Here is a 57671-nt window from a genome sequence, read left to right on the forward strand (position 1 = left end):
TCGCGGCATCCTGACCCGCCAACTCGCTCCATGCCGTCATGTGCACCAGCCTAGATCGCGGCGCTGACAACCGATCGCCAGAAGACCGCCTCCGCGCTGCGGTGCGCGGTGCGGCGTCTGCCGGAACTCAGAGCAGCGTTTCGACGCGCGCGCGGATGCTGTCGGCAAGTGTCCCGATCGGGTCGGCGGCGGAAAGCACGAGAAACCTGGTCGGCTCATCCGCGGCCAGCGCCAGGTAGGCCTCGCGCACGCGCTGGTGGAACTCGATCGCCTCGGTCTCGAGACGGTCGAACCGCTTGCCCTCGAGGCGCGCCCGCCCGGCACTCGGGTCGATGTCGAGCAGCACCGTGAGGTCTGGCATGAGGCCCCCGGTGGCCCACAGCGACAGCGAACGGATCTCGCCGGCGTCGAGCACGCGACCCGCGCCTTGATAGGCGACCGAGGAGTCGAGGTATCGGTCCTGCAGCACTACGGCTCCACGCTCGAGGGCCGGTCGGACCTTCGTGGCGATGTGGTGCGCCCGGTCGGCCGCGTAGATGAGCGCCTCGGCACGCGGATCGATGTGCCCGCGGTGGTGCAGCACGATATCGCGCAGGGCCTCCCCCACCTCCGTGCCGCCGGGTTCGCGCGTCTCGACGACGTCGCGTCCGAGCGACCGGAGCCACTGAGCGAGGTGGGCCAGTTGAGTCGACTTGCCGGCCCCGTCCCCGCCCTCGAGCGTGATGAACAGCCCGCGCACTATTCGGACTTCTTCGCCGCGCTCTTGGGCGCGGCAGCCTTCGTCGTGGTCGTCTTCGCCGTCGCCTTCGTCGTGGTCGTCTTCGCCGTCGTCTTCTTCGCCGTGGTCTTCTTGGCTGTGGTCTTGGATGCCGCAGCCTTCTTCGCCGGTTTCTTGGCCGGCCCCTTGGCGCGCTTCTCCGCCAGCAATTGCACGGCGCGGTCGAAGTCGATGCTGTCGACCGACTCGCTCTTGGGGATTGTCGCGTTCGTCTCGCCGTCGGTCACGTACGGCCCGAAGCGGCCATCGCGCACCTTGATCGGCTTGCCGCTGACGGGGTCGGCGTCGAACTCCTTCAACGCGCTCGCTGCCCGTCGCGCACCGTACTTCGGCTGCGCGAAGCGCTCGAGGGCGCCCTCGAGGGCGATGCTGAAGATCTGGTCCTCGTCGTCGAGCGAGCGAGTATCGGTGCCCTTCTTGAGGTAGGCCCCGTACCGGCCGTTCTGCGCCGTGATCTCATCGCCCGACTCGGGATCGGTGCCGACCACGCGCGGCAGGCGCAGCAGTCGAAGCGCCGTCTCGAGGTCGATCGTGTCGACGCTCATCGACTTGAAGAGCGACGCCGTCCGCGGTTTGGGTGCCGCAGCCTTCTTGCGACTTCCCTTCCTGGCCGATTCGGATGCCGCGTCCGTCTCACCCGCGGTGGGGCTCGCCGATGCTGCCTCCTCCGCCGCTTCGGCCTCGGCCTCGGTGACGTACGGGCCGAAGCGACCGTCCTTGGCCACGATCTGCTTGCCGGTCTCCGGATCGATGCCCAGCACCCGGTCGCCCATGACTGGCGCATCCACGAGTTCACGCGCCTTCTCGGGGGTGAGCTCGTCGGGTGCGAGGTCTTGCGGCAGGTTCACCCGCCGCGGGGTCTCCGCCTCGGCATCCGCCACTTCGAGGTACGGGCCGTAGCGCCCGATGCGCAGCACGATGTCGTCGGTGATGTGGGTCGAGTTGACCTCGCGGGCGTCGATCTCTCCGAGGTTGTCGATGACGGTTCGGAGCCCGCGGTGGTCGTCGTTGCCAAAGTAGAAGCCGCGAAGCCAGTCGACGCGATCCTCCTCGCCGCGCGCGATGCGGTCGAGGTCCTCCTCCATGGCGGCGGTGAAGTCGTATTGCACGAGGTCGCCGAAGTACTCCTCGAGCAGCCGCACCACACTGAAGGCGATCCAGCCGGGCACGAGGGCGCCGCCCCTCGGCACCACATAGCCTCGGTCGACGATGGTGGAGATGATGGCGCTGTAGGTCGAGGGCCGGCCGACGCCGATCTCCTCGAGCGCCTTGATGAGGCTCGCCTCGGTGTAGCGAGCGGGCGGGCGGGTCTCGCTGCCCTTCGCCTCCACGGCGTCCAGCGCGAGCGCCTCGCCCTCAGCGAGCTGCGGCAGCTTCGCCTCGGTCGCATCGGCGCTCTGCTCGTCGTCATTGCCCTCTTCATAGGCGAGCTTGAAGCCCATGAAGGTGAAGACCGTGCCCGAGGCCACGAATTCGGCGATCGAGCGCTTCGAGGCATCCGCCCCGGCCTGAGCGACCTCGGCCGTGATGTCGACGGATGCCGTGAAGCCCTTCGCGTCGGCCATCTGGCTCGCGACGGTGCGCTTCCAGATGAGGTCGTACAGCTTCCACTGGTCCGGGCTCAAGACGCCGCGCAGCTCCGCCGGTGTGCGGAACGTGTCGCCAGCCGGACGGATCGCCTCGTGCGCCTCCTGCGCGTTCTTGCTCTTGCCGGTGTAGACGCGGGGCTTCTCGGGAACCGTCTCAGCGCCGTAGAGCGAACGTGCCTGGTTGCGAGCGGCTTCGGTGGCCTGCTTCGAGAGCGACACCGAGTCGGTGCGCATGTAGGTGATGTACCCGTTCTCGTACAGCGCTTGAGCGGTGCTCATGGTGATGCGCGAGGTGAAGCGGAGCTTCCTCGCCGCCTCCTGCTGGAGGGTCGACGTGGTGAAGGGCGCGGCCGGGCGGCGGGTGAGGTCCTTCCGGCGCAGGCCCGACACGGAGATGGGCACGCCCGGGGCGCGCAACGCCGCAGCGAGCGCCTCGGCCGCGGTCTCGTCGAGGGCGCGGACGCCCTGCTTCAGCACGCCCTTGTCGTCGAAGTCGGCGCCGGTTGCGATGCGCTCGCCATCGAGCCTGGTCAGGCGCGCGGTGAACTTGGAGCCGGGGGATGCCTGGGGCGCGAGCTGAGCGGTGAGCCCCCAGTAGCTGGCAGCGACGAAGGCGAGCCGCTCGCGTTCGCGGTCGACCACCAGACGCGTCGCCGCCGACTGCACGCGGCCTGCGGAAAGACCGGGACCGACCTTGCGCCAGAGCACAGGCGAGACCTCGAAGCCGTACAACCGGTCGAGGATGCGCCGGGTCTCCTGAGCGTCGACGAGCGAGGTGTTGAGTTCGCGGGTCGCCTCGCGAGCGCGTTCGATCGCCTCTTTGGTGATCTCGTGGAACACCATGCGCTTCACGGGCACCTTGGGCTTGAGCACCTGCAGCAGGTGCCAGGCGATGGCTTCGCCCTCGCGGTCTTCATCGGTTGCGAGGTAGAGCTCGTCCGCGTCTTTCAGGGCTTTCTTCAGCGCGGTGACGGTCTGCTTCTTGCCCTCGGAGACCACGTAGTAGGGCTCGAAATCGTTGTCGACGTCGACGCTGAATTTGCCGAGCGAGCCCTTCTTGAGCTCGGCGGGAAGGTTCTTCGGCTCGATCAGATCGCGGATGTGCCCGACGGAGGCCTGTACCTCGTAGTCGTCGCCAAGGTATTGGGCGATCGTCTTCGCCTTCGCCGGCGACTCGACGATGACCAGTTTCTTGCCTGGCACTGTGCTCCCTGCTCGTGTTTCTCCGCTGGTCGATCCAGCCGCAATGTCAGGCACACGATACATGCAGACACCGAGTCGCCGACGAATCGAAGTGTACGGTCAGACGCTTGTCAGTCGCCGCGAGGGCGAGCCGCTTCTCGTCTGGTTCAGCCTCGACCACCTCCCGCCGGGCACCACGGTGCTGGGGCGGAACCGCTACCCGGGAGGCCCGGCCGTTGCGACAGCATGCGCCGGGAGCGGGAGCACCGCGAGCCCCAGCACCGGAACCGACACACGCACCGTGACGACGAAGCCTTCTTGCAGACAGCCGCTCAGGGCACCCCCATGCGCTGCTGCGAGGGCGGCGGCAGTCTCGCACGGGTGCCCGGGCGCGATGCCGCGTGCCACGTCGGCGGCTGCCAGCGCTGCGGCATCGGCGGCGTGCCCTGCGCGGTGCTTCGCGGCATACGCCGAGGCGAGGGGTCCGAGGAGCGACAGGATGCCGACCAGCACCGCGACAAACGCCACCGCGAGCACCGAGCCCGCACCGTGCTCATCGCGCCAACGCATCGCCACCCGTATATAGAGGTACGCCCTTGTCACGGCGCCCCGGTCCGCCCCCGTCACAGCGCCGACTTGCTTGCGCACGACTCAGCCGAGAGCGGCGGCATGGGCAGCACACGCGTGACTCCTTTCGGTGCCGCTGATGCTCGAACGCAGACCATGCCATCGCGCGTCGCCACCTCGAGGCGATGCGCGGCATCCGGCTCGGGCACGGGGTCGCCACGCGCAACCGCCCTCACCGCCACCGCCGCGGCGTCTTGCAAGCGCAATTGCGTCACCCCGTACTGCGAGAGCGTGAGCAGCACCAGGAGCATGACGATCACCGCAGGCATCACGGCGACGAATTCCGCCGCGACGGCTCCGCGATCGGTGACAGGCCGGTCGCCGAGTCGCCGCCGCCCACTGCCCTCACCCAGAGAAGGAGAGCGCATTCCGCACGAGTTCGGTCAGGATGCCGCGCACCTCATCGGAGCGCATGATCACGACCAAGAGACCCGCGAACCCGACCGCCGCCATCGTCGCGATGGCGTATTCGGCGGTCGCGGCGCCGCGCTGCTCGGTCACGAGTCGAAGCGGCATCCTCACGCTGAGCCGGTGCTTCTCGCTCGCGCGAGCCCTTGAGACGCGTCGAGATTTGAGCGGCAAGCGCTGCTGCGACTCGAGCCGGCGCAGGTGGCGGAGACGGACGAGCAGACGTCGAGCGGCGATGGAGAGCCTGGAACCATACATGTGCGCTTCCTTGGGGTCGGGGCACGAGTGCCTCCACCATGGCGGTAGCTCCGCACCGGCGATCGGTCAGCGGCGCAGACCGCGATCGTTCGCTCGCACCATGCGGGTGGTGGAGGACGCGGCGAGAACCTGGCTCGGCGACGCACCGGACGCTCCGGGGACGTAGGTTCGATGCACCATGATCGTGTACACCATCGGCCACTCCACCCGCACAGAAGCGGAGTTCCTCGAAACGCTGCACGCCTACGAGATCGAACTGCTCGCCGACGTGCGAACGGTGCCGAAGTCACGGCACACGCCGCAGTTCCATATCGACAATCTGAGTCGCACCCTGCCCGCCCGCGGGATCGACTACCGGCACTTCAGCGCGCTGGGAGGCCTGCGGCACGCCAAGAAGGACTCGACGGTCAATGCGGGTTGGCGCAACGCCAGCTTTCGCGGCTACGCCGACTACATGCAGACATCCGAGTTCGCCGAGGGCATCGCCGAACTCATGCGCGCGGCATCCGAGAAGCGCACTGCGATCATGTGCGCCGAGGCGGTGCCGTGGCGCTGCCATCGGTCGATGGTGGGCGATGCGCTGCTCGTGCGCGGCGTCGAGGTTCGCGACATCTTCAGCGACACCGATTGGCGCGCGGAGAAAGTCACGCCCTTCGCGGTCGTGGACGGCACCACCATCACGTACCCGGCCGAGCAGTAGCGCACCGAGCGCGGGCGTCACACCATCGGTCGGGCTTCTCGGCGCTTCATTGAACTCGCGGCGGCAGAAGCCCCGCAGATCCGGGCCTGCAGACCCCGGCAGAGCGCGGCGCGCGAGATGCCTAGGCGGTACCATCGGCCTCGAACTCGAAGCGCCTCTCGCTCCTGGTGACTCGATCCGGAGGTGATCCGGTGCCGCGTCGAGCGGTGCGTCGATTTCGCCGGCTGCTCGGAGTGGAGGTGCCGCCACGCAAGCGGATCGTTCGTCGGCCGTTCGCTCTGGCGCGAGCGGAAAGGCGCGCGGGCCCGGCACAAGGCCGTCCGTGGCAATCACTGCCGTGTCGATCGGGGCCCTCGGCTTCGGGCTCGCCGCGTCAGGCTCGGGAATCCCGTCGTACTGGGGGGATGAAGCTGCCAGCATCCTCGCCACGCAGCGTCCGTTCCCTGCACTGCTCGCGCTGCTGCTGCGGATCGACGCGGTGCATGGTCTCTACTACTCGTTCCTGCATGTCTGGACGGGCGAGTTCGGCACCGGCGAGTTCGCCACGCGCTTTCCGAGCGCGGTCGCTGTCGGATTCGCGGCAGCGGGCGTGGTGGTGCTCGCGAACCGTCTGCTCGGTCCCAGACTCGGCCTGGTCTCGGGCGCCGTGTTCGCGGTCCTGCCGGTGGTGACGCGGTATGGCGCCGAGACGCGCTCGTATGGCATGGTCATCGCGGCATCCGTCTGGCTCATGGTGCTGCTGGTGCACCTCGCGCAGCGACGCAGTCGGAGCATCGCAGGATGGGCGTCGTTCGCCTTCGCCTCGGCGGTCTCCGTTCACTTGTTCGTGTACCTGGTGCTGCTATGGCCGGTGCAGTTCGCGATGCTCCTGCTGCTTTGCGCGCCGAGATCGGTGATGGTCCGGTGGCTATCGGCATCGAGCGTGGCCTTGGTGCTCTCACTCCCGTTCATCATGCTGGCCGTCTCGCAGCGTTTTCAGATCGCGTTCCTGGCGGAGCGCGAGTACGCCACGGCTGCCTCAGCGCTCGCCGGTCAGTGGTTCGACTTCGCCGTGTGGTTCGCGATACTCGCCTGGGCGCTCATGGTGGCAGCGGCAGCGGCCGCGGCGCGATGGAGCGAACTGCGCCCCGCGTGCGCGATCGCGGCGATCTGGGCGCTTCTGCCCACGGTGATCCTGCTGATCGGGAACGCACTCGTCACACCCATGTACAACCTCCGGTACACCGCGTTCTCGGCACCGGCGGTGGCGATGCTCATGGCCATCGGCATCGAAGGCGTTCGCCGAGCGCTGGCGAAGCGCCTGCACCCTCGTCGCGCGGAGTATGTGACAGCCGCGCTCGCGGCAGCGATTGTGATCGCGGTGGCGCCGGTGTACCTGGCGCAGCGGACCCCGTTCTCGAAGGCCGGCGGTGCTGACTTCAGGCAGACCGCAGCCGTCGTGGCGGCGCATGCGCAGCCTGGCGACGCGATCGTCTTCGATGAGACGACCAGGTTCGCCCAACGCCCACGGCTCGCGATCGACCTCTACCCTGAGCAGTTCGCGGGCGTGCACGATGTGGCGCTCGAGGTGCCCTATTTCGCTCGGGACTGGTTGTGGGACGAGGTCGCGACGCTGCCTGAGACGCTGAAGAGACTCGCCGGCTATGACAGGGTGTGGGTACTCGAGCGCGGCCGGAATCAGGCTGAGGTCGACGCCGTGCGCTCCCTCGGCTTCAACGTTCGCCAATCAATACCGGTCAATCGAATCATCGTGTACGAGCTCGTGAGAAAGTGATCGTTGTGGCCGTCGGTCAGTCACCCGCGTCTCGCTGCCCGAGCGCGTGGTCACCTCGTCGGCGAATCGCATGACCGCCGCTGCGAACGCCTCGGGCCGGTCGAGATTCGAGAAGTGCCCAGCCCTCGGGATGGTCTCGGCGCGACCGTCGATGCAGGCCCGCAGGTAGTCCCTGACACCCACCCGGAACTGGTCGAACCGCCCGTTGAGCAGCAGCACGGGGCACTCGACGGCCCACAGCATCGAAGGCCGGCACCGCTCCATCACCTCGCGCCAGGCGGCCGGCGTGGGCGCGAACCAATAGCCGCCCGCGATCACCGGCTCGATCAGCTCCGGCCGGTACAGGCGGCGCAGCACCCGATTGTTGATGCGCGTCATGCGTTGCTCGCCCAGCCGGTCGGTGACCCGCGCGACCCATCGGTACACGGCCGCTCCAGCCCCGACCGGCGTGGCGCTGCTGCCAGCGAGCACGAGTCCGGCCAGGGACTTCGGATGCCGGGCCGCATAGGTCATGGCCGCGTAGCCGCCGAGCGAGTGCCCCACGAGCACTACCGCTTCGTCGGAGGAGGCTTCGGCCACTGCTTCGGCGATGACCTCTGCCGCCCGGTCGAGCGTGAAAGGCTCCTTCGACCGGCTCCCGTGCCCGGGAAGGTCGACCAACGCAACGGGGCCGGCCCGCTCGAGCAGCGGCACCTGAGGGCGCCACTGCGTGCTCGACAGTCGCGAGCCGTGCACGAGCACGAACCGCGGGCGACCACTGGGCGTTACTGCGACCCTCGGACTGCGTTCGGATGCGCGGCGACCGGCGTGCATGCCACCAGGATGACAGCACAGACGGCCCCCGGCATCCGTCGAACCCTGCGGTCTTTCCTCAGCGGCCCTCTTCGGCCCGGCTGAGTCGCTGCGAGAGCCACACCGGGATGAGGGAGGCGAGGATCACGACGGTTGCGACCACGTTCACCACGCTCGCCTGGTTGGGGCGGCCCATCTGGTTCATGATCCAGAGCGGCAGCGTATCGACGCCCGGTGGGGCGGTGAAGATGGTCACGACGACCTCGTCGAAGCTGAGCGCGAAGGCGAGCAGCGCCCCGGCGATGAAGGCCGTGCGGAATTGCGGGAAGGTCACGAGCCGGAAGGTCTGCCAGAGGCCCGCCCCGAGGTCCATCGACGCTTCCTGAAGGTTCGGGCTCATGCGGCGCAGGCGCGCGAGCACGTTGTTGAACACCATGACGATGCAGAACGTGGCGTGCGCGACGATCATGCCGAAGTACCCAAGATGGATGCCCATCGGCTCGAGGATCGAGTTGTAGGTGTTGCTCAGCGCAACACCCGTCACGATTCCGGGCAGCGCGATCGGGAGGATGACGAGGAGGTTGACCGTCTCCTTCCCGAAGAACGAGTAGCGCTGCAAGGCGAAGGCCACGAGGGTGCCGAGCAGCATGGCGATGAGGGTGGCGCCAGACGCCACGACCACCGAGTTCCAGAGGGCGTCGCGGATCGGTTGGCTAGTGAACGCCACCCCCCACCACTCGAGCGACACGTTCTTGATCGGCCAGCTCGCGATGCGCGCAGCGTTGAACGAGTTCATCACGACGAGCGCGAGCGGCATGTACATGAAGATCAGCACGACCGCGACGATCGCGCCGAGCCCGATCTTCGCACCGCGGGAGAGTCTCAACATGGCGGGCTCCTAGAGGTTGCGCAGCGCGCCCGACTTGCGCACGGCGAAGAGGTACAGCAGTACGAAGACGATCGGCACGACCGAGAAGGCCGCGGCCATGGGCGGATTGAGGTTGATGTTGGAGGCGATGATGCTGCCGATCATCTGCGTCGATCCGCCGACGAAGCGGGCGGCGATGAAGTCGCCGAGACTCAATGAGAAGGTGAAGATCGAGCCCGCAAGCAGGGCCGGCTTGATGAGCGGCAGCACGACCGTACGGATCGTGGTCCAGCTCTTCGCACCCATATCGGCCGACGCGTCGAAGAGGTTCACCGGGATCTGGCGGATCGCCGTGTAGACCGGCACGGCCATGTACGGGAACCAGAGGTAGGTGAGGGTGAGGATCACCGTGACGATGCTGAACCCTGGGCCCGTGATGCCGAGCGGCGCGAGGGCCCAGTTGAAGAAGCCCTCTTCGGTGAAGGTGATGCGCATCGCAAGGATCTTCACGAGGTAGCCGGCCCAGAGCGGGAGGGTGATGGCGACTGCCAGCACCCCTCGGAGCCAGGGCGACGCGATCTTCGCCATGAAGATGCCGAGCGGCACCGCGAACAGCGCGCACACCACTGTCACCGCGAGAGCGATGCCGAGTGTGCGCAGAGACGTCGCGAGGTAGGCCGGGGTGGTGAAGATGCTCGCGAAGTTGTCGAGCGTGAAGCCCGGCTTGACCTTCGAGGTGAAGGGATCGGTCACCCAGAACGCGGTGACGAGCATCATCGCGAGCGAGAAGATGTAGACGCCGACGAGCCAGACCATCGGCATGGCGAGCAGGCCTGCGAGCCGGAGGCGCGGCCGGCGATACAGCATCGTCGACAGCGGCCTGGTGCCGGCGGTCGACGAGCGGTCGACGCGGGCGGGCGCGGTGGTGGTCACTGATGTTCCTTCATCGATTGCGAACGGATGCCGCGGACGGCGGGGTGGGCCGGGTCCCCCCGGCCCACCGCGGTTGTCATCCCTTGACGGTCAGCCAGGCCTGCGTCCACTGCTGGAAGTTCGTGCAGGTGACGTCCTTACGACCGTCGACGCACTGCTCGATCGGAGTGGTCCAGAACCAGACGTTCTTGAAGTACTCCTCGTCGGTGGCGTTGAACTCCTCGCAGTGCGCCGCCGCCTCGTCGCTCAACTCGCAGAACGCCGCGTTGGCGGGCGCCATGCCGAAGTTCATCGCGATGGCACCGTTGACCTCGGGAGAGCTGGTGTAGTCCATCCAGAGGTAGGCGCAGTTCGGGTTCTGTGACTGCGACGAGATCATCCAGGCGTCTGACCAGCCGGTCGAGCCCTCTTCAGGGAGCACTCCCTTGAGCTTGTCTTCGCCCGACAGCTTGCGCAGCACCTCCCACGAGGTGCCCACGACGGTGGTGCCGCCGACGAACGAGGTGATCTGCGCTGCGGGGTCGCCCCAGTACTCGCTCACGATGGCGTTCTGCTGCTTGAGCAGGTCGACCGCGGCAGCGAGCTGCGTCTCGTCGAGCGCATACGGGTTGGTGATGCCGAGCTCCGGCTGGTGCGCCATGAGGTAGACCGCGGCATCCGCGATGTAGATCGGCGCGTCGTATGCGGTGATCTTGCCGGCGTAGGGGCTGTCGGCCTCCCAGACGACATCCCAACTCGTCGGCGTCTCGGTGACGACCTCGGTGTTGTACTGCAGGATGTTCGCGCCACGACCGATCGGAATGCCGTAGCTCTTGCCGTTGATGGTGTCGTAGATCTGGCCCTTCATGCCCTCGACGATGTCGTCGCCGAAGTTGGGGATGAGCTCGGTGTTGATCGGCGCGACGTCACCGCCGGCGATCAGGCGGAGGCTGGCGTCGCCCGAGGCGGACACGAGGTCGTAGTCGCCCGTGCGCATCAGCGTCACCATCTCGTCGCTCGTGCCGGCCACTCGGCGGTTCACGACGCAGCCCGTCTCCTCGGTGAACTTGTCGCTCCAGGCCGGCTCCACGAAGCCGCTCCACGCGACGATGTTGACCTGGCCCTCACCCTCGCCGAGGCTCTCGAGCATCGGCACATCGGGCACGTCGATCTGCAGACCGCCGGGGGCGTCGACGTCCCCGCCTGGCGCGTCATCGCCGCCGGCACAGCCGGCGAGTACGAGAGCCGCTGCCGCCGCGACGGCGGGAAGCAGCATCCGCTTCTTCATCATGAATCGCTCCTTCTTCGGATCAATTGCTGGTGTTCGGTGCTTGGGCAGGTGGTTGAGTACGAGGCCGGTCACGGCACGACTGAGGCGTGATCGCGCGTCCAAGCCGCGACCACGCGATCGCCGCGCTGGGCGCCTGCAGAGAGGCCCGGACGGTGGTCGTTCTGGCGCGACGCGATGAGGCGCAACCCCTCGGCGGTCTCGACGATCGTGCGCGTGTTCGCGCCGGTGTAGACGGTTTCGACGACGGTGGCGGCGACTCCGGCCTCGTCGGAGGCCAGTTGCGCGTCCGCCGGGAGCAGCCGCACTCGTTCAGGGCGGATGCTGATGAGCCGGTCGATGCCGGCGATGCGCGACGCGTGCTCCGGGCCGATGAGGTTCGACACCCCGAGGAACCCGGCGACGAACTCAGTGGCGGGTTGCTCGTAGACCTCGACGGGCGAGCCGACCTGCTCGACCTTGCCGTTGTTGAACACGGCGACCCGGTCGCTGAGCGTGAGGGCTTCCTCCTGGTCATGGGTGACGAAGATGAAGGTGATCCCGACCTCGCGCTGAATCTGCTTGAGCTCGACCTGCATCTCCTCACGCAGCTGCTTGTCGAGTGCGCCGAGCGGTTCGTCGAGCAGCAGCACCTTGGGCTTCAGCACCAGGGCACGAGCGAGCGCGATGCGCTGACGCTGACCGCCGGAGAGCTGGTGCGGCAGGCGTTCGGCGACGCTCGAGAGCCGCACCTGCTCGAGCGCGCGCTGGACCGCCCGTGCGCGCTCGGCCTTGCCCACTTTCCGCACTTTGAGCCCGTAGGCCACGTTGTCGGCGATCGAGAGGTGCGGGAACAGGGCGTAGTCCTGGAACACCGTGTTCACGTCTCGGTCGAACGGCGCGAGCGCGGTCACATCCGCACCGCCGAGGGAGATGCTTCCCTCGGTCACCGGCTCGAAGCCGGCGATCATGCGGAGCACGGTGGTCTTGCCCGAACCCGAGGGACCGAGCATCGAGAAGAACTCCCCCGGACGCACATCGAGATCGAGGTCGGCGACCGCGGTGAAGTCTCCGAATCGCTTCGTGACCCCCCGGAGGGTGACTCCGGAGGTCTGCAGGCCGGCGGTACCACTCGCCTTCGATGGGGCGGACGGTTCGGCGACGGTGTCGGTCACGGACATGGTGCGTGAACTCCTTGGAACGGCGTTGGTCGGGACTGCGAGGTCAAAGATATAGTTCTATAGGTTTTAGCGCAAGACCTATGGTTCCGTAGGTATTGGTTGCGCGCCGGCAGGACGGCGCGCCACATGCCGAGAGGTCGCCCGGAGGCGCGATGCGAGACAATGGGGCAATGCAGCACAGCGCCCGCCGAGACGACACGGCGGCGCAGCCTTCGCGGATGCAGAGCGCTGTGTTCCTGCCGATCGGCGACGAAGGCCGCGCGGAACTCGTGGAGCGGCGCATCGCCGAGGCGATCACCGGCGGTCTCATTCCCGCCGGCGAGCGCTTGCCGTCGGAGTCGGCTCTCGCGCGTTCTCTGCGGGTGGCACCCGTCACGGTGCGGGAGGCGCTCGTCGCGCTGCGCGATCGCGGGCTGATCGTCACGAGGCGGGGGCGCAACGGCGGCAGCTTCGTCGCGGACTCGGCGGATCCGGCGCAGTTCACGGCGAAGCGCCTTGGGGCGATGTCGCGCGTCGCACTTCGCGATCTCGGCGCGCACTACTCCGCGATCACGCGCGCCTGTGTAGGGCTCGCCGCCGCGCGTGCCGATGCGAGCGAAGTAGCGCGCATCAGGCAGCGACTCGCCAACGCCGACGCCGCCGATGAGAAGGCGTGGCGCCGGGCTGCGGATGAAGCGCAAACCGAAATCGCGGCGCTCAGCCAGTCGGCCCGGCTCACCAGGGAGCAGATGCGGCTGCAGGCCGAGTTCTCGCCATTCTTGGGCCTGATCGGGCAAGACGCCTCCGCGCGTGAACAGCAGCGCCGTGCCGTGCTGGCTGTGCTCGACGCGCTGGAGCGGGGCGATGCGGATGCCGCAGCATCCGCGGTCGATGCCTTCGTGCGCGATTCGGTCGCGCTGCTGATCGACCACCAGATGCGCCTGCACCGCGCGTGACTCGACCGTCGCAGCGGTGTGACGACCCCGCTATCGGTTGATACCATTCGCTGATCGCCAGAGTCGGACAAGGGAGCGACGCATGAAGGCGCTGCAGGCCACTGATGCCCCGGCAGCAGTCGACACCGTAACAGCCTTCTTCCAGCGCGGAGTCGATGCGCTGGGCGAGGGCACACGAGAGCTCGCCGCCGACGTCGCCAGCGCCCGCGCTGAGGGGCCCCTCACCCGGGCGAAGCTCGACGCGATCGTGCTGCCCTATGCGCAGGCACTCTTCGATCGCGCCGGCGTGACCGTCTACGGCGCCGGCTTCATCGCCGCCATCGGCCTGCTCAGCGACGCCAGCGGCCACTTGTCGTGGTGGCAGGGTCCGCGCCACTCGAAGCTCGAGCTCGCCGCGCAGAACATCGGCAAGGAGCACATCGACTACAGCGAACTGGAGTGGTATCGCGTCCCGGTGTCGACGGGGAAGCCGCATATCGCGGGCCCGCACGTCGACTATCTGTGCAGCGATGAGTACACGATCACTGTCGCGTATCCCGTGTTCGTGGGCGGCGAGTTCATCGGCGTGCACGGCATGGACGTGCTGCTCGACGCGGTCGAGGGAGAGCTTCTGCCGTTGCTGAGCGGAGAGACGGGCGAGATCACCGTCATCAACGCGGTGGGACGGGTGCTCGTTTCGACCAACCCGCACCGCGCGACGGGAGATCCAGTGCGTGACGCGGGCGATACGCTCACGCGGTACGGGTGCGAGGGCCTTCCCCTGGCAGTGCTCGTCAGCTGAAGCGCTGGGCAGCACGGGCGCCGCGGATCACTCAGGCCCCGACCCCGCCGGCCCCCATCGTGGTACCGACGACGGTGATGACCATCGGCACGACGCCGAGCAGCATGAACGCGGGCAGCACGCAGATGCCCATCGGCAGCATGAGCCGCACGGCGAGGGTTGCCGCTTGACGCTGACTCTCGGCGCGTCGGTCGAGCCGCCGCTCAGTGGCATCGCCGCGCAGGAGCAGCGCAGCGGGAGCACCGGCGCGCGCTGAGAGTTCGAGCACCTCCGAGACCGAGTCGAGCCCTTCGAGGTGAATGCCTCGCCGTCGCGCTTCAGCACTCACCGTGTCGAACGCGCGTGCCGGCGCGGCACCGCCGGAGAGAGCGATCGCGACCAGTTCGTGAGCAAGTCCGGGCAAGGTCGAAGCGGGCTGTGCACGCTCCACCAGACGGTTGCTCCAACGGCGCCCGAGCATCATCAAGACGACGCCGCTCAGGGCAGACATGAGACCGACCGGCGTGCCCAGGAGGACGCCGATCGTATCGACCCCGAGAGCCGCGCCGAACCCGACGCCTGCTAGCGGCAACAGCGTGACGAGTTTCGCCGTGGCCTTCGGCCCGGCGAGCGCCACGTCGATGTCACGTTCGGTGGCCGCGGCATCCCGGAGACCGTCCGCTATGGCGCTCAAGGCCGGTGCGAGTGGAGCCCCAGCTTGAGAAGCGACTGCCCAGCAGACCGCGATGGCAGAGGCGGCGACGGCCTCTGGGCTCTCGTCATCCATGGACGCGACCGTGTCGTCGATTGCAGCACCGATATCGCCCGAATGCTGCAGCCGTGCCGAGACGGCGCGCGGAAGCGGCGAGTCGCCGAGGTGATGCCACGCCGCTCGGGGCGACAGCCCGGCCCGCATGAGCACCGCGAGGCGCTGAGCCACACGTGCGGCATCGACCATGCCGTCGATGCGCTGCTCGCTGGTGCGACGGTGGCGGCGAATGGAGGTAGTGGGACGGCGGCGCGACGCGTGCGCCGTCTGCGAGGAGGGCCGACTGCGGGCATCGCTGACGCCGGCGGAGGGCAAGGTGTCGGTCATGGCGCGCCCGGATGGTCGCGCAGCTCGGCGATTGTCAGCCGACCCTCTCCGTCGATGGCGAAGCAGCCCAGCTTCGCGATCTTTCGGGCGCCGCCGCAACGCTCGACGTGGATCACCGCATCGATGGCGCTCGCCGTCTGCCGTGCGATGGCGCGATCCGACATGCCGGCGAGCGCCCCTAACGCCTCGAGTCTCGCCGGCACGTCTTCGAGCGAGTTCGCGTGGAGGGTTCCGGCGCCGCCATCGTGCCCGGTGTTCAGCGCGGCGAGCAGCTCGCGAACCTCAGCGCCGCGGCACTCACCGAGCACCAATCGGTCGGGTCGCATGCGCAATGCCTCGCGCACCAAGCGCGACAGCCCAATCGCACCGGCGCCTTCGAGGTTCGCCTGACGAGCCTCGAGCGGCACGAAGTGCGGATGCTGCACTCGGAGTTCAGCCACATCCTCGATCGCGATGATCCGCTCGGTCTCGGCCGCCGCGCTCAGCATCGCGGCGAGCAGCGTCGTCTTGCCCGCGCCGCCCGCGCCGGTGATGAGCACGTTGGCACGCCGATCGACCAACGCCTGCACGCGCTCTCGCGGCACCTTCTCGAAGCATCCGGAACCCTCGAGTGTCGCGAGGTCGGGAGGTCGCCCGCCGGGCACCCGGATCGAGAGCAGCGTGCCCGACGGCGAGACCACGGGGAGCACGGCATGCACGCGGATGCCGGCCCCGAGCCGAACGTCGATGCAGGGATTGGCTTCGTCGACGTGTCGCCCGCCCGCCGCGATGAGAGCCACGGCGAGAGCGCGCAGTTCTGGCTCTTCCAGATGGACGCCTGCGGAGTGGAATCCATCGCCTCGATCGACGAGCACCGGTCCGGCACCGTTCGCCACGATGTCGGTGATGCGCTCGTCGCGAAGCAGCGAAGCGAGGGCGCCGAACACCTCGTCGCCCGGCACAGGCGTGTGCAGCGGCACCCACGAAGATTCCCTCGGCGTCGTGGCGCCCGGTCCCTCGCGTACAGCGAACGGCACGCTGCGGGATGCCCCAGAGCGGACGTTTCCTGAGGCGATCCACACATCGGGCGGGGGTACCGCGACGAACGGCAGATCGGCGCGCTGGGGGGAGCCGCTGGCGCCGGGCGTCCACGGGGCGCCACCGGCGAGCGAATCGCTCGACAAGCTTTCGCGGAGAGGGACCCCAGTCCGTGGTGCGGTCGATGAGGCGCTGCTGCGAGTCATGCCATGAGCCTGCCGACCGCATCGATGCGAGGGAGCCCTTGCACAGCACCTGGGGAACGCTCGGTGGCTGGACGGAACTGAGGAGGCCAGCCTTGCAAGGCGTTCAAGCTCGCGAGGTGAGCCCGGACTCGCGAGTTAAAGAGAGGGGCGGCGCCGGTTGGGGGGAACTGGCGCCGCCACTGCTGCGGATGATTGGGGGGAATCGATTCCGCCGCACCCGAATCGAGATTCGGTGCCATCAGTGTAGCGCGCAGCATCCCGCCGCGATCAGCACTTTCAGGCATTGTGAGCAGGTACACAGCCAGCTGTGTGGTGGAGGAATCCGGGCGCCGCGGGGCTGCTGGGTGTCCCTTCGGCGCAGCGGTCGAGGCACGGCAGCATTTCGGTCAGTGACAGCGAGCGCTGCTCGTTCGTCAGCGGATCGGAATAGGATCGGAGCCGTTCAATGAAGACAACACACGGCGATCCGGGCCGCCCGTGGCATCGACAAGGACCATCTCGCACACATGAACGCTCCCCAGATCGAAACGCTGCTGCACGAAAACCGGCGGTTCGCGCCCAGCCCTGAGTTCGCTGCCCAGGCGGTCGCGACTCCAGAGCTCTACGAACGCGCCGCGGAAGACCGTCTCGGCTTCTGGGCCGAGCAGGCGCGGGCTCTGCATTGGCACACCAAGTTCGAGCAGGTGCTCGACTGGACCAACGCGCCCTTCGCCCGCTGGTTCGCAGACGGCCGCATCAACGTCGCCTACAACTGTCTCGACCGGCATGTACTGGCGGGTCATGGCGACAGGGTCGCGCTGCATTGGGAGGGCGAGCCCGGCGACAGCCGCTCGATCACGTACGCCGAATTGACCGCTGAGGTGAAGCGTGCGGCCAACCTGCTGACGGCGCTCGGCATCCGCCAGGGCGATCGCGTTGCGATCTACCTGCCGATGATTCCTGAAGCGGTCATCGCGATGCTCGCTGTTGCCCGCATCGGCGCGGTGCACTCGGTCGTCTTCGGTGGCTTCAGCTCAGACTCGCTGCGCTCGCGGATCGAAGACGCGCAGGCGAAGCTCGTGATCACGGCCGACGGCGGCTACCGCAAGGGCTCGGTGTTCCCGCTCAAGCCGGCGGTCGACACGGCGCTTGCAAAGGGCGGCGAATCGGTCAAGCGCGTGCTCGTCGTCAAGCGCGGCGGCAATGAGATCGACTGGACCGAGGGCCGCGACCTGTGGTGGCACGAGGAGCTCGCGCAAGTCGACGCCGACCACGAGGCGAAGGGCTTCGAGGCCGAGAACCCGCTGTTCATCCTGTACACCTCCGGCACCACTGGAAAGCCCAAGGGCATCCTCCACACCTCTGGCGGCTACCTCACCCAGGCGTCGTTCACCCACCGTGCGGTCTTCGATCTGCACCCTGATACCGACGTGTTCTGGTGCACCGCCGATATCGGTTGGGTGACCGGACACAGCTATGTGGTCTACGGGCCGCTCGCGAACGGCGCCACGCAGGTGATGTATGAGGGCACCCCAGACACGCCGCACCCCGGTCGCTGGTGGGAGATCATCGAGAAGTACAAGGTGTCGATCCTCTACACGGCGCCCACGGCAATCCGTTCGTTCATGAAGATCGGCCGCGAACACCCGCAGCGCTTCGACCTCTCGTCACTGCGTGTGCTGGGTTCGGTCGGCGAACCGATCAATCCGGAGGCGTGGATCTGGTACCGCGACATCATCGGTGGCGGCAAGACGCCCGTCGTCGACACGTGGTGGCAGACCGAGACGGGCGCCATCATGATCTCCGCGCTGCCGGGCATCACCGAAGCGAAGCCGGGCAGCGCCCAGACGCCGATCCCTGGCATCGCGATCGACGTGCTCGACGACAACGGCACGCACGTAGGAAACGGCAACGGGGGCCTGTTGGTCGCGACCGAACCCTGGCCCGCGATGCTCCGCGGCATCTGGGGCGACCCGGAGCGCTTCATCGAGACGTACTGGGAGAAGTTCGACTTCGAGGGCACGCCGCAGCGACGCATGTACTTCGCCGGCGACGGTGCGCGGCTCGACGAGGACGGCGACATCTGGCTGCTCGGCCGGGTCGACGACGTGATGAACGTGTCGGGCCACCGCTTGTCGACGGCCGAGATCGAGTCGGCACTTGTTTCGCACCCGATCGTCGCCGAGGCGGCCGTCGTCGGCGCATCCGACGAGACGACCGGTCAGGCCGTCGTGGCCTTCGTGATCCTGCGTGCCAAGCAGAGCGAGGCGCAGACCAACGACGAGGCCGCGGCTCTGCTGCGCGCGCACGTCGCCGAGCAGATCGGTGCCATCGCGAGACCCAAGAAGGTCTACATCGTCACCGAACTGCCGAAGACGCGGTCGGGCAAGATCATGCGCCGTCTGCTGCAAGACGTCGCCGAAGGGCGTGAGGTCGGCGACACCACGACACTCGCCGACACGTCAGTGATGTCGGTCATCACGGCGACGGTGCACTGAGCCGCGCGAGATTGGCACCCCGGTCGGCGCTCGGCCGGGCACTCGCCATTGTTGGCTGCTAGCTCGGGCCGGCAGTGCGGGCGGGTAGCGCGCGGATACGAAACGAGGGGCGGATGCTCGGGGATCACCCCGCAGCATCCGCCCCTCGTCGTACTGTGCATGAACGGGCGTGCCGCTCGCACGCGCGAGCTGATGTGCCCCTCGCGGGCCCGAGCCGAGCCGCCGGAGCGCTCAGGCGAACTCGACCACGAGCTCGACCTCGACCGGAGCGTCGAGCGGCAGCACGGGCACGCCGACGGCGGAGCGCGCGTGCTTGCCCACCTCGCCGAAGATCTCGCCGAGCAGCTCGCTGGCGCCGTTGATCACGCTGGGCTGCCCCGTGAAGGTCGGCACAGACGCCACGAACCCGACGACCTTCACGATGCGGGTGATGCGGTCGAGTGAACCGATCGCAGCGTGCACGGCGGCAAGCGCGTTGAGCGCCGCGACCCGGGCGCACTCGTTCGCGAGCTCGGGCGTCACCTCGGCGCCGACCTTGCCGGTGGCCATCAGTGCGCCATCGCGCATCGGCAACTGCCCGGCGGTGAAGACAAGGTGGCCGCTGACGACTGCGGGCACATAGGCGGCGAGCGGCGTGACGACGGCCGGAAGCTCGAGGCCGAGCTCACGCATCCGCTCAGCGATCATGCTTGCGCCTTCTCACGCTTGAAGTAGGCGACGAGTCCGCCTTCCGGGCCGGTGACGACCTGCACGAGTTCCCACCCCTGTTCGCCCCAATTGTTCAGAATGGCAGTCGTGTTGTGCACGATCAACGGCGTAGTGAGGTATTCCCAAGTGCGCATTGCGCGGCTTCCGTTCAGCTAGGCGGCGTGGTTCTTCCCGTACCCTACTCGTATGTCTGCCCAAGAATCACGGCGCTCCGGTGTGCTCGGAGCCATCCTCGGCATGCTGGGATTCAGCGGTCTCGCCGGGCTGCTCGTGGCGATCATGGTGACGCCGGCGATCGCCGTCACCGGAATGACTGCGAACAACGCTGTTGGCATCTTCAACGAACTCCCGGAGTACGCGACGCTCGGTGACGACCTCGCTCAGAAGGTCACGCTGTACGGCACTCAGGGCGGCCAGCCCGTGCCCTTCGCCACGATCTTCGAGACCAACCGCGAAGAGGTGGGCTGGGACGAGATCTCGCAGTATGCGAAGGATGCCGCGGTCTACGGCGAGGACGCGCGCTTCTTCGAGCACGGCGGCGTCGACATGCAGTCGATCATGCGCGCGCTCGCGTCAAACGTTCGCTCCGGCGAGGTCGAGAGCGGTGGCTCGACGATCACCATGCAGGTGATCCGAAACATCAACATCGAAGCCGCGAACCAGCTCGAGGACCCCGAAGCGCGCAAGGCCGCGTACACCGAGGCAGTCGAGCCGAGCATGGATCGCAAGCTCAAAGAGATGAAGCTCGCGATCGGGCTCGAGAAGCGCTACGACAAGCAGACGATCCTGCTGGCGTACCTCAACATCGCCAACTTCGGCGGCACCACCTATGGCATCCAGGCCGCAGCGCAGCGCTACTTCGGCGTGAACGCGACCGACCTCACCCCGGCGCAGGCGGCGAGCCTGATCGCGATCGTGCAGTATCCGGCATCCCGCTCGCTCGAGAGCCCGGACAACTACGAGCGCAACAAGATCCGTCGTGACTACATCCTCGGCCAGATGCTGAAGTACAAGTCGATCGACCAGGCGCAGTACGACGAAGCGATCGCGACCCCGATCGAGCCGACCCTGACGCCGCTGAACAACGGCTGCATGGCGGCGAGCATCGCGCCGTACTTCTGCGACTACGTCGTCAAGACGCTGCTCAACGACCCCGCGTTCGGCGAGACCGCCGACGACCGCCGACAGGCCTTCCGCAAGGGTTACGACGTCTACACGACGCTCGACATCGGCGCGCAAGCGCACGCCGAGGCCACCATGCGCCAGTGGGTGCCCTCGTATGACGACCGCTTCCAGCTCGGGTCGTCCACCGTCGGGGTGCAGCCGGGCACCGGTCGCATCATCTACATGACGCAGAACACCTCGTTCAACGACACCGCCGCCGGCGGCGGACCCGGAACGAGCGCCGTGAACTACAGCACCGATTACGATCGCGGCGGTTCGCGCGGATTCCAACCCGGGTCGATCTACAAGATCTTCACGCTCGGTCAGTGGCTGAAGGACGGCCACGGGCTGAACGAAGTGGTGACCGGCAAGCCGCAGACCTGGCGACAGAGCACGTTCACCCGATGCGGTTCGCCCATGGGCGGCGCCGACTGGAAGCCGAAGAACGACAGCTCGTCGCCGACGAACACGAATGTCGTCAACGCAACCGCCACCTCGAACAACAACGCGTTCGTCGATATGGCGCAGGAGCTCGACATCTGCGACATCCGTGACACCGCCGCCTCACTCGGCATGCACACGGCGACCGGCGAGAAGGACGGCTCAGACATGATGACCGTCCTCGCGAGCGTCATCGGCGGAAGCGATGACACCTTCGCGCCGCTCACCATCGCCAACGCGTTCGCGTCGATCTCGGCGCGCGGTCTCACCTGCACGCCGACCGGCATCGACCGCGTCACGACGCCGAATGGCGAGGAGCTCAAGGTCCCAAACCCGAACTGCCGGCAGACGCTCGACCCAGAGATCGCGGACGCCATGATCTACGCGATGAAGCGCACCCTCATGGGCGGCGGTACCGCGGTGGCGTCGAGGCCCTACAATTCGGTTCCGATCTTCGGCAAGACCGGATCGACGGATGCCTACAACCAGACCTGGGTCGCGACCGCGACGACGTCGATCGCCGGTGTGACGTGGGTGGGCAACGTGCAGGGCACGCAAGCCATGTCGCGCACGTACATCAACGGAATGGCCGGCAGCCGACTGCGCCACGCAGTTCAACGACAGTTGAACACCCAGTGGCAGACGTTCTGGGGCGGCAACGACTGGCCTGAGCCTAACCGTTCGTTCCTGACCGGCAACAACGCCCCGGTGCCCGATCTCACCGGCCAGAGCGTCGACAGCGCGCGTGAGCTCATCGAGAGCCTCGGGTTCAACTTCGCGGACGGCGGACCGATCGCCTCGTCGCTCGATGCGGGGCTCATCGTCCAGACTGATCCCGGAGCAGGCGCCAGCGTGCCTCGCGGAACGACCATCACGGTGTACACCAGTGACGGCTCGCTGAAGGCGACCATGCCGGATGTCGTCGGCCAACAGACCGACGAAGCCTTGAACACGCTGATCGCCGAGGGATTCAGTGCGTCGAAGGTGAGTTACAGCTTCGTCGAGGGGCCCCCGGGCCAGGTGTGTCGCGTGAAGTCGTCGGACCCGGCTGCTGGCGCAGGCACCACAAAGGATGCGGCCATAACGCTGACGGTGATCAGTGATGCCGACGGCGAGGACCCCGGCTGCCCGTGACGCGAAGGAGCACCCTCGGCACCTCGCTGGGAGCGGTCGCCATGGCGTTGACCGCCGCTGGCGCGGGCGTCGCGACCTACGCCACCGCTGTGGAGCGGAACGCGTTCCGCGTCCGCAATGAGGTGCTGCCGGTGCTCGACCCGGGCGCCCGGCCGCTGACCGTGCTGCACATCGCCGACCTCCACATGGCTCCGTGGCAGCGTGCGAAGCAGGACTGGGTGCGGTCGCTGGTTCATCTGGAGCCCGACCTCGTTGTGAACACGGGCGACAACATCGGTCATGCGGAAGGCCTGAGCGGCGTCAAGCGCGCACTCGAGCCGTTCAAGGGCATCCCTGGAGTCTTCGTGCACGGCTCGAACGACTACTTCGCTCCCGTCGTGAAGAACCCGCTGCGCTACCTGACCGGGCCTTCGAAGTCGCGCGAGCGTTCACCGGAACTCGACATCGCGCCGCTTGACGAGTTCTTCGAGGGCGAGCTCGGATGGCTCAGCCTCGACAACACCGCTCGAGCGATGACGATCAATGGCTCGAACATCGAGTTCTTCGGCACAGCCGATGCGCACCGAGGGTGGGACAGGCTCGATCGGCTGGCTCGTGAGATCGATGAGATGCGTGAGAACGTCGGCTGGCAGCACGACGCGATGAAGCCGGAGACCGTGCGCATCGCCGTGACGCACGCGCCGTACCAACGGGTGCTGAACTCGTTCGTCACCCAGGGCGCGGATCTCATCTTCGCCGGCCACACCCACGGCGGGCAGGTCTGCGTGCCGGGAGTCGGCGCACTGGTGACGAACTGCGACCTGCCGCGGTCGCTGGCATCGGGCATGACCGTGTGGCGGCATGCCCGCGGCGCCTCCTACCTGAACGTCTCAGCGGGCATCGGCACGAGCATCTATGCACCCGTCCGGTTCGCGTGTCCGCCCGAGGCTGTGCTGCTGACCCTGACCCCGGCCGACATCGGGTATTCTTGACAAGTTGCCGCACTCGTGCGGTGACGGGGTATGGCGCAGTTTGGTAGCGCGCGTCGTTCGGGACGACGAGGCCGCAGGTTCAAATCCTGTTACCCCGACAAATGTGATGTCTCAAGACATCGTGAACGCTCCGAACCCACAATTTTGGGTTCGGAGCGTTTGTCATTTCGCTGTCGCCGGCCGGGCTGGTCCTTTGGGTTTGCCGGTGGGCTGGTAGTCGCGGTTCGGGTCGAGGGTGAGCTCGCGGAGGAGTTCGCCGGTGGCGGCGTTCACGACCCGGATTTCGAGGTCCTGGATGAGCAGGATGACGTGGGTTCGGGCGTGGGTTCGGCCGATGCCGATGTGGTGCAGGTTGCCGTTGTGGCGGAGGGTGACGACGCCGGAGTCGTCGATGCGGTCGCGACGGATCCGGTCGTGCGTGTCGGCGCTGCGGTCACGATTCGGGGTCGCTTTCGGCCGTGCCCGGTAAGCCGCGGCCGGGGTTGCCTGGTGCGGCAGGGAGCGGTGCGGCCGGTGCTGGTTGTAGGTGTGGAGGAATGCATCGATCAGCTGCTGCAGTTCGGGCAGGGTCGCCGGCTGCGCGGGCTGAGCGGTGAGCCATTTCTTCATCGTCTGCTGGAAGCGTTCAACCTTGCCTTGCGTGGTGGGGCTGTTGGGGCGGCCGTTCTTCTGGGTGATGCCGCGGCGTCGCAGCTCGGCTTCGAGGGCGGTGCGGCCGCCGCGGCGGTGCTGGCTGGCGAGCCTGACGGTGTAGACGAGGCCGTTGTCGGTCAGTGTTGACGCGGGGTAGCCGTGCAGGTCGGCTGCGGCGGTGAAGGTGTCGAGGACGATTCTCGAGGTGATCGTCTGGTGCGCGGAGGCGTGGAGGACGTAGCGGGAGTGGTCGTCGAGCCAGGTGATGATCGCGGTGTCCTCGCCCGGGGCGCCATCGGGCTCGGTGAGCCGGTAGTGGGTGAAGTCGGACTGCCAGCACTCGTTCGGCAGCTCCGCTGCGAATCGCAGGTAGGAGGACTTCGGCCGCTTCTTCGGTTCGGGGATGACTCGGCCGGCGCGGGTGAGGATCCGGTTGATCGTCGCCCGGGACAGCATGACGTGGTGGTGGTGTTCCAGGTGCCAGGCGATCGTGTCCGCGCCGGCATCAAGGCCTGCCGTCGACAGGGTCGACCGTAGCCGCAGTACGAGGTCGCTCACCTCGGGCGGGGTCTGCGTGGGGCTGCGATGCGGCCGTTTCGAGCGGGGCTGGAAGGCGGTGTCGCCTTCTTCGCGCCACCGCTTCACGAGGGTGCTCACCCATCCGGTGGAAACCCCGTAGGTGCGGGCGACTTCGGCTTGGGAGCGACCTTCGACAACGACAGCGGTGATGACCAGACGGGCTCGCGACACCGCTGATTCTGGCGTACCGGAGCGTTCACTATGTCTTGAGACATGCGTTCACGATGTCCTGAGCCAGCACACTGTTACCCCGACAAATTGTTGAGGGCCGTCCGCCAGGGCGGCCTTCAACAATTTCTCCGGGTTAAGGGGCTGCACCTGCGGAGCAGGTGGGCCCACGCCGCCGCGGGCCCCGAGCGTTGCAGAGCTACCGTCGGGGTGGGCGGTGGGAGGGGCCGCTGCCGAAGCGACTCGCCTTGTATTCGTCTGCGAGGTTCGCCCGCCTCCTTGACCGTTCGTCGCTTCGGGCGTGGAGTGGAAGACGCTGGCCGGAACGCCCATCGCGCTTCGGCATCCGCCCGCCAGTCGAAAGGACCCGGTATGACGAACGACAGCACACCTGGAACACCCGCTCCGGACTCCGGCGCACGAGATCAGGGCCCGACTCGCGCAAACGAACCCGAATTGCAGGCGGCGGCCAGGCGTGACGGCGGCGAGGTAGACGACGACACCATGCTGCACGGCGACCTCTCCATGGAGCCAACCGGTCCAGCAGGACCCCATTCGGGCGGAGACACTCTGGGGGGAGCACAAGCACCCACCGGGAACGACGGAGCGATGGGCGACGACGCGCCTGCAGGCGATGCCGGGCTCACCGACTCCAGCCTGGGCGACGCCGCGTTACCGGGCGGTGCCGACACGCCACGCCAAGCGTTCGGAGATGAAGACCTCGACGAGGAAGGAAACCAGCGATGAGCGAGCGAGACACGTCGCACAGCGATCGACCGACTGACCGGGATGCCGGCTCGCCGGATGTCGATCCGGACGACATGGCGAAGCAGAACGCCCACTCGGATCCCGATCGACTTCCAGACGAGGGGAAGCCCGGCATCGGCTCGAGCGACGGAGAAGTTCCGCCCGACGCGATTCGCAGCTGACCCGGTCAGTGCATGGCTCGGGGGTCGGCATCCGGCTCGAGCGTCGCGAAGCTGTCGCGCCGAGCCTGTTCCTCGGCGTCGAGGTCGATGGAACGCGACAGCAGCCAGTATGAGATCGCGGCGACGGGCAGCCCTACGACGACGGAGATGTCGGCACCCCCTAGCGCCTGCGCGATCGGTCCGGTGTAGACGATGGTAGAGAAGAACGGGATCATCGACGCGAACCCGAGGAGATACGCCACCATCCCTCGCCACGACCAGCGGCCGTAGATGCCGCGGGGATCGAAGATGTCGAGCACCGAGTATCGTCCGCGGCGCACGAAGTAGTAGTCGACGAGGTTCACCGCGGTCCACGGCACCAGGAAGTACAGCAGCAGCGTGAGGAAGACGCTGAAGCTGCCCAGGAAGTCCTCGGGCAGTGCCAGCGCGAGGCCCAGCACGATGGCGCTCACGACGAGCACGGCGATGACCCGGGTCGTGCGGGTCGGCGGCACGGTCTTGAACGCGTCGATCGCGCTGATACCGACGAGCGTCGCACCGTACGTGTTCACGGCCATCACCGTGACCAGCGCGACGCCGCCGACCAGCAGGGTGATCCAGCCCAGACCAGGGAAGACGTCGTCGCCGACCTCGAGGATGCTGTTGATGCTCGCACCATCCGTGAGGGCGCTGGCGAGGAGTGCGCCGAGACCGATCATCCAGATCGACGAGCCCGCGGCGCCGAGATACGTCCAGAACACCAGCGGACCGGTGCGCGTGTCGGGCGGCAAGTAGCGCGTGTAGTCGGAAACGTAGATCGCGTAGCCGAGCAGGAAGCCGGAGACGGCCCCGAACACGGTGAGGAACGGCACCCACGCGAAGTCGCCCATGGTGAGGATCTCGCCGCCGCCGAGAATGATGATCGCGCCGACCGTGAGCACGGCGAACAGTGGGATGAGGATCCAGGTCAGCCAGCGCTGCACAACGTGGATGATGTCGTAGCCGAAGATCGCGATCACCACCTGCACGAGCACGATGCCGACGTACCACAGGGTGCGGTCGCCGCCTGCTCCAAGCGCCAGGAACGCGTCGGTCGCCGCGATCGTGTCGAAGACGTTGAGGCCGATGTAGACGAACAGGCCTGCGGCGATCGGGATGACGGCCCCGCGCAGTCCGAACTGCGCCCGCGATTGGATCATCTGCGGCAGCCCGAGCGTCGGACCCTGGTTGGCGTGGAACGCCATGAAGAACGTTCCGAACAGCGAGCCGAGCACGATCGCCACGAAGCTCCAGCCGAAGCCCAGGCCCATGGCCGGGCCGATGAAGCCCGCCGCCAACGTCAGGAGGCCGAAGTTGCTCGTGAACCAGAACGGGCCCTGGTGCCACACCTTGCCGTGGCGCTCTCGCAAGGGCACGTAGTCGATGGAGCGGACTTCGATACCGCGACGCTGGATGGCGCCGGCATTTGGAAGGGGCTCGTTCATACTTGAAGTCATCACTGTTCGCCTTTGAACGTGTTCATTACCGCGGTTGCGGCGAGCATAGCGAATCGCGGCTTCTGCAGAAGGGATTCGCGGGTGGTTACTTCTGCCGACGGTTTCACCACCGCATCCGATACCGCAGAGCGCGTTCGAAGCGGCGCGACCAGCGCTGAATCGGTGATGCGAGCCGCCTTCGAGCGCATCCATCGCCTCAACCCCGTCTACAACGCCTTCGTCGAACTTCGAGAGACCCAGGCGATGGCCGCGGCCCGGAGGCTCGACGAGCGCATCGCCGCCGGAGAATCCGTCGGTCGTCTGGCCGGTGTGCCCGTCGGAGTGAAGGAGTCGATGTGGGAGGCGGGACGCCGCGCGACCAATGGGTCGCGAGCCCTTGCAGACTTCGTGCCCGACACCACGCTCGTGACGATCGAACGTCTGCTGGGGGCGGATGCGATCGTCGTGGGTCGCACGAACGTGCCCGAGTTCTGCTACCGCGGGCACTGCTGCAATGACCTGTTCGGTTGCACCCGGAACCCGTGGGATGCCGGACGCACACCGGGCGGATCGACCGGCGGAGGTGCCGCCGCGGTGGCAGCCGGCATGGTTCCCGTGGCGCTGGGAAGCGACGGCGGAGGGTCGCTACGGATTCCGGCCAGCTTCTGCGGCGTCATCGGGTACAAGCCGACCTTCGGAGTCGTGCCCCGGGCCCCGGGTTGGCACGGCTGGTACAGCCTGAACCACGTCGGGCCCATCACGGCAGCGATCGAGGATGCTGCGCTGGTCATGTCGGTGATCGCAGGCCCGGCCGACGAAGACCCCGCGTCGGTTCCGCTTCCCCCGTCTCTCGACAACTGGACGCCGGGGCCGAGGGCTCTCGCAGGAACCAGGGTGGCCTTCAGTGAAGACCTGGGCCGGATCCGGATAGATCCCGAAGTGCGTGAGCGCTTCCGCGCCGCAGTGGCACTGCTGCAGCGCGAGGGCGTCATGCTCGAGGCTGCCGACCCCGGCATCCCGAAGTCCGTCGATCTCTGGTTCGAGTTGGCCTCTGCCGACAACCTGGCGTCGGAGGGACCGTTGCTCGCAACAGGGCTGGTGGGAAGCGATGTCGCGGATCTCATCACCGCCGGCGAGGCGATCAGCGGAGCCGACTACGCGCGCGCACGAAACGCTCAGCACGACTACTCTGCGGCGTGGCAGCGGTTCCTGAGCGGGTACGACTTCTTCATCACCCCCACGATGGAGACCGTGGCGTTTCCGGTCGAGGCTCGTCAGCCGGAAGAGATCGACGGGCTGCCGTTGCAGGGCAAGGAAGAGGACTGGTGCCAGTTCGTCTACCCATTCAATCTGAGCGGGCATCCAGCGATCTCGATTCCGCTGCCGGTGGGAAGCGACGGGCTGCCGATCGGCGTGCAGATCGTCGCCCCGCGATTCCATGACGCCGAGTTGCTCGCGTTCGCCCGGGCGGTCGTCGAGGCATTCGGGGGCGTCGCGCGGCCGTCGATCTGATGCCTCAGCGCTGGCAGTGCGGGCACCAGGTCACCGACCGCTCCTCGCCCGCTCGGGCGCCCAGCGACGCGCCCTGCAGCAGCGTGCCGCAGCGCCGGCAGGCCTGACCAGCGCGACCGTACACCCAGGTGCGCTTGCCGCGACGCAGGTCGCCAGTGGTGCTGCGGGCGTCGCGGTCGCGGTTCGCCACCAGCATCCGGTGCACCAGGTCGAGCGCGCGCCGTCCGTCGACCTCGCCGGCCGGCCGCGCGGGCGCGACGCCGAGCAGAAAGCACAGTTCGTTGGCGTACACGTTCCCAGCGCCCGCGACGACCGTCTGATCGAGCATCGCGGTGAAGATCGGCGTGTCGGAGTGCGCCTCGAGGCGCTGCAGGGCCAATTCGACGTCGGCGTCCGTCCACTCGCCGAGCAGGTCGGGGCCGAGCCGATCGCGCAGGGCGGCGGCCTCGGCATCCGTCATCAGGGCCACTTCCGCGAGATCGAAACCAACGCCGGCGACGGATGCCGCACGCAGCACCACCCGGGCACGATACACCTGTCGCGGCCACCGCTCCCCCGGCCACACCTCCACCCAGGCGCCCTCCATCCTGAGGTGGCTGTGCAGGTTCCAGTCGCCGATCCGATGGAAGAGGTGCTTGCCGTAGGAGGTCACCGCGTGGAGTCGCTGACCGCTGAGGTCGACGGTCGCCAGCGTCGGAACGCGGAAGTCGGTCGCGTCGAGCACCTTGCCGGCCAAGGCCGCGTGCTGCCGTTTCGCCGTGCGGAAGACGTTGTCACCCTCGGGCATCCACGATCACCTCACCGCTGTTGCACCCAGCGCTCCGGAGTCAATGCGCTCCGGAGTCAATGCTCCGCCGCATCCATGAGCTCACGCACGATTTCCAGCGTTCGCTCACGATAGCGAAGTTCGGCTGCCGCTGGCACCACGATGAGCTCGTCAGCAGCCGTCGAGTCGAGCAGCTCGGCGATCGCAGCTCGCACCTGCTCGGCCGTGCCGACAGCCTGACGCTGGAGCCGTTCCTCGATGAAGAGCTCTTCGAACTGCGTGAGCTCATGGGCGAGCGCTTCTTCGATGCTCAACGGCTCAGGGTTCTGGCCTTGCCGTTGCTTGATGAAGCGCAAGAGTCCGGGAAGGGTTTGCGAACGCACCACCTCGACGTCTTCGTCAGAGACGACTTGCACGGCGATCGCGGCGTACGGGCTGTCGAGGTACTCACTCGCGCGGAAGTTGCTGCGATACATCCCGAGGGCGGCCTCGGTGTTCTCGCTCGAGAAGTGATGCGCGAAGGCAAAGGGCAGCCCGAGTTGGCCGGCCGCCTGCGCGCTGTACCCGCTCGAGCCCAGCAGCCAGACCTGCGGGCGATCGCCAGCGCCAGGCACAGCGGGAACCGGAGCCGTGTCATCGAAGTACGAGATGAGCTCCATGAGTTCGCTCGGGAACGCGTCTGCCCCGAAGCGGTCTCGGCGCAGCGCGCGGCTCGTCTGCTGGTCGCTTCCCGGCGCTCGCCCGATCCCGAGGTCGATGCGGTCGCCGTAGAGCGCCCTCAAGGTACCGAACTGCTCGGCGACCACGAGCGGGGCATGGTTCGGGAGCATGACTCCCCCGCTGCCGACGCGGATGCGCTCTGTGCGAGCCGCGATCGCGGCGATGAGCACCGGCGGCGAACTGGAGGCGATGGCGCGCATGCCGTGGTGCTCGGCGACCCAGAACCGCTCGTAGCCGAGCCGTTCAGCGGCGGCGGCGAGCGCGACTGTGCCATGCACGGCATCGGAATGGGTGCCGCCGGCCGGCTTCAGGGCGAGGTCGAGCACCGAGATGGGTACCCTGCGGAGGGCGGTCATGGTTCGAGCACCCCATTGCTCTCCTGCAGATAGCACGAGGCGCACAGCGACTCATAGGTCACATGGTCGCCGTCGATCGCAACCTGGTCGCCTGAGAACACGAACTCGCCGTTGATCTTGCGACCGTTGAAGATCGCCTTCCGCCCGCACCGGCAGATGGTCTTGAGCTCTTCGAGCGAGTGGGCCACTTCGAGCAGTCGGCCGCTTCCCTCGAACGCGCGCGTCTGGAAGTCGGTCCGGATGCCGTAGGCCAGCACGGGAACGTCGTCGAGCACGGCGATCCGCAACAGGTCGTCGACCTGCTCGACGGTGAGAAACTGCGCCTCATCCACGAGCAAGCAGGCGGCATCCTGCCCGGTGCGCAACTGCAGCTGATCGCGCTCATCGGCGAACCGGCTGCGCAAGTGCTCGTCGGCGCCGATGACGAAATCGGCTTCGCGCACCATCCCGAGCCTCGACACGATCGACGCGTCGCCGCGCGTGTCGATGACCGGCTTAGCGAGCAGCACCCTCTGACCGCGCTCCTCGTAGTTGTACGCCGCTTGCAGGAGAGCGGTGCTCTTGCCGCTGTTCATGGCGCCGTACCTGAAATACAGCTTCGCCACTAGCGCAGGTACCCGTCTTCGGCTGCTCTCCGCATGAGTTCCGACTTCCGTCCGGCGGGTCGGTCGACACGTGCGTACTTCTCGCGCACCCGGCGCAGGTAGGTCTTCGCAGTCTCGTACTTCACGTCCATGCGCTCGGCGACCTGCGACGTGCTGAGGCCGCTCGCGTAGAGCCGCAGTGCGGTCTCCTCGCCCTGGCTGAGACTCGGCCGCACTGGCGCCACCGCCCCAGAAGGGAGCGGGCGCCAGTCGTGCTGCAGCACCGTGTCGAGCGCCACGCCCATAGCGGTGCGGGCCGCATCCATCACCTGAGGCATCGATTCGGCCTTCGATACGAACCCGGCCGCTCCCGCGTTCAGCGCTCGCTGGCGAGCGTCATCGGTGTCGAGGCTGGTGAGCACGACCACTGCGGCGCCGGCCGCACGACAGGTGCGAACGCGTGCCTCGATCGACACCGGCTCTTGCAACTGGAAGTCGAGGAAGACGATATCGGTCGGGAACTGCGGGCTGCGCACCAATTCGATCCACGTTCGGGCGCACAAGACGACCTCGAAGTCGGGCGCGTTGGCGTCTATCCAGGTGCGGAGGCTATCGAGCAGCACCTCATGGTCGTCGAGGAGCGCGAGACGCCATCGACGATCGCGGCCGACCATGGACGAGGCGGCGTCTGGGGAAGCCGGCTCATCGTGCATAGCTGAATTTTAGCCACCGCGCAGGACCGTCCGTGCCGTAGTCGAAGCGGTCGAACAGCGCGCGCAGCATGCCGTAGTACGGCGTGAGCCGGGAAGCCGCCAATGGCACGGTCTGATCGAGTGAGAATTCGATGCTGCAGTCGACGACATCCGAGTCGCCGTTCGCACCTGAGGAGAGCGCGATGCGCAGCGATCCGTCGACCAATTGCGGATGCCGGCCGATCTGGCCGATCAGTGCACGCACCGCCGCCCGCTTCTCCGGCTCGAGGCCGATGGCCAGGCGGTCGGGATCGCTCACTGCGCCGCACTGCCCGACGGCTGCTTGCAACCAGGTGCGATTGGATTCTGCGACCATCACGTCTCTGAGCAGACGCGAGCGCTCTGCAGCTGCGGCTCGCAACTGCTCGTCTACCTCGCCGAGCTGCAGCGCTCGCTGAAACAGCGGGGTCACTTCGCGATTGAGCAGCGTGACGTGATCTTGCTGCACTGCTCGCGCGACTCCCCGCGCCAACTCGTCACTGTCGACGCCTGCCCTTTGTGGGGCGGTCGATTCCCACTCCCGGCGCGCGGCTATGGCGACGGTGGCGAACGCGGCCGCCGCGGTGCCGAACACCAGCACGGGTGCGCTGAACATCAACGGAGCCACCAAGGGGGGCGTCGCAGACAGCGTTCCGAAGGCCGCGAAGGTCACCCACACGGCAGCGGTCACCGTCGCGGTCGCGACGAGGAGTTGCCGGGGGGTGCAGTACCCGCTCTGAGCCAGGAGCAGCGTGGCGAGCACCACCGTCGACGCATGCTTCACCGCAGTTGGGTCGCCCTGCACCATCGCAGCCGATTCGAGAATGTGCGCCGCGACTCCGAGGGTCATGGTCACGACGAACGCGCCGCGGGGGTAATGCAAGCGCAACGGACTCGACGCCCAGATCAGCACCACTCCCGAGATGGCGAAGGTTCCCACCGCCCAGATCGCGAACTGCGGATAGCGGTAGAGCGTGGCCTGCGCCGCCATCACGACTGCGGGGTAGGCGATCAGGGCCAGTGCGAGCACACGCACGACGGGAGCCGCTCCGAACATGCTCGCACGATCGAGGCCCTGCAGAGTGTCGCCGGATGCCCTCATGCAGGGTCCTCGCAGACTGTGGCCGCGGTGGCGGTCACAGTCGCACGGGTGCTCGCGTTCGCGCTCCGGTTCGCGCTCGCCCTCGCGGTCGCGCTCGCGCTTGCGGCGAATGGCTTATCGTCGAGCGGCAGCGACAGCAGCACCGAGGTGCCGTGACCGGGCGTCGACCAGATTCGCGCGGCACCGCCTGCCCGTTCCATGCGCCCCAGGATCGACTCGCGCACGCCCAGGCGGTCATCCGCGATCGAGTCGGGGTCGAAGCCCGTGCCGGCGTCGACGATCACGACGGTGAGCTCGCCTTCACCTTCGAGCACCGCCACCTCAGCCCGGTTCGTTCCAGAGTGACGTCGAACATTCGACAGGCACTGCTCCACCGCACGCGCCAGCGCCGACCCACGCGTCTCGTCGAGGCGAGCGATCGCATGGACGTCGCCGGTCAGCGCGACGTCGAGTCCATCGAGCCTCGACCTGGTCACGGCATCCTGAAACGGCGTATCGATTGCGATCGAGAGCTCCGCGGTCGTCGCTTCCAGCAACCACTCACCGCCGACCAGCCGCCGCAGGTCGCGCTCGATCGCGGTGCGCAAGCGAGCGTCGAGGGGGCCGTCGGGCATGCGGGCCAGGGCAGCCAGATGGCCGAGCACAGTGTCATGGAGCAGGGCCGCTGCCTCGCGCTCGGCCTCCAAGCGGATGCCGTCGACTCTGTCGTGCTTGAGTGCGCCATACAGATGGCGCCGAAGGGACTCTGCACGGCCCCCGCCGAACGCGGCACGAGCCAGCGCCGGCAGCAGGAAGAGGAACAGCATCACGGATACCGGGTGCACGCCCTCGTCGACGCCGGTGAAGGCGGTGCCGAGGAATACGCTGGCGACGCCGATGACGAAGCCGGCCGTGCTCCACATCACGCCGACGCCGAATGTCTTCGCAGGGCCCGCGTTGCAGGTGAGGGCGGCGATGAAGAGCACATAGATCGCAGCGTTTCCGCCGAGCTGCGGCAGCTGAGAGCTGAGCGTCACGGCGTACCAGAACGACGCCGCGCCGCCGACGATCAAGAACAACAGCGTGGCCGCGGTCGAACGACTGCGCACGAGCAGGCCGAGCAGGGCAATCGCGGGAACGGTTGCGGCTGCGGCCGGCCAGATGATGAGGTCGGGCGAACTCAGCTGCATCAACATGGGCGCCAACGCCGCGATCGTGAGGGACACGGCGGCTGCGACGTGACTCGCGAATGCGATCGCTTCACTCAGGCTGCGCATCGCGAGGTGCTGCGGCAGACCCAGGCTCATGCGTCTCCAACCGGCGTACCCACGAGCCGTGATCGGCTCAGGCCGACGCGGTACGCCAGCCAGTTCGCATTATGCCAGCGCGCACCGTCATCAGGACGCCCGATTTCGCGGGCGTGAAGCCGCAATCGGCTCGATTCAGCCGGCTCGCCATGACGGCGGACCGACAGGTGATCCGACGGCTCGCCGAGCGGGCCGTTTCTGGCACAAATCGCCACGCCGACCCCGTATGGCGGGCGGCGCGAGCGGCGTTCCGGGGCGGCTACGCCAGCTGCAATGCCTTCGCTGTGCGGTTCAGCGTGCGAGTCGTGTTGGCCTTGTTGTCACTGAGTCGCTTGCCGTAGCTCGGGACCATCGCCTTGATCTTCGGCTGCCACGCGTCAGCGCGATCGGGGAAACACCGCTCGAGCAACTGCAGCATGATCGGCACAGCAGTCGAGGCGCCCGGTGAGGCGCCGAGCAGGCCGGCGATGGAGCCGTCTTGTGCGGCGATCACCTCGGTGCCGAACTGCAGCACACCCTTGCCCTCGGCATCCTTCTTGATGACCTGCACCCGCTGTCCGGCGGTGATGAGGTACCAGTCGTCGCCGTCGGCGTCGGGGTAGTACTCGCGCAGTGCGGCGAGACGCTTGTTGCGCCCGGCGAGGAGTTCGCCGACGAGGTACTTGACCAGATCGAAGTTCGAGAGCCCGACCTGGATCATCGGCAGGAGGTTGTGCGGGCGGATCGTCGAGAAGAGGTCGCCCCAGGAACCGCGCTTGAGGAACTTCGGGCTGAACCCGGCGTACGGCCCGAACATCAGGCTCTTCTCGCCGTCGACGACTCGCGTGTCGAGGTGGGGGACCGACATCGGCGGGGCGCCGACAGCGGCTTTTCCGTACACCTTGGCGTCGTGACGAGCGACGATGTCGGGGTTGTCGGTGCGCAGGAACTGACCGCTGATGGGGAAGCCCGCGAAACCCTTGATCTCGGGGATGCCGCTCTTCTGCAGCAGCGGCAAGGCGTGACCGCCGGCGCCCACGAAGACGAAGCGCGCGGTGTAGTACTCAGGGGCGCGGCCGACCTCGTGCCGGGTGCGGATCTTCCACAGGCCTTCGCGGGTGCGCTTGAGCGAGGTGACGCGCTCCTCGGTGTTGATGGCGGCGCCGCCGGCCACGAGATAGTCGAGCAGGTAGCGCGTCAGGGCGCCGAAGTCGACGTCAGTGCCCTGCACGACGCGGGTGGCCGCGATCGGCTGGCTCTTGGCGCGCCCGGGCATCAGCAGGGGAGCCCACTCGTGGATGACCCGCGGGTCGTCGCTGAACTCCATCGTGTTGAAGAGCGGGTGGCCCTTCAGAGCCTCGTAGCGCTTGCGAAGGTACTCGACGTTGTCTTCGCCCCAGACGAAGCTCATGTGCGGCACCGGGTTGATGAACGCCGACGGATCGGGCAACAACCCTTCACTCACCAGGAACGACCAGAACTGACGCGACACTTGGAACTGCTCGTTGATCGTGATCGCCTTCGCGGTCTCGATCGTGCCGTCCTCGAGCTGCGGCGTGTAGTTGAGCTCGCAGAGCGCGGAGTGGCCCGTGCCCGCGTTGTTCCATGCGTTGGAGCTCTCGCGAGCCGGCTCGCTCAGGGTCTCGAAGATCTGGATGGTCCAGCTGGGTTCCAGCTGCTTGATGATCGCTCCCAGCGTGGCACTCATGATGCCACCACCGATGAGCGCGACGTCGATGGGTTTTGTCACCCGACCATCCTATCGGCGCTCAGAAGTGCCCCAGCGCGGTCTACGCGGTGGGGGCCAGGCGCTTGGCCGCGATCAACTCGGCGATCTGCACGGCGTTCAGGGCCGCCCCCTTGCGCAGGTTGTCGTTCGAGATGAAGAGCGCGAGTCCGCGACCCCCGGGCACGCCCGGGTCCTGGCGGATGCGGCCGACATACGACGGGTCGCTGCCGGCGGCCTCGAGCGGCGTCGGCACATCGGTCAACTGCACGCCCGGGGCATCCTTCAACAGTTCCTGCGCGCGCTCGACCGAGAGCGGCTCGGCGAACTCGGCGTTCACCGAGAGCGAGTGGCCCGTGAACACCGGGACGCGCACGCACGTGCCGCTCACCAGCAGTTCGGGCAGGTCGAGGATCTTGCGGCTCTCGTTGCGGAGCTTCTTCTCCTCGTCGGTCTCGTGAAGTCCGTCATCGACGATCGAACCCGCCAGGGGCACGACATCGAACGCGATGGGGCGCACGTACGTCTTGGGCTCGGGGAACTCGACCGCGCGTCCGTCTTGCACGAGGCCTTCAACGTTCTGGTCGATGACCGCGCGCACCTGGCTGACGAGTTCTTCGGCACCGGCCAGCCCACTGCCCGACACGGCCTGGAAGGTGGTGACGATGAGGCGCTCGAGCCCTGCCTCGTCGCTCAGCGCCTTGAGCACGGGCATCGCGGCCATGGTGGTGCAGTTGGGGTTCGCGATGATGCCCTTGGGCGCCTCGTCGATCGCCTGCGGGTTCACCTCGCTGACGACGAGCGGCACCTCCGGGTCCATCCGCCACGCGCTCGAGTTGTCGATGACGGTGACGCCGGCGGCTGCGAACCGGGGCGCCTGGGCCCGGCTCGCGGCGCCTCCAGCGCTGAACAGTGCGATGTCGAGCCCGCTGGGGTCAGCCGTCTCGATGTCTTCGACCACGATGTCTTCGCCGCGGAACGACAGCGTCTTGCCGGCGCTGCGGGCAGTGGCGAAGAAGCGGATGCCGGCAATCGGGAACTCGCGCTGTTCGAGCAGGCCGCGCATCACCGTGCCGACCTGGCCGGTTGCGCCTACGACGCCGACGTTGAGTCCCTCTGCCACTGTTTCTCCTTGCTGGTGGTCTAGCGCGCCCAGTCCGCGCGCATGTCGATGACTAGTCTCCCGGATGCCGCTGGGATCGCGGTGAATGTTGCGCCACTCGGCGCGCGGGGGCCGCGACGGGCCTTGCCCCCTGGCGGCCCGCCTTGCTGCGCGGGTTTGGTGCAGTCGCGAGGGTTCAGACCCGCGCACGTGCACCAAACCCTCGCGACGGCGCCTGGCGTGGGCCTGGGCCTGGCCTGTCCTAGGCCTGGGCGGCCTGGGCCTTGCGCCCGTCAGCTTGCTGCGAGGGTTCGGTGCAGTCGCGAGGGTTCAAACCCGCGCACGTGCACCAAACCCTCGCGACAGCGTCGACCTAGGCCTGGGCCAGTCAGGTTGCTGCGCGGGTTTGATGCAGTTGCGAGGGTTCAAACCCGCGCACATGCACGAAACCCTCGCGACAGCGCCGCCGGGTGGTGTCGCGCGGCGGTCAGCGTCCTGTGCCGGCGTAGACGACAGCATCCTGGTCGCCGTCGAGGCCGAAGGCCGTGTGCACCACACGCACAGCATCGTTGATCGTGTCAGCGCGCGTGACGACCGAGATGCGGATCTCGCTGGTGGAGATCATCTCGATGTTGATGCCGGCATCCGACAGCGCCTGGAACAGCTGCGCCGAGACACCCGCGTTCGACCGCATGCCCGCACCGACCACGGCGAGCTTGCCGATCTGGTCGTCGTATTGCAGCGTGTCGAAGCCGACCGCATCCTTCTCGGCACGAAGCGCCTGCAGCGCCGACGGGCCCTGCGCCTTGGGCAGCGTGAACGAGATGTCGGTGAGGCCCGTCTCGGCCGCCGACACGTTCTGCACGATCATGTCGATATTGGCGCCCGCCTTGCCCAGGATCGTGAAGATCTGGGCGGCCTTGCCCGGAATATCCGGCACGCCGACCACGGTGATCTTCGCCTCGCTCAGGTCGGCTGCGACGCCGGCGATGATTGCCTCTTCCACGTTCTCTCCCTCTTGCGGGTTGACGACGAGGGTGCCCTCGCTGTTGTTGAACGACGACCGCACGTGGAGCGTGACTCCGTGTCGCCGGGCGAACTCGACGGCCCGCAGGTGCAGCACCTTCGAGCCGGCCGCTGCGAGCTCGAGCATCTCCTCCGCGGTGATCCGGTCGATCTTGGTGGCCTTCTTCACCACTCGCGGGTCGGCGGTGAAGACGCCGTCGACGTCGGTGTAGATCTCGCACATGTCGGCGTCGAGGGCGGCCGCGAGCGCGACGGCGCTCGTGTCGCTTCCGCCACGGCCGAGCGTGGTGATGTCACGCGAGTCGCGGTTGAAGCCCTGGAAGCCGGCGACGATGACGATGGAGCCCTCGTCGAGCGCCTCTCGCAACCGCACCGGCGTCACGTCGACGATGCGAGCCGCACCGTGCTGCGAGTCGGTGATCATGCCCGCTTGGCTGCCCGTGAAGCTCCGGGCGTCCATACCCATGCCCTTGATGGTCATGGCGAGCAGTGCCATGCTGATGCGCTCGCCCGCCGTGAGCAGCATGTCGAGCTCACGGGGTTCGGGGAACGGGGTGACCTCGCCCGCCAGATCGAGCAGCTCGTCAGTGGTGTCGCCCATGGCGCTGACCACCACCACGACGTCATTGCCGGCGCGGCGCGTCTCGACGATGCGCTTCGCGACCCGCTTGATGCTCTCGGCATCCGCAACCGACGATCCGCCGTACTTCTGCACGATCAAGCTCACGGGCGTTACTCCTGGGGGCTGTGGCACGTCTGAGTGCGTGGTGATTGCGACGGATGCTGAAACCGCCGGTTGCACGATCCTTCGGGCGCGGACCGGACGACCTCGAAGCGGTGGCCCCATTCTACGCAGCGCTCGGATGGCGCTCTGCCGCTCCGACCCGCGGGATGGTGCGGGTCGACCTACTCGACGACGCGCCGTCCCTCGAAGGCGCGACCGAGGGTCACCTCGTCGGCGTACTCGAGGTCGCCGCCCACGGGCAGTCCCGATGCGAGGCGGGTGACGCGCAGGCCGGGCTGTTGCAGCATGCGCGTGAGATACGTGGCGGTCGCCTCGCCCTCGAGGTTCGGATCGGTCGCGATGATGACCTCGGTGACGGTGCCGTCGGCGAGGCGCTGCAGCAGTTGCTTGATGCGCAGGTCGTCTGGACCGATGCCGTCGATCGGGCTGATGGCGCCGCCGAGCACGTGGTAGAGCCCTCGGAACTCGCGTGTGCGCTCGATCGCGACGACGTCTTTCGCCTCTTCGACCACGCAGATTGTCTGCGCGTTGCGCCGCGGGTCGCGGCAGATCGTGCAGGTGTCTTCTTCAGAGACGTTGCCGCAGATCTCGCAGAAGCGCACGCGCTCCTTGATCTGGGTGAGCAGTTCGGCGAGCCGGCTCACGTCGACGCTCTCGGTCTGCAGAATGTGGAACGCGATGCGCTGCGCCGACTTGGGGCCGATGCCCGGAAGTCGGCCGAGCTCGTCGATCAGTTCCTGAACGATTCCCTCGTACACGGATCAGTACCCGCCGTTCGGCGAGAAGGTGGAAGCGCTCGGCGATGCTGAGGGCAAGGGCTGCTCCTCGATGAAGCGGGCGCCCAGCACCTCGCGCACGACCGCCTCGCCGTAGCGTTCGCGGCCGTTGGCCGCTCGGGCCGGCGAATCGACCGTCGCCGGTGAGCGTTGCCCGCGTGACGACGCAGAGGCAGCCCGCGCTGCGGATGAGGACGCTGTGGATGAGGTCGCTGTGGACGAGGACGCTGAGGATGACGCGGCCGCGGATGACGCAGCGGCGGATGCCGCGTTGGAGCGCGGCTCCTCGCTCACCGCTCCCCCGCCGCCCGAAGCGGCCTGCGTGGCGGGAGCGCCCGCGGACTCCGAGGGCGGACTCACGGGCGAAGGAACGGAACCTGGAATCGGTGCGACATCCCATGAGAGCGACGCCGGCTCCTCAGGGGTGGGTGGCTCGATGTCGGGGTAGTCGTCGGGCGGGGGCACGTCGTCTTCTGAGAACGGGATGCTCTCTGGCTGTGCAGGAGGGGTCACTGAGCGCCCTCGGGCCGCAGGTCTCGCCGCAGCTGGAGCTCCGGTAGCCGCCGATGAAGCGCCACCGCGCGAGCGGGCGTCAGCAGACGAAGCAGCCGGACCTCGATCGTTGCGTGCCTTCGACCCGGAGTCCTGCTGAGCAGGGCCCACCGCCGGCCGCTCTGCCGCCTGCGAAGGCGGCGCGGCAACGCTCCGGGAACCCTCGGGACTCCCGGCGGCACGCGGCTTGGTGGCCGCAGCCGCGGCCGTAGCAGCACCGGCGTCGGCGGAAGCCGGAGCCGCACCGGTTCCAGCCCCAGCCGCTGAAGCCGATGGGCGTCGCGCCTGACTCGAAGGAGGAGCACCTGCGCCGCGCGGCGCGTCACTCGCCCCGGACACGACGCGAGCGAGGAACTTCACCCGCACACCGAGCGCATCGAAGATGGCTCGCCGCAGGATCTCGCTGACACCCTCTCCAGCAGTCTCGGGCTTGCGGAAGCTGTCGACATCCGCCTGGTTCGGGAACGACAAGGTGAGCACGTCATCGACGAGGTCGCGAGGCTGAGCATTGAACACGACCGCCCACGCGCTGCGCTTCACCTTCTGCACGCGCTCGAGCACCTGGGGCCAGGTGTCGCGCACCTGCTGCACGGTCACCGGGCCTACCGGGATCGACGGAGGTGCATCGTCACTGCGACCCGAGACACCGGGAACTCCCCAAGCGGCCTCAGCAGCCCGGGCGGGCGAGACGTGGGGTTGCGGCTCGATCGCGGCGGACGCAGGAGCAGTGGACGGCGCCGCGACACCGGCATCCGCCGTCGAAGCGGGGTTCTTCGCTGCCGGGGCAGGTGCGTCGGCAGCCGAAACACCGTGCGCAGCTGAAGCCGGAGCGGCCACGATCGACTCGGGAACGCCGACAGGCGGCGTGTCGCGCTTCGAGGGCGCATCGCCACGAGCGGCAGCCCATGCAGGGGCCTGCGACGAGGATGCCGGCGAGACCGAAGCGTCGTGACCGGCGTCGACCCCGATGCGGCGCTCGAGCCGTTCAACCCTTGCCAGGGCGCCGCGCTCGGCGTCGCCGACAGCCGGCACGAGGAGCCGGGCGACCATCAGTTCGAGGTGCAGCCGTGGCGACGTCGCGCCCACCATGTCGGTGAGCGCTGCGTTCACCACGTCGGCCGCGCGTGAGAGCTCGGCGTTGCCGAACGCGGGGGCCTGCCGCGCCAGAGTGTCGAGTTCGTCTTGCGGGGTGCCGCGGAGCACTGAGGCCGCGCGTTCGCCGGTGGCAGCGACGACGATGAGATCGCGAAGGCGCTCAAGGAGGTCTTCGACGAACCGGCGCGGATCTTGACCGGTCTGGATCACACGGTCGATGGCGGCGAACACTGCCGAGGCGTCTCGAGCGGCGAGCGCGTCGATCACCTCGTCGAGCAGCGCACCATGTGTGTAGCCCAGCAGCGCGACAGCGCGCTCATAGTCGATCGACGTATCGTCTGAGCCGGCGATGAGCTGGTCGAGCAGCGAGAGCGTGTCGCGCACCGATCCGCCTCCGGCGCGCACCACGAGGGGCAGCACGCCGGCGGCCGCAGTGACCCCCTCGCTCGCGATGAGCCCTTCGATGTACTCGAGCATCTGAGCGGGCGGCACGAGCCGGAACGGGTAGTGGTGCGTGCGCGAGCGGATCGTGCCGATGACCTTCTCGGGCTCGGTGGTCGCGAAGATGAACTTCACGTGCTCGGGTGGTTCTTCGACGATCTTGAGGAGCGCGTTGAAGCCGCCGGAGGTCACCATGTGGGCTTCGTCGATGATGAAGATCTTGTACCGGTCGCGCGCGGGCGCGAAGATCGCGCGTTCACGAAGATCGCGCGCATCTTCGACACCGCCGTGGCTGGCGGCGTCGATCTCGACGACATCGAGTGAGCCACCACCGTCGCGAGAGAGCTCGACGCAGCTCGGGCAGACGCCGCACGGCTCGTCGGTCGGGCCTTCGACGCAGTTCAGGCAGCGAGCCAGGATGCGAGCGGAGGTGGTCTTTCCGCACCCGCGAGGACCGCTGAAGAGGTAGGCGTGATTGACCCGGTCGGTGCGCAGCGCAGTGCGGAGCGGGTCGGTCACCTGCGCCTGCCCGATGAGCTCGGCGAACGTCTCAGGACGGTAGCGACGGTAGAGGGCGGTGACCACGGCACAAGAGTAGCCGTCACCACTGACAACGGATGCCGCCGGTGGATGCCGATGAAGAACGCAGCGACGGATGCCGCCGCTCCCCGACGCGCACCAGGGAACACGCGCCATAGGGTGGCTCTCATGACCACTCTCTCGAACCGCACACGTGCGCTCGAGGCCGCGGTGCAGGTGCTCGGATCGCAAGGCGTGCGAGCGCTCACGCATGCGCGCGTGGACGAGGCCGCCGGGCTTCCCAAGGGGTCGACCTCGAACTCGTTCCGCACGCGGGCCTCGCTGCTCGCGGGCGTGGTCGAATGGCTCGATGCGGCTGACCGGAGCGGCCTCGACGATCACGGCGAGCGAATGCCGCAGACTCCCGAGCAGTTCGTCGATGCCCTCACCTCGTTCGCCCTCGTCGCCACGGGGCCCGAACGTGCACGCACCACCGCCCGGTTCGCGCTCTTCGTCGAGGCCGCCCACAACGACACCCTCCGCGAAACGCTCGCGCGAGGACGCGCGCATGTGCTGGCAGGTGCCGAGGCGACGCTCCGCGCGCTCGGCGCTCAGGACCCGGTGACGAGCGCCCGCACGATCGGTGCGGTCTCCGACGGCGTCATGCTGCACCGACTCACCGTCGATCCGGGCCTCGATCCGAGGCCGCATCTCCAGGCCGCCGTCGACGCCGCGCTGCACTGACAGAGGCAGTGCTTCACAGGAACGCTGCCGTGCACTACAGGCATAGTACACATCTACTATGAACGTAGTATCCTGAGCGCATGACCGATCTCGGCGCAGCGGTGGCGCTCACGATCCCGGGCGTGAAGCACCGCACCCTCGAACTTCCCGGCCTCTCCATGCACGTCGCCGAAGCCGGCGACGGCGAGCCTGTCGTGCTGCTGCACGGCTTCTTCCAGCACTGGTGGGAATGGCGCCATCTCATCCCACCGCTCGCCGAGCGCTACCGCGTCATCGCGCCCGATCTGCGCGGCGCCGGCATGACCGATGCTCCCGGCGAGGGCTACACGCGTGAACAGCTCACAGCCGATGTGGTCGCACTGCTCGACGCCCTCCGCCTCGAACGGGTGCGGCTCGTGGCCCACGACTGGTCGGGGCTCATCGGGTTCCTGGTGTGCCTGCAGCATCCGCAGCGCGTGCGCCAGTACGTGCCGATGAGCACTGGGCACCCCTACATCCGCATGAGCGGCAAAGCGTTGACGGGGCTCTGGCGCACCTGGTTCCAGCTCGCGATCGCGACGCCGTGGCTCGGCCCGCGTCTCATCGGGCACGGGCGCCAGCAGTTCTTGCGCGACCTCTACCGCCGTTCGGTCGTCGACTCCGACGCGTGGACCGATGCCGACATGGAGGTGTTCCTCGCCCAGCTGCGCGACCTGCGGCGAGCACGCGACGGGTCGAAGCTGTACCGCGACTTCTTGCTTCCCGAGTTCAGCCGCATCCTTCGCGGCGCCTACCGGCAGCAGCGGCTCACGACCCCGACGCTCATGCTCAACGGAGAGAAGGATGCCGGCATCCAGCCGTCGTTCCTGCGCGGATACGAGTCGCACGCCGATGAGATGACGATTGAGCAGGTGCCCGGCGTCGGCCACTTCATCGCCGACGAGGCGCCGGAGCGGGTCGCGGCGCGGGTGCTCGCTTTCTTCGCCGAGTGCTGAGCCCGGAGCCGCGAACTCGCCGCCCGCTTCGCGCGGGCCTTGCGAGGCATACCTGCGTCGTCGAGGGTTGCTTCACCTCGCGGAGCGGGAAACCCTGCCCGAGGCTGAGGGCACGGCTGCGACAGGGCGCGGCCAGGCGTAGAGAGAGGCGGGCGGTGCGCAGAAGGACGCGGGCTGTGCGCAGAAGGACGCGCAAGAGGGGGTAGTGCGGAAAAGAAAGGGACCCCTCGCGCACCCGACAGAGCCCGGTTACCCTTGCTACGTTTCCGTCCTGGGGGAGTTGGCCTGGATATCGTCACGCGAGGAGCCGTGAACGAGTCTAACCGACACGACCGAGTGAGGCACGAACAGCTGAACGCCGACGAGGGTGACGTTCAACCCACGAGGGAGATCGCCTGCCGCGCGATCTCGAGTTCCTCATTGGTCGGGATGACCATCACGCTGACGGGTGCGCCCTCCGGTGAGATGAGGCGGGCTTCGCCCGATTGCAGCTCGTTCCGATCGTCATCGACGCGGATGCCGAGGTGCTCGAGCCCGCGAAGTGCACGCCTGCGCAGCAGGGCATTGTTCTCGCCGATGCCGGCCGTGAACACGAGCGCGTCGAGCCCGCCGAGCTCTGCGTAGTACGCGCCGATGTAGTGCCGAATGCGGTGACGCCATACCTGCAGCGCGAGCTCGGCGGCGGCATCCGATCGCAGCGCAGCGTCTTGCACGTCTCGCATATCGCGCGACCCGGTCATGCCGAGCAGCCCGCTCTCGCGATTGAGCAGCCGGTCGAGGTCGTCGACGCCCATGCCGGTCTGCCGGGCGATGTGGAAGATCGCGCCCGGGTCGATATCGCCCGATCGCGTGCCCATCACCAAGCCTTCGAGGGGTGTCAGGCCCATCGATGTGTCGATCGACCGTCCGCCTGAGACCGCTGTGACGGAGGCGCCGTTGCCGAGGTGCAGCACGATGGTGCGAAGCTCGTTGAGCGGGCGGCCGAGCAGCACCGCCGCCTGCTCCGACACGTACTTGTGCGAGGTGCCGTGGAAGCCGTACCGTCGCACGTCATACCGCGCGGCGAGTTCCGTATCGATCGCGTAGGTGTACGCCGCGGGCGGGAGCGTCTGATGGAACGCGGTGTCGAAGACCGCGACGTGCGGCACCCCGGGGAGCGCGGCTCGTGCCGCTCGGATGCCGAGCAGGTTCGCCGGGTTGTGGAGGGGTGCGAGCGAGGCGAGCCGGTCGATCTCGGCCTCCACCCCGTCGTCGATGAGCGTCGGCCCGTCGAATGCGCTGCCGCCATGGACCACACGGTGCCCGACCGCCGCGATCTCACGCCCGCTTCCGAGCTCCTCGAGCACGAGCTGCATGCCCTCGGTGTGATTCGCGATGAACGAGCCCGGCTCGCCGATGCGCTCGATGAGTCCGCTCGCCTGGCGCTCACCGGTCTCGTGATCGAGCAGCTGGTACTTGATGGATGAGGAGCCGGAGTTCACGACGAAGACGGTGCTCATGCGCTGAGCTCCGAAGACTCGAGCGCTTCGGATGCCGCAGGCGCCGAGTCGGCCTGCGACGGCTGAGGCCCGGCATCCGCATCGAGTCCCGATTGAGCCTGGATGGCGGTGATCGCGACCGTGTTCACGATGTCGCGCACGAGCGCCCCTCGCGAGAGGTCGTTGATCGGCTTCTTGAGTCCCTGCAGCACCGGTCCGATCGCCACGGCTCCGGCCGAGCGCTGCACCGCCTTGTAGGTGTTGTTGCCAGTGTTGAGATCGGGAAACACGAAGACCGTGGCACGGCCGGCGACCGCCGAGCCGGGCATCTTCTTGGCCGCGACTTCGGGGTCCGCGGCAGCGTCGTACTGGATCGGCCCCTCGACGAGCAGATCGGGCCTCCGCTCGCGCACGAGGGCGGTCGCCGCCCGCACCTTGTCGACGTCGGCACCAGAGCCGCTGTCTCCGGTCGAGTAGCTCAACATCGCCACGCGCGGCTCGATGCCGAACTGCGCCGCGGTACCGGCGGAGGAGATCGCGATGTCGGCGAGCTGTTCCGCGGTCGGGTCGGGGATGACCGCGCAGTCACCGTAGACGAGCACACGATCGGCGAGCAGCATCAGGAAGACGCTGGAGACGACCGAGACCCCCGGCTTGGTCTTGATGATCTCGAACGCCGGACGGATCGTGTGCGCGGTGGTGTGCTGGGCGCCAGACACCATGCCGTCGGCGAGGCCGAGCTGCACCATGAGCGTGCCGAAGTACGAGACGTCGGTGACGGTGTCGGTGGCGAGTTCCGAGCTGATCCCCTTGTGGACGCGAAGCCTCGCGTACTCATCCGCGAACCGTTCCCGCAGCTCGGGATCGAACGGGCTGACGATCGCAGTGTCGCCGAGTTCGACCCCGAGCTCTGCGGCGCGCGCCCTGATCGCCGCATCGTCGCCGAGGATCGTCAGGCGCACGACGCCTCGTCTCACCAACTGCTCGGCGGCCTGCAGAATGCGGTCATCGGAGCCCTCCGGCAGCACGATGTGCTTCAGGTCGGCCCGCGCGCGTTCGATCAGTCCGCGTTCGAACATGAGCGGGGTCACCACATCGGATGCCGTCACATCGAGCGCCGCGAGCAGTGCTGCCGCGTCGACGTGCTCGTCGAACAGCGACACCGCTCGCTCGTGCTTCCGCGGCGACTCGGCCGCGAGGCGCCCCTTCGTGGTCGCCAGGCGCCTGGCGGTCTCGTAGGTGCCGAGCTCCGTGCGCGCGATCGGCACGCGTGCCCCGGATGCCGCGACGAGTCGCTCGATCTGCGGCGCAATCGGGAACCCGCCGTTCAGCAGGATGCCCGCGAGCTGAGGAAACGCGCCCGACGTCTGCGACATGATGGCTCCGACGAGCACATCGGCCCGGTCACCGGCCGTCACCAGCACCGACCGCTCGATGAGGCGGCTCAAGACGTTCTCCATGGTCATGCCCGCGACGACGAACCCCATCGCCTCAGCATCGAGCAGCGCGGGATCACCGAAGAGCAGCTCGCTCTCGGTCGCCTCGAACAGCGAGCGCACGGTCGGCGCGACGAGCACGGGGTCCTCCGGGATCACCCACACGTGGGCGTCGCTCGCGGGCTCGCTGCCACCGGAACGTTGGCCGCCGAGGGTCTGTCGCACCCGTTCGCCGATGGCGTCGAGTTGCTCGGCATCCGCACGGTTGACGATCACGGCGAGCAACGCGGCGTGCTGGCTTGCGAGCTCGTGCTCCGTGACTTCGGCGAGTTGACGCAGCTGCTCAGCGCTGCGCGCGGTCGTGCCGTCGGAGGCGCGCCCGCCCAGTACGAGCAGCACGGGAGCGCCGAGGTTCGCCGCCACGCGCGCGTTGAACGACAGCTCAGTCGGAACCGCCACATCGGTGTAGTCGGAGCCGAGGATCACTATCGCATCGCAGCGGTGCTCGATGGCAGCGAAGCGAGCAAGGATGCCGGCGAGCGCCGCATCCGGGTCGTTGTGCACGTCTTCGTAGCTCGCGCCGACGCAGTCCTCGTAGCCGAGGCCGGCGGTCTGGTGCTCGAGGAGCGCCTCGAGCACGTAGTCGCGGCCGTGAGTCGCGCGCGCGACGGGCCGGAAGACGCCCACTCGCCGCACTTTCCGTGCGAGCGCCTCGATCACGCCGATCGCGATCGTCGACTTGCCTGCTTGTCCTTCTGCTGAGGTGATGAAGATGCGCGTCGCCACGCCGTCACCCTACGCCTGACAGCGGCGAGCGCCCGCGCGCACCGTCCTCAGCGCGGGTGGGGCGCGGTCAGCGCGTGACGCGGAACAGGCCCGCGGCGCCCTTCTCGGCATCCGACACGATGTGGGTGACGAAGGGATACTCGCCCGCTTCGGCGAAGGTCATCTCGACGAAGCCGCCTTGAGCCGACATGAGCGCGAGCGCCTGTGCGCCGCCGACGCCCGTGCTGCCGCCATTTCGGAGCAGGTAGTCGCCCTCGACGAACACCGTGTCGAACTGCGCGCCGATCACGTGGAACGAACTAGGACGGTTCGGCCCGGCGTCGAGCACCCAGACACGCACGCGTTCAGCGGTCTTCGCTGCGAGCGGTGCGTGACGGTATTGAGCGGCGTACCCGTTGAATGCCACGAGATCCGGATGCTGTGAGGCGATACGTGTCGGGTCGGCGATGTCGTTCTGCGGGCCGAGGTAGAACTCGGACTGCACAAGCAGGTATTCGCGGTCGACAGGTACGAGCCCTGGCGGATCGATGATGACCGCGCCGAACATGCCATTCGCGATGTGCAGCGACATGGGGTCGGTCGCGCAATGGTAGAGCCAGATGCCGGCGCGCTCGGCGGTGAACGTGAACGTGAGCTCTTCACCGGGGTCGATGGTCTGAAACGCACGGTTCGGTGCGAGCTGGCCCGCGTGGAAGTCGACCGAGTGGCCGATGGTGCCGTCGTTGATGAGCGTGATCTCGAAGGCGTCGCCCACCTTTCCGCGCAGCACCGGGCCGGGGGCTGTGCCGTTGAACGTCCACAGACGCTGGGTGACGCCCGGTGCCACTTCACGAAGCGCGTCGGTCGCGCGAAGCGTGACGCGGTGCGTCGTCGCGGCCGGAGTCGGCACCAGGCGCGCGTCGTAGGGATCGAAGTCGTCGCCGGGTTCGGCGCGGAGGTCGACGTCGGCTGCAGCGCTCTCCTCGTTGCCGTTGCGGGCGCCTGGTTCGCCGGAAGAACCGTGGCCAGCTTGGTGGTCGGGGCTGTCGGAGTCACCGCTGCTCGAACCGTCGCCGCTTGAGCCGTCGCCGACCGAGACGCCGCGGGCATCCGCGCCCACGGCGATCACGGTCATGACCATCCCCATCTGCCGGTGGCCCGCTACCGAGCACCATGCGTCGAGGTCCTGCCCGATGATGCCGACGTCGACCGTGACGGTGTCACCGACCTGCACGCGCCCGGAGTCGACGCCGTTCTCGAGTACGAGATCGTGAATCGTGTCGTCGTCATTCGTCAGCACGATGACGAGGCGGTCGCCGGCCGGCACCTCGATCTCGCCGGGGTTGAACCGCATGTTCTTCATCGACACCTCGACGGTGGTCGTCTCGCCGGTCGGTGTGACCTCCGCGGTGTCGATCACGCCGAGCCCTGCTGATGCCGGGTCGAGGGCGATACCAGCGATGACAGCGAGCGCGAGCGTGCCGATCGCCGCGACGACCGCGCCGCTGCGGGTGCGGGCGACCGGCGTGCCCGCACCAGGGCTGCCCACGCCCGAGGATCCCGTGATGGAGTTGCGAGCGACAGCATCCGCCTCTCGACCCGTTCGTTGGAATGCCACTATCTGCGGGGCTTCGCCCGTTTTCGCTGCAGATCGCGGCATCCCGGTAGAAGCGGGAGGGGAAGAGGCGGCGGCAGGGGCGGTGCGCAGCCGCCGGGCGGCAGCGAGCGCCCGCACCGCGAGCACGAGGAAGCTCACGAGCACGCCGAACACGACGAGCGACACGACGACCTTCACCAAGCTCGGCACCGGCAGCAGGTAGACGACGATGCCCGCGTTGGTCGTGAGCACGCGGTACAGCGCGCCGCGATCGAGTTCGTTCGCAGCAATGCGACCCGAGGCCGGGCCACCGCCGAGCACGACAGGCAGCAGATGGCTCATGGCGCCCAGCAGCACCTGCGCCGCGAACCCGATCGTGAACGGCGCGATCAACCATTGGACCGAGCGCAGCGCGTCTGACGGTTCGGGCGTGAGCGCCACGATGGTGCCGAGCGCCGCCGCGCACGCCAGGAGCCATCCGACGGCGGCGCCGATGCTGAGCGACGCGTACGAGCTGGGTGGCGCGCTCCGCGCCTGCCGCGCCCACTCGACGACCAGCATCCCGGCACCGGCGAGGTAGCCGAGCACGCCGACGGCGGCGAGCGGCAGGATGCCGGTGAGTGCCCCCGAGCCGGCGACAAGCGTCGTGAGCACAAGGATCGGCAAGGCGCGCCGCGCCGCGGCATCCGTTCCAGGAGTGACGCGCGTATGCACCACGGTGGGCCAGAGCAGCACGACCGTGCCGAGCACTGTCAGACCGATCCAGCCGAGCAGGTTCACGGCGAGGTGGGCGAGCACGAAGCTCGCCCACTGCCGGTCGTCGAGGTCGAGTTGCGTAAGCAGCACGCCGAGCGCGGCCCCGAGCACGAAGACCCCCGCCGCGGCGACGTAGTAGCGCACGAGGGGCGCGAAGCGAGCCGGCAATGCGCCGCGCGTCTGGAGCGCGAGCGTGGCGCCGTGTGCGAGCGCGTTGAGTGCGACGAGCGCGCCGCCGATGAGCACGAGCAGCGATTGCCCTGCGGTCATTCCGGCGACCACGAGCGCTGCGCCCAGCGTGTGAGCGGCGAGCCGTGCCGCGTGCCAGGGTCGTCCACCGGGTGGCGGGCGGCGGGTGAGGGTGTCGGCGAAGTGCTGGCTCCACACGAGGATCGCGGTGCTGATCGCACCGAGCAGCAGGAGGTGGATCATCAGCCACGCGCCCGCGGGCACGAACCGGTGAACGACGACGATCACGCCTGCGGCGATGAGCCAGGCGACGACGAGCGCGTTCATCACGGTGTACCAGGTGCGGCGGGTCACGGGGCTGGCTCCTCGGTCGGGGTCGTGTGGGCCGGGGTCGAGTCGTCGGTAGTCGCCGGGGTCGGGGCCGAGCCAGCGGTCGGGTCGGTGTATTCGGGGCGGCGGAGCGCGGGAGCGGCGGCGCTGATGATGCGCCCACCGCGCACCGCCGAGATGACCGCGAGCACGACGAACAGCAGCACCGCCGTGACATTGAGCGCGCCGCCGACCTGAACCATCGCGTGGACGCCGCGGGCGTCGCCCACCGCGATCCGCAGCAACAGCGACGCGTGCAGCAGCAGCACGGGAACGTAGAACATCGGCCGATACGGCAGCTTCCGGCGCAGCACAGCAGGCAGGATGATCGGCGCGTGCGCCATGATCATCGACAACACGAACCCGAGGAACACCGCGTGCAGCACCGCGTCATAGGCGACACCGTCGGTGGGGTCGCCCGAGAGCAGCCAGATGCCGGCGGCGACCGCGAGCCAGCCGTAGCCAGCGAGCAGGCACCAGGCTGCGTACCGAGGCAGGCCAGTGGCGCGGACGAGCCTCGTCGCGACGTCGTACGCGAAGAGCCACACCACGAGCGCGGCCAGGGCCGCACCGAGCAGTGGATATCCGGCAGCCGGCCACAGGGGCGCGGTCGTCGCGCTGGCGGCGACGACGCCGGCGGCGGCCAGGCCGAGCCGTTCGGCACGCGAGTTCATGCGGGGTGAGATCCGTGCGAGCTCGATGCGTTCACCCACGATCGTGAGCACGAGGAAGGCGGCCATACTCGGGGCGAGGTGTGGAATGCCGACGTCCCCGAGCCAGAGCAGAGCGGCGCCGAGTCCGTTGACAGCGCCGAGCGCCTGCACCGCGATCGCACGGCTCGCCTGGCGGCGCCACACCGCGCCATAGACGAACAGCAAGGCGATCATGGCGAGCACGAAGCCCGTCTGGCCGACCGCGAGGGGCGCTTCGGTGAGCAGCAGGATGCCGGATGCCCCCGAGAGGAGCGGCGCACTGAACGCCCACCAATGCTTCACCGCCACGGCTCGCTCAAGGATCACGAGCGTGCCGATGAACCCGAACACCATGAGCGGCGCGTGAAGCAGCTGCATCCGATCGGTTGTGATCGGCGCAGGCAGACCGAGCAGCAGCAGCGCCGCATCGAGCCCGGCGAGGAGTGCGATACCGGCCGGCAGCACTAGTGCGATACGCCCGAGCATGGTGGCCTGGCGCATCGCCGGAGTGGCGGGCCCGCCCCCGGTCGGCCGCAGGGCCGCAGTCATGCGTCCAGGCTACTCGGCGGAAGACGGGGGGCACCGCGGTGGCGGACGAGGGCGGGGCGGATGCCGGGGCGGGCGCGGCGTCGGTTCGCGTATGCTGTGTGAGGCCGCGTGACTCGTCGCGCGCCCTGGAGGATTCGCCTAGTGGCCTATGGCGCACGCTTGGAAAGCGTGTTGGGTGCAAGCCCTCGGGGGTTCGAATCCCCCATCCTCCGCTCTGTGATGAGTCGGGACATAGGTCTCGGCTGAGTCGCGACATGTGTCACGTTCAAGAGCCCGGCCATCGGCCGGGCTCTTGTTGTTGGTTGCGCCAGTAGCTTCGGGTCGGGTCGATGGTGTGGGTGCTGAGGATCTCGCCGGTGTCGAGGTGGATCACGGTGGCGCTGGTTTCGTCGATGAGGGCTAGGACACGTTTGCCTCGGTGGGCGGCGCCGATTCCGAGGTGGTGCATGCGGGCGGCTCGGCGCAGGCTCATCTTGCCGTTGCTGCCGACGTGGTCGTAGCGGATTCGGAAGTGGCCCTCGCGAGGTGAAGCGGGGCGGGCTGTCGGGGTGGCGCGGTATCGATCGCCGGGAGTGCGTCGGTCGTTCCCGCGATGGGGACGGCGTTCGTTGTAGTGGTCGCGGAATCGGTCAAGCTGGGCTTGGAGTTCGCGCAGCGTGCCAGGGGCCGGTTGTGCGGCCAGCCAGCGTTTGAGGGTCTGGTGGAAGCGTTCGATCTTCCCCTGTGTCTGCGGGTGGCCGGGCGAGCCGTTCTTCTGGCGAACACCCAGGACGGGCAAGAGGTATTCGAAGGCGTTGCGTCCTCCTCCGAACCGGGCCGTGTAGACGCGGCCGTTGTCGGTCAGGGTCGAGGCGGGGACGCCGTGCTGTTCGGTCGCGGTGAGGAATGTGGCGACCACAAGGTCCCCGGTGACTGGCCGGTGGGCGGTGCAGGACAGCAGGAATCGGGAGTGGTCATCGAGCCAGTTCAGAATCTCGATATCGGTGCCGTCCGCGAGCCGCCAGTGGGTGAAGTCCGATTGCCAGGTCTCGTTCGGTTGCGCCGCCTCGAACCGGGTGTAGGAGGACTTCGGTCGCTTCCGCGGTTCAGGGGTGATCAGATTCGCGCCGTGCAGGATCCGCCGGATCGTCGAGGTTGACGGGGCACGCAGCTGCTCACGTTCCAGGTGCCACGCGATCGTCATCGGGCCGGCATCCAGGCCTTGGCCGGTCAGCGCCACCCGCAGTTCGATGACCCGTGCCCGCACCGACTCCGGTGTCGACGCGGAGTTACTGACCGGGCGACGAGACCGCGGCTCGACCGCGTCTAATCCGCCCTCCCGGTAGCGAGCGAGCAGCCGATGCAAATGCCGCCGTGAGATCCCATACTCCACCGCTGCATCCGCAACAGTGAGCTGGCCGGCAACGATCTTCAGAACCACAACCCGATGCTTTGACACCCCGCCGACTGTGACCGATGTCGCGACTCATCAGCGACCTATCACCTGTGACCTATGTCGTGAACCTAGACACCCCATCCTCCGCTCGAAAAACGAGACTCCTTCAGGGGTCTCGTTTTTCGATTGGACGCTGCGGTTCGAACCTTCATCAGGTGGGCCCACACTGCCCGGTTCCGGCGCGTCGCGAAGCGACGTGACGGCCGTGGCGGTGGGGACGAATCCCCCATCCCCCGCTCTAAAAACGAGAGTCCTTCAGGGGTCTCGTTCTTCGATTGGACACTGCGGGGCGACTCACCTCAGTCCTCGCCCGAGCCTCCGCCCTGACCGTTGCCCCGGTTCTGTCCCGGAACGTTTTCGGCGTTCTCCGATCGGTTCTGCTTGGCCTCCTCCGAGGGCCCCTGCTGCTCAGACTGTTTCTGAGCTTGCTCGGCTTGCTTCCGAGCCTCCTCCGCCTGCTTCTCCGCTTCGCGCTGTCGTTTCTCTGCGGCGTTCTGCTCCGCCTTGTCTGCACCCTGACCGTCTGCGTCAGAGTTCGCCGACTCGGTGCCGATGGGAGTGACTACCGGTGCAGGCTCCGCCCCTCCGGCATCCGTCCCGGCTTCAGGGGCCGGTTCGGACGGCTCGGTAATTGCCGTCTGGTCGAGCTTCTGCGACCCATCGCTCACGGCTCCGGCGGTCAGCATGCCCGTGATGGCGAGGAGGCTCGCGGATGCAGCCGCGACCGCCCCGGCGATGACGCGCTGGCGCCTGTTGGCACTCCCCCGAGACGCGACCAGGGGCACGACGTTCCCATCGGCGACGAACGGCCGGGTCGGAGGATCGGTCGACACCGTCGCGGGGCCGGGGTCAGCGGTCGTCATGGCCACAGCAGCAGTCGGAACGGCGGCGAGAGGAAGCGCCGCCGGCACGCGAGACCGAGGTTCTTCGGCTGCGCCGGGGGCGCCCTTGAGCTTCGCTGCCGAAAGCGCCACGTCCAGTGCGGTGGGTCGCAGTGACGGATCCGTGCTGGTCATGCGACGCAGCAGGTCGCCCCACTCGGGTCCGACCGATTCGGGGACTGCGGGAGGGTTCACCAAGCGAGCAAGCGCGACTTCGAGGCCTTCACCAGGAGCATGTGCCGGTTCCCCGGTGAGAGCCTCGATGAGTACGAGCCCGAGCGAGTAGATGTCGACGGCCGGAGTCGCGTCGTCGCCACGCAATTGCTCGGGGGCGAGATAGGCGGCCGTTCCGATCACGACTCCAGGAGAGGTCTGCTGCACCGAATCGATGAGGCGCGCGATGCCGAAGTCGGCGAGCTTCGCGCGGTAGTGACTTCCAGGGAGGTGCGGAGGCGCCATCAGCACGTTCGAGGGCTTGACGTCGCGGTGCACGATGCCCGCGGTGTGCACCACGTGCAGTGCCTCAGCGAGTTCGATCGCCAACTGAGCGACGTCGTCGCTCGCCATGGCGCCCCCGGCCAGGTGAGCGCGCAGCGTGGGACCGTCCACGAACTCCATCACCAAGTACTCAGGAGCGCCGGGTTCGAGGCATGCGTCGAAGAGCGTGACGAGCGAGGAGTGGTTGAGCGAGGCGAGCACGGTCATCTCGCCCCGAGCACGTCCGGGCGTGGCCGACGGATCTGCGGAGGAATCGACACCGTCGCGTACAAGCTTGATGGCGACCGTGCGGCCGAGCATCACGTCCTCCGCCCGGTACACGATTGCCATTCCGCCTTGCCCGACGCACTCGCCGAGCCTGTAGCGACCACCGAGCAGGGACTCTGCGGACGGCGACTCAGTGGAGGGGGTCTCCAGGGCCTGCATACTGTCCTCCTCGGCCGCGCTAGGGAATCGCGACCGGCTTCGACGGTAACCCCGAGTCGCCCCCTTGCCCACCCTCTCTGACCCAAAATTCAGAACGCGCGTTCTACCCTGAGCTTCGACCGAGAGAAACTGTGGCACTGCCTGGGCATTCAGGCTGTTCGGAGCGCCTCCGAGATCGGTGTGCTGCCCGAGTTGAACCGGATCGGCGCGTGAGGTCAGCGGCCAGTGGCCGCGAGTTGGGCGCAGTCGATGCAGAGTTCGGCGGTGGGTCGCGCCTCGAGCCTGCCCGGTGCGATCGAGCCTCCACAGCGCCGGCAGACGCCATAGGTGCCCTCCTCGACTCGCCGAACCGCCTCGTCGAGACCGTGCAGATCAGCGCGGGCCGTCTCGATCAGCGCCGTCACTCGCGACCACTCGTGCGACATTGTCGGCCCTTCCGGGTCATGCTCATCGTCGGCCGAGCCATCAGCGCGCGACGAACGGATCGTCTCGAGCTCGCGCTCGAGCTGCTGGAGGAACACCACGGCGTCTTGGCGCATCGCCACGAGCCGCTCGCTCAACTGGCCGAGCTCGACAGCATCCATTCGTCCACGCTATGCCGCGCGCTCGGCTTCCGCGAGCCGGTGCAAGAGCGGGTGCACCGCCGGGACCTGTCGACAGCAGACGCGCGACCCGAGAGCTTTGAGGCCGCGCGCTATTCGAGCCCCGCCTCTCGGGCGAGCGCTGCCGCCTCCCCGCGATCCCGCACCTGCAGTTTGGTGAAGATGTTCGAGACGGTATTGCGCACCGTCTTCGGCGCGAGGTAGAGCAGCTCAGCGATCTGCGGGTTCGTGCGCCCGGCCGCGAGATGCTGCAGCACCTCGCGTTCACGCTCGGTGAGCTGCGGGAACGACTCTGCGAGCGGCGTGACCGACCGGCGCGCGAAGTACTCACCGACCCGGGAGGCGAGCCGCCCACCGAGCACCGCATCGCCGGCGGCCACCGCGCGGATAGCCCTGGCGACGTCGGCCTGGCCCGCGCCCTTGAGCACGTATCCCCTGGCTCCCGCGCGCATGGCTTCGGCGACGGTGCCGTCGTCCTCCGACATCGTGAGCATCAGGATGCCGGCATCCGGCTGCCGCTCGACGATTCGCCTCGTCGCCTCGATGCCGTCCATGACCGGCATCTGCACGTCCATCACCACGACGTCGGGCCGTTCGGCGAGCGCCGCTTGCACCGCTTCGGCGCCATCCGCCGCGGTCGCGACGACCCGAAGGTCGCCGATCGAGGTCAGCAGCGCCGCGAGCCCTTCCCGGTACACCGGGTGGTCGTCGGCGATGACGACGGTGATCTCAGCCATTCCGGTGCTCTCCGGGGTCGCTCACGGCCGCGTCGCCGATCGGCCAGCTCGCGCGCACGATCGTACCGCCGCCGTCGCGTTCGAGCAGTTGCACCGAACCTCCGAGTTCCTCAGTGCGCTCATGCATCGAACGGATGCCGACCCCCGCGACCGTATCGAGCGGAACGCCGATGCCGTCGTCGCTCACCTCGAGCGCGAACTGCCGGTCGTCTCCGCGCAATTCGACGCGCAGGTGCTGCGCCCGAGCGTGACGCCCGGCGTTCGTAAGCGCTTCGGCAGCCACCCGGTAGGCAGCGACCTCGACGGCAGGGGGAAGCGCTGCCGGCATCCGCTCGATCGAGAGCTCCGCCCCCAGCCGTTCGCAGAGCTGCTGCAGGGCTCGCTCGAACCCGAGGTCGTCGAGGGCGGGCGGGCGCAGGTCGTGACTCACCCGGCGGATCTCACCGATGCTCTCGGAGAGCTCGGAGCTCGCCGCCTCGAGCAGCACGGCCGCTCCCTCGGGGTCGCGCCCCAGCAGATTGCGGGCCGCATCCAGTCGGAGCCCCACTGCGGCCAGTGCGGGGCCGAGACCGTCGTGCAGGTCGCGCCGGATTCGTCGGCGCTCCTCCTCACGCGCGAGCACCAGCTTCTCGCGGATGCCCTGCAACTCGCGGCTCACCGCGTCGAAGCGCACCGCCGCGGCGGCCTGCCTCACGAGGTCGGCGAGCAGGCGCTCGTCTCGCGACGACATGCGGGTGCTGCGTCTGCCGGCCGCGAGTTCGAGTGTGCCGATGGTCTCACCGCGATACATGAGCGGCATGGTGCGCGCGGTGTCGGTGCGCACGCCGTCTTCGGCGATCAGCATCCCGCCGTCCGGTCGTTCGATGCGCACCGCCGCGTACGGCGAGGCGAAGGCCTTGCGCACCGCACGGGCGATGTGCGAGAGCTGGTCGTCGGGCTCGTCGCTGCGCTCGAGGCGCTGCGCGAGGGCGGAGACGACGCCGTAGGGGTCTCCCCTCCGCCCGTTCACCATGCGGCTCACCAAACCCAGCAGCCGCTCGCGCAACGGCGCGTAGACGATCAGCACTGCGATCATCGCGACGATCGCGAGTGTGCTGTCATCCGCCAATCCGCCCGCCAGCATCACCAGTGCGAGGTCGACCACGATCACCGCCGCGACGAGCACGGCGTAGACGATGCTCCAGCCGATGACCCGGTCGATCGCCCCGAGCTTGGACCCGGTGATCGATGCCACCAGCGCCCAGCACACCGCTGCCGTCGTTAGGGTGAGCACCGCCTGCGCCAAGTCGTACGGCAGCACAGTGACGCCGAGGATGAAGCCAAGGCTGAACACACTCCCTGACCACGCCAACCAGCGCAGCTGCCGCCGCCTCACCTCGTCGGCGCCGGCCGACCTCGCGATCACCACGATCGCGGCGAGCGCCAGCGCGCCGATCATCGCGGGCACGACCAATCGCAGGAGGATCAGCCACCCGCCCGGCGGCAACTGCACCCCCCAGTCGAAGTCGATCCAGGGC

At 68.0% G+C, this 57671-nt stretch carries 49 protein-coding genes, 2 tRNA genes and 1 other RNA gene (2 of these 52 running past the window's edge); 14 read left to right on the forward strand and 38 right to left on the reverse strand.

What is annotated here, in order from left to right; genetic code table 11:
• The 6 genes from ABV606_RS04440 to ABV606_RS04465 all read right to left on the reverse strand — a co-directional run.
• Window positions 1–40 carry the 5' portion of a DNA polymerase III subunit delta' gene (locus ABV606_RS04440; RefSeq protein ID WP_353988512.1) on the reverse strand. Its footprint begins 1148 nt before the window's first position, so the window shows 40 of its 1188 coding nt (coding positions 1–40); the start codon lies at window positions 38–40; its stop codon lies beyond the left edge, outside the window.
• Window positions 41–127: 87 nt separating this feature from the next.
• On the reverse strand, window positions 128–742 hold the full coding sequence (gene tmk / locus ABV606_RS04445) for a dTMP kinase (RefSeq protein WP_435415527.1): 615 nt from the start codon (window positions 740–742) through the stop codon (window positions 128–130).
• Entirely contained in the window at window positions 739–3570 is a 2832-nt protein-coding gene (gene topA / locus ABV606_RS04450) for a type I DNA topoisomerase (RefSeq protein ID WP_353988514.1), read from the reverse strand. The genes tmk and topA overlap by 4 nt, the downstream gene beginning before the upstream one ends.
• Window positions 3571–3765: 195 nt before the next feature.
• A complete protein-coding gene (locus tag ABV606_RS04455; protein WP_353988515.1) occupies window positions 3766–4197 on the reverse strand; it encodes an Rv3654c family TadE-like protein in 432 nt (143 codons plus the stop codon).
• Window positions 4173–4544, reverse strand: coding sequence for a TadE family protein (locus ABV606_RS04460; RefSeq protein WP_353988516.1), 372 nt, complete (start codon window positions 4542–4544; stop codon window positions 4173–4175). Before ABV606_RS04460 ends, ABV606_RS04455 begins: the two co-directional genes overlap by 25 nt.
• Window positions 4522–4692, reverse strand: coding sequence for a DUF4244 domain-containing protein (locus ABV606_RS04465; RefSeq protein ID WP_281489265.1), 171 nt, complete (start codon window positions 4690–4692; stop codon window positions 4522–4524). Before ABV606_RS04465 ends, ABV606_RS04460 begins: the two co-directional genes overlap by 23 nt.
• 328 nt (window positions 4693–5020) lie before the next feature.
• Here ABV606_RS04465 and ABV606_RS04470 point away from each other — a divergent pair, with 328 nt between their 5' ends.
• Entirely contained in the window at window positions 5021–5542 is a 522-nt protein-coding gene (locus ABV606_RS04470; protein ID WP_281489062.1) for a DUF488 domain-containing protein, read from the forward strand.
• Between the two features lie 322 nt (window positions 5543–5864).
• Window positions 5865–7316, forward strand: coding sequence for a glycosyltransferase family 39 protein (locus ABV606_RS04475; RefSeq protein WP_353988517.1), 1452 nt, complete (start codon window positions 5865–5867; stop codon window positions 7314–7316).
• On the opposite strand, the gene ABV606_RS04480 is transcribed toward ABV606_RS04475, so the two are convergent.
• The 5 genes from ABV606_RS04480 to ABV606_RS04500 all read right to left on the reverse strand — a co-directional run bounded on the left by ABV606_RS04480 (window position 7269) and on the right by ABV606_RS04500 (window position 12336).
• Complete coding sequence (locus tag ABV606_RS04480; RefSeq protein ID WP_353988518.1) at window positions 7269–8129, reverse strand: alpha/beta fold hydrolase; 861 nt, start codon at window positions 8127–8129, stop codon at window positions 7269–7271. The two genes, ABV606_RS04475 and ABV606_RS04480, sit on opposite strands and share 48 nt — an antisense overlap.
• A 58-nt stretch (window positions 8130–8187) precedes the next feature.
• Window positions 8188–8997 (reverse strand): ABC transporter permease, encoded by an 810-nt coding sequence (locus ABV606_RS04485; protein ID WP_353988519.1) that lies wholly within the window; start codon window positions 8995–8997, stop codon window positions 8188–8190.
• 9 nt (window positions 8998–9006) lie between these two features.
• Window positions 9007–9909 (reverse strand): ABC transporter permease, encoded by a 903-nt coding sequence (locus ABV606_RS04490; protein WP_353988520.1) that lies wholly within the window; start codon window positions 9907–9909, stop codon window positions 9007–9009.
• A gap of 76 nt (window positions 9910–9985) precedes the next feature.
• Entirely contained in the window at window positions 9986–11179 is a 1194-nt protein-coding gene (locus ABV606_RS04495; RefSeq protein ID WP_353988521.1) for an extracellular solute-binding protein, read from the reverse strand.
• 68 nt (window positions 11180–11247) lie between these two features.
• Window positions 11248–12336 (reverse strand): ABC transporter ATP-binding protein, encoded by a 1089-nt coding sequence (locus tag ABV606_RS04500; protein WP_353988522.1) that lies wholly within the window; start codon window positions 12334–12336, stop codon window positions 11248–11250.
• Window positions 12337–12506: 170 nt separating this feature from the next.
• Between ABV606_RS04500 and ABV606_RS04505 the strand changes: the two genes are divergently transcribed.
• On the forward strand, window positions 12507–13271 hold the full coding sequence (locus ABV606_RS04505) for a FadR/GntR family transcriptional regulator (RefSeq protein ID WP_281489055.1): 765 nt from the start codon (window positions 12507–12509) through the stop codon (window positions 13269–13271).
• A gap of 82 nt (window positions 13272–13353) precedes the next feature.
• Window positions 13354–14052, forward strand: a complete 699-nt coding sequence (locus ABV606_RS04510) for a cache domain-containing protein (RefSeq protein ID WP_353988523.1) — start codon at window positions 13354–13356, stop codon at window positions 14050–14052.
• A 31-nt stretch (window positions 14053–14083) separates the two neighbouring features.
• Here ABV606_RS04510 and ABV606_RS04515 read toward each other — a convergent pair whose 3' ends face one another.
• Entirely contained in the window at window positions 14084–15127 is a 1044-nt protein-coding gene (locus ABV606_RS04515; RefSeq protein WP_353988524.1) for a type II secretion system F family protein, read from the reverse strand.
• Window positions 15124–16086 carry a TadA family conjugal transfer-associated ATPase gene (locus tag ABV606_RS04520; protein WP_353988525.1) on the reverse strand — a complete coding sequence of 321 codons (963 nt, stop codon included), beginning with the start codon at window positions 16084–16086 and terminating at the stop codon, window positions 15124–15126. Before ABV606_RS04520 ends, ABV606_RS04515 begins: the two co-directional genes overlap by 4 nt.
• A 770-nt stretch (window positions 16087–16856) precedes the next feature.
• Here ABV606_RS04520 and acs point away from each other — a divergent pair.
• A complete protein-coding gene (gene acs / locus ABV606_RS04525) occupies window positions 16857–18827 on the forward strand; it encodes an acetate--CoA ligase (RefSeq protein ID WP_353988526.1) in 1971 nt (656 codons plus the stop codon).
• 231 nt (window positions 18828–19058) lie between these two features.
• Here the strand turns inward: acs and ABV606_RS04530 are convergent, their stop codons facing one another.
• Both ABV606_RS04530 and ABV606_RS04535 read right to left on the reverse strand, forming a co-directional pair.
• Window positions 19059–19514 (reverse strand): RidA family protein, encoded by a 456-nt coding sequence (locus tag ABV606_RS04530; RefSeq protein WP_353988527.1) that lies wholly within the window; start codon window positions 19512–19514, stop codon window positions 19059–19061.
• Window positions 19511–19669 (reverse strand): DUF4177 domain-containing protein, encoded by a 159-nt coding sequence (locus tag ABV606_RS04535; RefSeq protein ID WP_281489049.1) that lies wholly within the window; start codon window positions 19667–19669, stop codon window positions 19511–19513. Before ABV606_RS04535 ends, ABV606_RS04530 begins: the two co-directional genes overlap by 4 nt.
• 52 nt (window positions 19670–19721) lie before the next feature.
• Here ABV606_RS04535 and ABV606_RS04540 point away from each other — a divergent pair, with 52 nt between their 5' ends.
• The 3 genes from ABV606_RS04540 to ABV606_RS04550 all read left to right on the forward strand — a co-directional run bounded on the left by ABV606_RS04540 (window position 19722) and on the right by ABV606_RS04550 (window position 23343).
• Entirely contained in the window at window positions 19722–22274 is a 2553-nt protein-coding gene (locus ABV606_RS04540) for a transglycosylase domain-containing protein (RefSeq protein ID WP_353988528.1), read from the forward strand.
• 41 nt (window positions 22275–22315) lie between these two features.
• Window positions 22316–23245 carry a metallophosphoesterase gene (locus ABV606_RS04545; RefSeq protein ID WP_435415528.1) on the forward strand — a complete coding sequence of 310 codons (930 nt, stop codon included), beginning with the start codon at window positions 22316–22318 and terminating at the stop codon, window positions 23243–23245.
• A 24-nt stretch (window positions 23246–23269) separates the two neighbouring features.
• Window positions 23270–23343: transfer RNA gene (locus tag ABV606_RS04550), tRNA-Pro, on the forward strand.
• Between the two features lie 64 nt (window positions 23344–23407).
• Here ABV606_RS04550 and ABV606_RS04555 read toward each other — a convergent pair.
• Window positions 23408–24628: an IS481 family transposase gene (locus ABV606_RS04555; protein ID WP_353987608.1), complete on the reverse strand. Its 1221-nt coding sequence runs from the start codon at window positions 24626–24628 to the stop codon at window positions 23408–23410.
• A gap of 369 nt (window positions 24629–24997) precedes the next feature.
• Here ABV606_RS04555 and ABV606_RS04560 point away from each other — a divergent pair, with 369 nt between their 5' ends.
• Window positions 24998–25372 carry a hypothetical protein gene (locus ABV606_RS04560; RefSeq protein WP_353988530.1) on the forward strand — a complete coding sequence of 125 codons (375 nt, stop codon included), beginning with the start codon at window positions 24998–25000 and terminating at the stop codon, window positions 25370–25372.
• Window positions 25369–25554: a hypothetical protein gene (locus tag ABV606_RS04565; protein WP_353988531.1), complete on the forward strand. Its 186-nt coding sequence runs from the start codon at window positions 25369–25371 to the stop codon at window positions 25552–25554. Before ABV606_RS04560 ends, ABV606_RS04565 begins: the two co-directional genes overlap by 4 nt.
• A 5-nt stretch (window positions 25555–25559) precedes the next feature.
• Here the strand turns inward: ABV606_RS04565 and ABV606_RS04570 are convergent, their stop codons facing one another.
• Window positions 25560–27017 (reverse strand): purine-cytosine permease family protein, encoded by a 1458-nt coding sequence (locus tag ABV606_RS04570; protein ID WP_353988532.1) that lies wholly within the window; start codon window positions 27015–27017, stop codon window positions 25560–25562.
• A 93-nt stretch (window positions 27018–27110) separates the two neighbouring features.
• Here ABV606_RS04570 and ABV606_RS04575 point away from each other — a divergent pair, with 93 nt between their 5' ends.
• Entirely contained in the window at window positions 27111–28520 is a 1410-nt protein-coding gene (locus ABV606_RS04575; RefSeq protein WP_353988533.1) for an amidase, read from the forward strand.
• Window positions 28521–28524: 4 nt separating this feature from the next.
• On the opposite strand, the gene ABV606_RS04580 is transcribed toward ABV606_RS04575, so the two are convergent.
• The 11 genes from ABV606_RS04580 to ABV606_RS04630 form a co-directional block, all read right to left on the reverse strand.
• Window positions 28525–29307, reverse strand: a complete 783-nt coding sequence (locus ABV606_RS04580) for a DNA-formamidopyrimidine glycosylase family protein (protein WP_353988534.1) — start codon at window positions 29305–29307, stop codon at window positions 28525–28527.
• A 56-nt stretch (window positions 29308–29363) separates the two neighbouring features.
• Complete coding sequence (locus tag ABV606_RS04585; protein ID WP_353988535.1) at window positions 29364–30362, reverse strand: LLM class flavin-dependent oxidoreductase; 999 nt, start codon at window positions 30360–30362, stop codon at window positions 29364–29366.
• Window positions 30359–30967, reverse strand: a complete 609-nt coding sequence (locus ABV606_RS04590; RefSeq protein ID WP_353988536.1) for a thymidine kinase — start codon at window positions 30965–30967, stop codon at window positions 30359–30361. The genes ABV606_RS04585 and ABV606_RS04590 overlap by 4 nt, the downstream gene beginning before the upstream one ends.
• Window positions 30967–31659: a response regulator transcription factor gene (locus ABV606_RS04595; RefSeq protein ID WP_281488609.1), complete on the reverse strand. Its 693-nt coding sequence runs from the start codon at window positions 31657–31659 to the stop codon at window positions 30967–30969. Before ABV606_RS04595 ends, ABV606_RS04590 begins: the two co-directional genes overlap by 1 nt.
• Window positions 31649–32779, reverse strand: a complete 1131-nt coding sequence (locus ABV606_RS04600; protein ID WP_353988537.1) for a hypothetical protein — start codon at window positions 32777–32779, stop codon at window positions 31649–31651. Before ABV606_RS04600 ends, ABV606_RS04595 begins: the two co-directional genes overlap by 11 nt.
• Window positions 32776–34065, reverse strand: coding sequence for a sensor histidine kinase (locus tag ABV606_RS04605; RefSeq protein ID WP_353988538.1), 1290 nt, complete (start codon window positions 34063–34065; stop codon window positions 32776–32778). The genes ABV606_RS04600 and ABV606_RS04605 overlap by 4 nt, the downstream gene beginning before the upstream one ends.
• A gap of 259 nt (window positions 34066–34324) precedes the next feature.
• On the reverse strand, window positions 34325–35752 hold the full coding sequence (locus ABV606_RS04610) for a malate:quinone oxidoreductase (protein WP_422785373.1): 1428 nt from the start codon (window positions 35750–35752) through the stop codon (window positions 34325–34327).
• Between the two features lie 82 nt (window positions 35753–35834).
• Window positions 35835–36893, reverse strand: a complete 1059-nt coding sequence (locus ABV606_RS04615) for an aspartate-semialdehyde dehydrogenase (protein WP_281488613.1) — start codon at window positions 36891–36893, stop codon at window positions 35835–35837.
• A 466-nt stretch (window positions 36894–37359) separates the two neighbouring features.
• Window positions 37360–38625, reverse strand: coding sequence for an aspartate kinase (locus ABV606_RS04620; RefSeq protein WP_281488614.1), 1266 nt, complete (start codon window positions 38623–38625; stop codon window positions 37360–37362).
• A gap of 179 nt (window positions 38626–38804) precedes the next feature.
• Entirely contained in the window at window positions 38805–39401 is a 597-nt protein-coding gene (recR, locus tag ABV606_RS04625) for a recombination mediator RecR (protein WP_281488615.1), read from the reverse strand.
• Window positions 39402–39404: 3 nt separating this feature from the next.
• Window positions 39405–42092: a DNA polymerase III subunit gamma and tau gene (locus tag ABV606_RS04630; RefSeq protein WP_353988539.1), complete on the reverse strand. Its 2688-nt coding sequence runs from the start codon at window positions 42090–42092 to the stop codon at window positions 39405–39407.
• A 123-nt stretch (window positions 42093–42215) separates the two neighbouring features.
• Between ABV606_RS04630 and ABV606_RS04635 the strand changes: the two genes are divergently transcribed.
• Window positions 42216–42770, forward strand: coding sequence for a TetR/AcrR family transcriptional regulator (locus tag ABV606_RS04635; RefSeq protein WP_353988540.1), 555 nt, complete (start codon window positions 42216–42218; stop codon window positions 42768–42770).
• A gap of 80 nt (window positions 42771–42850) precedes the next feature.
• Window positions 42851–43744 (forward strand): alpha/beta fold hydrolase, encoded by an 894-nt coding sequence (locus ABV606_RS04640; RefSeq protein WP_353988541.1) that lies wholly within the window; start codon window positions 42851–42853, stop codon window positions 43742–43744.
• 215 nt (window positions 43745–43959) lie between these two features.
• On the opposite strand, the gene ffs is transcribed toward ABV606_RS04640, so the two are convergent.
• The 5 genes from ffs to ABV606_RS04665 form a co-directional block, all read right to left on the reverse strand.
• An RNA gene (gene ffs, locus ABV606_RS04645) (signal recognition particle sRNA small type) lies at window positions 43960–44056 on the reverse strand.
• A 62-nt stretch (window positions 44057–44118) separates the two neighbouring features.
• Complete coding sequence (locus ABV606_RS04650; RefSeq protein ID WP_353988542.1) at window positions 44119–45243, reverse strand: acetate/propionate family kinase; 1125 nt, start codon at window positions 45241–45243, stop codon at window positions 44119–44121.
• A complete protein-coding gene (gene pta / locus ABV606_RS04655) occupies window positions 45240–47444 on the reverse strand; it encodes a phosphate acetyltransferase (protein WP_353988543.1) in 2205 nt (734 codons plus the stop codon). Before pta ends, ABV606_RS04650 begins: the two co-directional genes overlap by 4 nt.
• 67 nt (window positions 47445–47511) lie before the next feature.
• Entirely contained in the window at window positions 47512–50319 is a 2808-nt protein-coding gene (locus ABV606_RS04660) for a multicopper oxidase domain-containing protein (protein ID WP_353988544.1), read from the reverse strand.
• A complete protein-coding gene (locus ABV606_RS04665) occupies window positions 50316–51575 on the reverse strand; it encodes a hypothetical protein (RefSeq protein ID WP_353988545.1) in 1260 nt (419 codons plus the stop codon). Before ABV606_RS04665 ends, ABV606_RS04660 begins: the two co-directional genes overlap by 4 nt.
• A gap of 127 nt (window positions 51576–51702) precedes the next feature.
• Between ABV606_RS04665 and ABV606_RS04670 the strand changes: the two genes are divergently transcribed.
• Window positions 51703–51787, forward strand: a tRNA-Ser gene (locus ABV606_RS04670).
• A gap of 53 nt (window positions 51788–51840) precedes the next feature.
• Here ABV606_RS04670 and ABV606_RS04675 read toward each other — a convergent pair.
• From ABV606_RS04675 to ABV606_RS04695, 5 genes are all read right to left on the reverse strand, one after another.
• The gene (locus ABV606_RS04675) at window positions 51841–53013 is read right to left on the reverse strand and encodes an IS481 family transposase (RefSeq protein WP_353988546.1); all 1173 of its coding nucleotides are present in this window, start codon (window positions 53011–53013) and stop codon (window positions 51841–51843) included.
• Between the two features lie 296 nt (window positions 53014–53309).
• Window positions 53310–54815, reverse strand: a complete 1506-nt coding sequence (locus ABV606_RS04680) for a serine/threonine-protein kinase (protein ID WP_353988547.1) — start codon at window positions 54813–54815, stop codon at window positions 53310–53312.
• A gap of 215 nt (window positions 54816–55030) precedes the next feature.
• Window positions 55031–55399 carry a TraR/DksA family transcriptional regulator gene (locus ABV606_RS04685; RefSeq protein WP_353988548.1) on the reverse strand — a complete coding sequence of 123 codons (369 nt, stop codon included), beginning with the start codon at window positions 55397–55399 and terminating at the stop codon, window positions 55031–55033.
• Window positions 55400–55509: 110 nt separating this feature from the next.
• Complete coding sequence (locus tag ABV606_RS04690; protein WP_353988549.1) at window positions 55510–56154, reverse strand: response regulator transcription factor; 645 nt, start codon at window positions 56152–56154, stop codon at window positions 55510–55512.
• Window positions 56147–57671 carry the 3' portion of a sensor histidine kinase gene (locus tag ABV606_RS04695; protein ID WP_353988550.1) on the reverse strand. It continues 563 nt past the right edge of the window, so 1525 of the gene's 2088 nt are visible here — the last part of the coding sequence; its start codon lies beyond the right edge, outside the window — the gene reads right to left on this strand; the stop codon is at window positions 56147–56149. Before ABV606_RS04695 ends, ABV606_RS04690 begins: the two co-directional genes overlap by 8 nt.

The organism is Ruicaihuangia caeni (assembly GCF_040536845.1).
Lineage (GTDB): Bacteria > Actinomycetota > Actinomycetes > Actinomycetales > Microbacteriaceae > Ruicaihuangia > Ruicaihuangia caeni.

What these genes read in the sequence shown, in the direction of transcription:
- ABV606_RS04460 (WP_353988516.1), bottom strand. Translation starts at nt 4,544, where the DNA reads ATGCGCTCTCCTTCTCTGGGTGAGGGCAGTGGGCGGCGGCGACTCGGC.
- ABV606_RS04585 (WP_353988535.1), bottom strand. Translation starts at nt 30,362, where the DNA reads ATGACCGCCCTCCGCAGGGTACCCATCTCGGTGCTCGACCTCGCCCTG.
- ABV606_RS04500 (WP_353988522.1), bottom strand. Translation starts at nt 12,336, where the DNA reads ATGTCCGTGACCGACACCGTCGCCGAACCGTCCGCCCCATCGAAGGCG.
- ABV606_RS04650 (WP_353988542.1), bottom strand. Translation starts at nt 45,243, where the DNA reads ATGAGCACCGTCTTCGTCGTGAACTCCGGCTCCTCATCCATCAAGTAC.
- acs (WP_353988526.1), top strand. Translation starts at nt 16,857, where the DNA reads ATGAACGCTCCCCAGATCGAAACGCTGCTGCACGAAAACCGGCGGTTC.
- ABV606_RS04515 (WP_353988524.1), bottom strand. Translation starts at nt 15,127, where the DNA reads ATGACCGACACCTTGCCCTCCGCCGGCGTCAGCGATGCCCGCAGTCGG.
- ABV606_RS04635 (WP_353988540.1), top strand. Translation starts at nt 42,216, where the DNA reads ATGACCACTCTCTCGAACCGCACACGTGCGCTCGAGGCCGCGGTGCAG.
- ABV606_RS04545 (WP_435415528.1), top strand. Translation starts at nt 22,316, where the DNA reads ATGGCGTTGACCGCCGCTGGCGCGGGCGTCGCGACCTACGCCACCGCT.
- ABV606_RS04685 (WP_353988548.1), bottom strand. Translation starts at nt 55,399, where the DNA reads ATGGATGCTGTCGAGCTCGGCCAGTTGAGCGAGCGGCTCGTGGCGATG.
- ABV606_RS04510 (WP_353988523.1), top strand. Translation starts at nt 13,354, where the DNA reads ATGAAGGCGCTGCAGGCCACTGATGCCCCGGCAGCAGTCGACACCGTA.
- ABV606_RS04495 (WP_353988521.1), bottom strand. Translation starts at nt 11,179, where the DNA reads ATGATGAAGAAGCGGATGCTGCTTCCCGCCGTCGCGGCGGCAGCGGCT.
- ABV606_RS04640 (WP_353988541.1), top strand. Translation starts at nt 42,851, where the DNA reads ATGACCGATCTCGGCGCAGCGGTGGCGCTCACGATCCCGGGCGTGAAG.
- ABV606_RS04470 (WP_281489062.1), top strand. Translation starts at nt 5,021, where the DNA reads ATGATCGTGTACACCATCGGCCACTCCACCCGCACAGAAGCGGAGTTC.
- ABV606_RS04565 (WP_353988531.1), top strand. Translation starts at nt 25,369, where the DNA reads ATGAGCGAGCGAGACACGTCGCACAGCGATCGACCGACTGACCGGGAT.
- ABV606_RS04665 (WP_353988545.1), bottom strand. Translation starts at nt 51,575, where the DNA reads ATGACTGCGGCCCTGCGGCCGACCGGGGGCGGGCCCGCCACTCCGGCG.
- ABV606_RS04580 (WP_353988534.1), bottom strand. Translation starts at nt 29,307, where the DNA reads ATGCCCGAGGGTGACAACGTCTTCCGCACGGCGAAACGGCAGCACGCG.
- ABV606_RS04480 (WP_353988518.1), bottom strand. Translation starts at nt 8,129, where the DNA reads ATGCACGCCGGTCGCCGCGCATCCGAACGCAGTCCGAGGGTCGCAGTA.
- ABV606_RS04465 (WP_281489265.1), bottom strand. Translation starts at nt 4,692, where the DNA reads ATGCCGCTTCGACTCGTGACCGAGCAGCGCGGCGCCGCGACCGCCGAA.
- ABV606_RS04595 (WP_281488609.1), bottom strand. Translation starts at nt 31,659, where the DNA reads ATGCACGATGAGCCGGCTTCCCCAGACGCCGCCTCGTCCATGGTCGGC.
- ABV606_RS04610 (WP_422785373.1), bottom strand. Translation starts at nt 35,752, where the DNA reads ATGAGTGCCACGCTGGGAGCGATCATCAAGCAGCTGGAACCCAGCTGG.
- ABV606_RS04535 (WP_281489049.1), bottom strand. Translation starts at nt 19,669, where the DNA reads ATGCGCACTTGGGAATACCTCACTACGCCGTTGATCGTGCACAACACG.
- ABV606_RS04690 (WP_353988549.1), bottom strand. Translation starts at nt 56,154, where the DNA reads ATGGCTGAGATCACCGTCGTCATCGCCGACGACCACCCGGTGTACCGG.
- ABV606_RS04505 (WP_281489055.1), top strand. Translation starts at nt 12,507, where the DNA reads ATGCAGCACAGCGCCCGCCGAGACGACACGGCGGCGCAGCCTTCGCGG.
- ABV606_RS04530 (WP_353988527.1), bottom strand. Translation starts at nt 19,514, where the DNA reads ATGATCGCTGAGCGGATGCGTGAGCTCGGCCTCGAGCTTCCGGCCGTC.
- ABV606_RS04485 (WP_353988519.1), bottom strand. Translation starts at nt 8,997, where the DNA reads ATGTTGAGACTCTCCCGCGGTGCGAAGATCGGGCTCGGCGCGATCGTC.
- ABV606_RS04540 (WP_353988528.1), top strand. Translation starts at nt 19,722, where the DNA reads ATGTCTGCCCAAGAATCACGGCGCTCCGGTGTGCTCGGAGCCATCCTC.
- ABV606_RS04570 (WP_353988532.1), bottom strand. Translation starts at nt 27,017, where the DNA reads ATGAACGAGCCCCTTCCAAATGCCGGCGCCATCCAGCGTCGCGGTATC.
- ABV606_RS04600 (WP_353988537.1), bottom strand. Translation starts at nt 32,779, where the DNA reads ATGAGGGCATCCGGCGACACTCTGCAGGGCCTCGATCGTGCGAGCATG.
- ABV606_RS04680 (WP_353988547.1), bottom strand. Translation starts at nt 54,815, where the DNA reads ATGCAGGCCCTGGAGACCCCCTCCACTGAGTCGCCGTCCGCAGAGTCC.
- ABV606_RS04605 (WP_353988538.1), bottom strand. Translation starts at nt 34,065, where the DNA reads ATGAGCCTGGGTCTGCCGCAGCACCTCGCGATGCGCAGCCTGAGTGAA.
- ABV606_RS04560 (WP_353988530.1), top strand. Translation starts at nt 24,998, where the DNA reads ATGACGAACGACAGCACACCTGGAACACCCGCTCCGGACTCCGGCGCA.